The 54190-nt window shown below is 63.6% G+C and carries 44 protein-coding genes and 3 tRNA genes; 18 read left to right on the top strand and 29 right to left on the bottom strand.

Translation table 11 applies throughout. The features are described from left to right. Window positions 1-47: 47 nt before the first annotated feature. Window positions 48-1430 carry a trigger factor gene (tig, locus tag ACFWBU_RS15285; protein WP_169620474.1) on the bottom strand — a complete coding sequence of 461 codons (1383 nt, stop codon included), beginning with the start codon at window positions 1428-1430 and terminating at the stop codon, window positions 48-50. A gap of 74 nt (window positions 1431-1504) precedes the next feature. After that, window positions 1505-1581 (bottom strand) — tRNA-Pro (locus ACFWBU_RS15280). 140 nt (window positions 1582-1721) lie between these two features. Between ACFWBU_RS15280 and ACFWBU_RS15275 the strand changes: the two genes are divergently transcribed. After that, a tRNA-Gly gene (locus ACFWBU_RS15275) sits at window positions 1722-1795 on the top strand. 155 nt (window positions 1796-1950) lie between these two features. Continuing rightward, on the top strand, window positions 1951-3138 hold the full coding sequence (locus ACFWBU_RS15270) for a wax ester/triacylglycerol synthase domain-containing protein (RefSeq protein ID WP_378528654.1): 1188 nt from the start codon (window positions 1951-1953) through the stop codon (window positions 3136-3138). On the opposite strand, the gene ACFWBU_RS15265 is transcribed toward ACFWBU_RS15270, so the two are convergent. The 3 genes from ACFWBU_RS15265 to ACFWBU_RS15255 form a co-directional block, all read right to left on the bottom strand. After that, window positions 3126-3923, bottom strand: a complete 798-nt coding sequence (locus ACFWBU_RS15265; RefSeq protein ID WP_378528653.1) for an Fpg/Nei family DNA glycosylase — start codon at window positions 3921-3923, stop codon at window positions 3126-3128. The two genes, ACFWBU_RS15270 and ACFWBU_RS15265, sit on opposite strands and share 13 nt — an antisense overlap. A gap of 3 nt (window positions 3924-3926) precedes the next feature. After that, window positions 3927-4406, bottom strand: coding sequence for a ribose-5-phosphate isomerase (locus ACFWBU_RS15260; RefSeq protein WP_169653216.1), 480 nt, complete (start codon window positions 4404-4406; stop codon window positions 3927-3929). A 119-nt stretch (window positions 4407-4525) separates the two neighbouring features. After that, window positions 4526-5152 carry a DsbA family protein gene (locus tag ACFWBU_RS15255; protein ID WP_169620470.1) on the bottom strand — a complete coding sequence of 209 codons (627 nt, stop codon included), beginning with the start codon at window positions 5150-5152 and terminating at the stop codon, window positions 4526-4528. A gap of 184 nt (window positions 5153-5336) precedes the next feature. On the opposite strand from ACFWBU_RS15255, the gene pepN reads away from it, so the two are divergent. Continuing rightward, entirely contained in the window at window positions 5337-7919 is a 2583-nt protein-coding gene (pepN, locus tag ACFWBU_RS15250; protein ID WP_378528652.1) for an aminopeptidase N, read from the top strand. A gap of 144 nt (window positions 7920-8063) precedes the next feature. On the opposite strand, the gene ACFWBU_RS15245 is transcribed toward pepN, so the two are convergent. From ACFWBU_RS15245 to ACFWBU_RS15235, 3 genes are all read right to left on the bottom strand, one after another. Then, a complete protein-coding gene (locus tag ACFWBU_RS15245; protein ID WP_169653214.1) occupies window positions 8064-8537 on the bottom strand; it encodes a DUF5130 family protein in 474 nt (157 codons plus the stop codon). Beyond that, a complete protein-coding gene (locus tag ACFWBU_RS15240) occupies window positions 8524-8790 on the bottom strand; it encodes a hypothetical protein (protein ID WP_169620467.1) in 267 nt (88 codons plus the stop codon). Before ACFWBU_RS15240 ends, ACFWBU_RS15245 begins: the two co-directional genes overlap by 14 nt. 63 nt (window positions 8791-8853) lie before the next feature. Then, on the bottom strand, window positions 8854-9480 hold the full coding sequence (locus tag ACFWBU_RS15235; protein ID WP_169620466.1) for an HNH endonuclease: 627 nt from the start codon (window positions 9478-9480) through the stop codon (window positions 8854-8856). 184 nt (window positions 9481-9664) lie between these two features. On the opposite strand from ACFWBU_RS15235, the gene ACFWBU_RS15230 reads away from it, so the two are divergent. Beyond that, window positions 9665-10057 (top strand): globin, encoded by a 393-nt coding sequence (locus tag ACFWBU_RS15230; RefSeq protein ID WP_169620465.1) that lies wholly within the window; start codon window positions 9665-9667, stop codon window positions 10055-10057. An 18-nt stretch (window positions 10058-10075) separates the two neighbouring features. Here ACFWBU_RS15230 and ACFWBU_RS15225 read toward each other — a convergent pair whose 3' ends face one another. Beyond that, window positions 10076-10498: a cupin domain-containing protein gene (locus tag ACFWBU_RS15225; RefSeq protein WP_169620464.1), complete on the bottom strand. Its 423-nt coding sequence runs from the start codon at window positions 10496-10498 to the stop codon at window positions 10076-10078. An 82-nt stretch (window positions 10499-10580) separates the two neighbouring features. Here ACFWBU_RS15225 and ACFWBU_RS15220 point away from each other — a divergent pair, with 82 nt between their 5' ends. Beyond that, window positions 10581-12197 (top strand): glycoside hydrolase family 13 protein, encoded by a 1617-nt coding sequence (locus ACFWBU_RS15220; protein WP_169620463.1) that lies wholly within the window; start codon window positions 10581-10583, stop codon window positions 12195-12197. Between the two features lie 5 nt (window positions 12198-12202). Here ACFWBU_RS15220 and ACFWBU_RS15215 read toward each other — a convergent pair whose 3' ends face one another. From ACFWBU_RS15215 to ACFWBU_RS15190, 6 genes are all read right to left on the bottom strand, one after another. After that, window positions 12203-12901 carry a hypothetical protein gene (locus tag ACFWBU_RS15215; RefSeq protein ID WP_169620462.1) on the bottom strand — a complete coding sequence of 233 codons (699 nt, stop codon included), beginning with the start codon at window positions 12899-12901 and terminating at the stop codon, window positions 12203-12205. Beyond that, window positions 12894-13328: a thioesterase family protein gene (locus ACFWBU_RS15210; RefSeq protein WP_169620461.1), complete on the bottom strand. Its 435-nt coding sequence runs from the start codon at window positions 13326-13328 to the stop codon at window positions 12894-12896. The genes ACFWBU_RS15215 and ACFWBU_RS15210 overlap by 8 nt, the downstream gene beginning before the upstream one ends. A gap of 3 nt (window positions 13329-13331) precedes the next feature. Next, entirely contained in the window at window positions 13332-18083 is a 4752-nt protein-coding gene (locus ACFWBU_RS15205; RefSeq protein WP_378528657.1) for an NAD-glutamate dehydrogenase, read from the bottom strand. A 163-nt stretch (window positions 18084-18246) separates the two neighbouring features. Then, window positions 18247-18699, bottom strand: a complete 453-nt coding sequence (locus tag ACFWBU_RS15200) for an acyl-CoA thioesterase (RefSeq protein ID WP_378528651.1) — start codon at window positions 18697-18699, stop codon at window positions 18247-18249. Next, entirely contained in the window at window positions 18692-20365 is a 1674-nt protein-coding gene (gene ettA, locus ACFWBU_RS15195; protein ID WP_169620458.1) for an energy-dependent translational throttle protein EttA, read from the bottom strand. The genes ACFWBU_RS15200 and ettA overlap by 8 nt, the downstream gene beginning before the upstream one ends. A gap of 72 nt (window positions 20366-20437) precedes the next feature. Beyond that, complete coding sequence (locus tag ACFWBU_RS15190; RefSeq protein ID WP_206036759.1) at window positions 20438-21616, bottom strand: S9 family peptidase; 1179 nt, start codon at window positions 21614-21616, stop codon at window positions 20438-20440. An 83-nt stretch (window positions 21617-21699) separates the two neighbouring features. Here ACFWBU_RS15190 and ACFWBU_RS15185 point away from each other — a divergent pair, with 83 nt between their 5' ends. Further along, entirely contained in the window at window positions 21700-22545 is an 846-nt protein-coding gene (locus ACFWBU_RS15185) for a tryptophan-rich sensory protein (protein WP_378528650.1), read from the top strand. 30 nt (window positions 22546-22575) lie between these two features. On the opposite strand, the gene ACFWBU_RS15180 is transcribed toward ACFWBU_RS15185, so the two are convergent. Continuing rightward, the gene (locus ACFWBU_RS15180) at window positions 22576-24609 is read right to left on the bottom strand and encodes a cytochrome c oxidase assembly protein (RefSeq protein WP_378528649.1); all 2034 of its coding nucleotides are present in this window, start codon (window positions 24607-24609) and stop codon (window positions 22576-22578) included. 106 nt (window positions 24610-24715) lie between these two features. After that, window positions 24716-25333: a DUF4352 domain-containing protein gene (locus ACFWBU_RS15175; protein WP_169620454.1), complete on the bottom strand. Its 618-nt coding sequence runs from the start codon at window positions 25331-25333 to the stop codon at window positions 24716-24718. A gap of 195 nt (window positions 25334-25528) precedes the next feature. Here ACFWBU_RS15175 and ACFWBU_RS15170 point away from each other — a divergent pair, with 195 nt between their 5' ends. The 4 genes from ACFWBU_RS15170 to ACFWBU_RS15155 all read left to right on the top strand — a co-directional run bounded on the left by ACFWBU_RS15170 (window position 25529) and on the right by ACFWBU_RS15155 (window position 28378). After that, on the top strand, window positions 25529-26755 hold the full coding sequence (locus ACFWBU_RS15170; RefSeq protein ID WP_378528656.1) for a sensor histidine kinase: 1227 nt from the start codon (window positions 25529-25531) through the stop codon (window positions 26753-26755). Window positions 26756-26833: 78 nt separating this feature from the next. Further along, on the top strand, window positions 26834-27475 hold the full coding sequence (locus ACFWBU_RS15165; protein ID WP_378528655.1) for a response regulator: 642 nt from the start codon (window positions 26834-26836) through the stop codon (window positions 27473-27475). A gap of 96 nt (window positions 27476-27571) precedes the next feature. Then, window positions 27572-28252: a DedA family protein gene (locus ACFWBU_RS15160; RefSeq protein ID WP_169620453.1), complete on the top strand. Its 681-nt coding sequence runs from the start codon at window positions 27572-27574 to the stop codon at window positions 28250-28252. 49 nt (window positions 28253-28301) lie between these two features. Beyond that, a tRNA-Arg gene (locus tag ACFWBU_RS15155) sits at window positions 28302-28378 on the top strand. Here the strand turns inward: ACFWBU_RS15155 and ACFWBU_RS15150 are convergent. The 11 genes from ACFWBU_RS15150 to ACFWBU_RS15100 all read right to left on the bottom strand — a co-directional run bounded on the left by ACFWBU_RS15150 (window position 28344) and on the right by ACFWBU_RS15100 (window position 37138). After that, entirely contained in the window at window positions 28344-30032 is a 1689-nt protein-coding gene (locus ACFWBU_RS15150) for a recombinase family protein (RefSeq protein WP_378528648.1), read from the bottom strand. The genes ACFWBU_RS15155 and ACFWBU_RS15150 overlap by 35 nt on opposite strands. Window position 30033: 1 nt before the next feature. After that, the gene (locus ACFWBU_RS15145) at window positions 30034-30684 is read right to left on the bottom strand and encodes an ImmA/IrrE family metallo-endopeptidase (RefSeq protein ID WP_378528647.1); all 651 of its coding nucleotides are present in this window, start codon (window positions 30682-30684) and stop codon (window positions 30034-30036) included. 28 nt (window positions 30685-30712) lie between these two features. Beyond that, window positions 30713-31102, bottom strand: a complete 390-nt coding sequence (locus ACFWBU_RS15140) for a helix-turn-helix domain-containing protein (protein WP_195052286.1) — start codon at window positions 31100-31102, stop codon at window positions 30713-30715. 312 nt (window positions 31103-31414) lie between these two features. Continuing rightward, window positions 31415-31780 carry a hypothetical protein gene (locus tag ACFWBU_RS15135; RefSeq protein ID WP_378528646.1) on the bottom strand — a complete coding sequence of 122 codons (366 nt, stop codon included), beginning with the start codon at window positions 31778-31780 and terminating at the stop codon, window positions 31415-31417. A 47-nt stretch (window positions 31781-31827) separates the two neighbouring features. After that, a complete protein-coding gene (locus ACFWBU_RS15130) occupies window positions 31828-32829 on the bottom strand; it encodes a DNA-methyltransferase (RefSeq protein WP_378528645.1) in 1002 nt (333 codons plus the stop codon). Further along, complete coding sequence (locus ACFWBU_RS15125) at window positions 32826-33605, bottom strand: replication-relaxation family protein (protein ID WP_378528644.1); 780 nt, start codon at window positions 33603-33605, stop codon at window positions 32826-32828. The genes ACFWBU_RS15130 and ACFWBU_RS15125 overlap by 4 nt, the downstream gene beginning before the upstream one ends. 170 nt (window positions 33606-33775) lie before the next feature. After that, a complete protein-coding gene (locus tag ACFWBU_RS15120; protein ID WP_378528643.1) occupies window positions 33776-35926 on the bottom strand; it encodes a type IV secretory system conjugative DNA transfer family protein in 2151 nt (716 codons plus the stop codon). Beyond that, the gene (locus ACFWBU_RS15115) at window positions 35916-36143 is read right to left on the bottom strand and encodes a hypothetical protein (protein ID WP_378528642.1); all 228 of its coding nucleotides are present in this window, start codon (window positions 36141-36143) and stop codon (window positions 35916-35918) included. The genes ACFWBU_RS15120 and ACFWBU_RS15115 overlap by 11 nt, the downstream gene beginning before the upstream one ends. 167 nt (window positions 36144-36310) lie before the next feature. Beyond that, window positions 36311-36508 (bottom strand): hypothetical protein, encoded by a 198-nt coding sequence (locus ACFWBU_RS15110; protein WP_378528641.1) that lies wholly within the window; start codon window positions 36506-36508, stop codon window positions 36311-36313. After that, window positions 36495-36815, bottom strand: coding sequence for a hypothetical protein (locus ACFWBU_RS15105; RefSeq protein ID WP_378528640.1), 321 nt, complete (start codon window positions 36813-36815; stop codon window positions 36495-36497). The genes ACFWBU_RS15110 and ACFWBU_RS15105 overlap by 14 nt, the downstream gene beginning before the upstream one ends. Before the next feature lie 8 nt (window positions 36816-36823). Beyond that, a complete protein-coding gene (locus tag ACFWBU_RS15100; RefSeq protein WP_378528639.1) occupies window positions 36824-37138 on the bottom strand; it encodes a hypothetical protein in 315 nt (104 codons plus the stop codon). 40 nt (window positions 37139-37178) lie between these two features. On the opposite strand from ACFWBU_RS15100, the gene ACFWBU_RS15095 reads away from it, so the two are divergent. From ACFWBU_RS15095 to ACFWBU_RS15070, 6 genes are all read left to right on the top strand, one after another. Beyond that, complete coding sequence (locus ACFWBU_RS15095) at window positions 37179-37892, top strand: hypothetical protein (RefSeq protein ID WP_378528638.1); 714 nt, start codon at window positions 37179-37181, stop codon at window positions 37890-37892. 578 nt (window positions 37893-38470) lie between these two features. Then, window positions 38471-40036 (top strand): type I restriction-modification system subunit M, encoded by a 1566-nt coding sequence (locus tag ACFWBU_RS15090; RefSeq protein WP_378528637.1) that lies wholly within the window; start codon window positions 38471-38473, stop codon window positions 40034-40036. Then, the gene (locus ACFWBU_RS15085) at window positions 40033-41268 is read left to right on the top strand and encodes a restriction endonuclease subunit S (protein ID WP_378528636.1); all 1236 of its coding nucleotides are present in this window, start codon (window positions 40033-40035) and stop codon (window positions 41266-41268) included. Before ACFWBU_RS15090 ends, ACFWBU_RS15085 begins: the two co-directional genes overlap by 4 nt. Further along, window positions 41265-44366 carry a type I restriction endonuclease subunit R gene (locus ACFWBU_RS15080; protein WP_378528635.1) on the top strand — a complete coding sequence of 1034 codons (3102 nt, stop codon included), beginning with the start codon at window positions 41265-41267 and terminating at the stop codon, window positions 44364-44366. The genes ACFWBU_RS15085 and ACFWBU_RS15080 overlap by 4 nt, the downstream gene beginning before the upstream one ends. 70 nt (window positions 44367-44436) lie before the next feature. Beyond that, window positions 44437-46812 (top strand): AAA family ATPase, encoded by a 2376-nt coding sequence (locus ACFWBU_RS15075; RefSeq protein WP_378528634.1) that lies wholly within the window; start codon window positions 44437-44439, stop codon window positions 46810-46812. Window positions 46813-46843: 31 nt separating this feature from the next. Continuing rightward, entirely contained in the window at window positions 46844-50650 is a 3807-nt protein-coding gene (locus tag ACFWBU_RS15070) for a hypothetical protein (protein ID WP_378528633.1), read from the top strand. A 157-nt stretch (window positions 50651-50807) separates the two neighbouring features. Here the strand turns inward: ACFWBU_RS15070 and ACFWBU_RS15065 are convergent, their stop codons facing one another. Then, a complete protein-coding gene (locus ACFWBU_RS15065) occupies window positions 50808-51365 on the bottom strand; it encodes a hypothetical protein (RefSeq protein ID WP_378528632.1) in 558 nt (185 codons plus the stop codon). Window positions 51366-51508: 143 nt separating this feature from the next. On the opposite strand from ACFWBU_RS15065, the gene bsh reads away from it, so the two are divergent. Both bsh and gdhA read left to right on the top strand, forming a co-directional pair. Then, window positions 51509-52480, top strand: coding sequence for a choloylglycine hydrolase (gene bsh, locus ACFWBU_RS15060; RefSeq protein ID WP_169620452.1), 972 nt, complete (start codon window positions 51509-51511; stop codon window positions 52478-52480). Window positions 52481-52840: 360 nt separating this feature from the next. Next, window positions 52841-54184, top strand: coding sequence for an NADP-specific glutamate dehydrogenase (gdhA, locus tag ACFWBU_RS15055; RefSeq protein WP_169620451.1), 1344 nt, complete (start codon window positions 52841-52843; stop codon window positions 54182-54184). Window positions 54185-54190: the final 6 nt, after the last annotated feature.

Here is a 54190-nt window from a genome sequence, read left to right as displayed (position 1 = left end):
GGATGCCCGGTGCCGCCCCTCTTCGCTCAAAGCGGAAAAAAAACCGACTACTCGGAGGCCGAATCCTCGGTGCTCTCGGCAGCCGAATCCTCGGCATCCGCGTCGTCCTTCTTGGTGCCGAACAGCTCGCTCGTGTCGACCGACGCACCGGTGGTGTCGGTGACGGTCACGCGATCGACCACCGAGCCGAGCGCCTTGCCGCGACGCACGTCGGCGAAAACCGCGCCGAGCTGGTTGGCCTGGCTGATCTGCTGAATGAACTGCTCGGGCGGGATGCCGTAGCGCTGCGCCTGGAAGAAGATCCGCTCGGTCAGCTCCTGCTGCTCGACGGTGGTGCCCTCTGCCTCGGCGATCGCGTCCAGCAGCAGCTGGGTCTTCACGGAACGCTCGGCCGACTCGCGAGCCTCCTTGTCGAACTCCTCACGGCTCGAACCCTGAGCCTCGAGCAGCTTGTCGAGCTGGGCTTCGTCGTGATCGAGCTCGTGGATCGCGTCGTGGACCGCGCTGTCGACCTCGGCCTGGACGACCGCGTCGGGGAGCGGGATCTCGACGGTGTCGAGGAGAACCTCGAGGACCTTGTCGCGGATCTGGCCGGCCTGCTCGACCTTCTTGACGCGCTCGACGCGCTCACGCAGGTCGGCGGTCAGCTCGTCGATGGTGTCGAACTCGCTCGCGAGCTGCGCGAAGTCGTCGTCGGCCTCGGGGAGCTCGCGCTCCTTGACCGAGTTCACCTTGACGGTGACGACCGCTTCCTTGCCGGCGAACTCGCCCGCCAGGAGGGTGGAGTTGAAGTCCTTCGACTCACCGGCGGAGGTGCCGATGATCGCGTCGTCGAGTCCGTCGATGAGCTGTCCGGAACCGACCTCGTGGGACAGACCCTCGGTGGCGGCCTCGGTGACCTCTTCACCGTCGACGGTCGCCGACAGGTCGATGGAGACGAAGTCGCCGTTCTGCACGGGACGTTCGACGCCCTTGAGGGTGCCGAAGCGCTGACGCAGCGACAGCAGCTGCTCCTCGATGTCCTCGTCCGTGATCTCGACGGGGTCGACGGTGACGGCGATCTCGGAGAAGTCCGGCAGGGTGATCTCGGGACGCACGTCGACCTCGGCGTTGAAGACGAGCTCCACGTTGTCCTCGAGCTTGGTCACGTCGATCTCGGGCTGGCCCAGGACCTTGACCTCGTTGCTGGTCACAGCCTCGTTGTAGCGGGACTGGATGGCGTCGTTGACGACCTGCTCGAGCACGGCGCCGCGTCCGACACGGGCCTCGAGGATCTTGCGGGGCGCCTTGCCCGGACGGAAGCCCGGGATGCGCACCTGTCCTGCGAGGGACTGGAAGGCGCGGTCGAAATCAGGCTGGAGTTCCTCGAAGGGCACCTCAACGTTGATACGGACTCGCGTCGGGCTCAGCTGCTCGACGGTGCTCTTCACGGGACATGCTCCTTCTGTCGTGCTGTCTGGTCGGTCGTTCGTGTCACTACTGAGCGCGCTGACGCCGTTCGATCTGGTCGGGATGACAGGATTCGAACCTGCGACCCTCCGCTCCCAAAGCGGATGCGCTACCAAGCTGCGCCACATCCCGTCACCGGCTACCCCTAGAGCATCCCTGGGGACCCGCAGCAGAATCCTACGGCCCCCCGATTATGAAATCCAAAGCGAGGTTCGGTACAGTCTCATCCTGCACGGAGCGGACACCGCGGAAACGGTGAAAGCAACGGCAACGGGGATGTAGCTCAATGGTAGAGCCCCAGTCTTCCAAACTGGCTACGCGGGTTCGATTCCCGTCATCCCCTCCAGGGCAAACGTCCGCCGACCACCAGGTCGGCGGACGTTTTGTCGTTTCCGTCCCGGTCTGCGCGCCGGCGACGGCGGATCACCGTTTCGACTCGAATCCGCGATGCGCCACACAAGATCGGTGTCGCGGGCCGGATCGTGTGAGAGCGTCCCCACTGTGACCGACCGACCCGACCGCGACGGAACCACCGTTCCCGTGCCGCGTTCGGTCGTCGTGGCGGTCGTCGCCCTCGACGCCGTTCCGGACTGGGATCGCGTCACCGGCATGCTGGCACCGGGAAATCACGAGGCGCCGAGCTTCCGGCACCGGGTCGTCGACGTGCCGTTCGGGCTCGAAGCTCCGCGATGGGCCGGCGACCCCGATTCCGATCCGCCGTGGCACCTCGACCGGGTGTCCTTACCCCCGCACGCCACGTTCGCCGACGTACTCGACTTCGCGGGCACCGCTCCCCCGACACCGGCCGTGCGGCACCCTCTGTGGGGGCTGACACTGCTCGACGGACTGACGGGCGGGCGGTCTGCCCTGGTGATCCGATTGCATCACCTCGCGGCCCCCGACGACACGGGCGATCCCGTCCGGTCGTGGGCACGCTCGGCCACACGCGGACTGGCCCGCACTGCGACTTCCGTCGTGAAGACTCTTCTGGGAGAACCCGCAGACACCCCGGATGGGCGCCCGGCGTCCGACCACTCCTCTCACCGGCACTTGCCGTACCGGCTTCATGTGGTCGACGTTCCGCTCGCAGACCTCCGGGTCGCAACCGACCGGTCGAACTGCGGACTCGAGAGCGGCTTCGCCGCCGCGATGCTGCTCGCGTGCGCTGCATACCAGCACCGCCAGGGGCGTAAGGCCGACAACCTGCGCGCCGCAATTCCGGTGTCCACGAGCCACCCCGTCACGGTCGAGTTGCTCGACAGTGCTTCGAACCCGGAAGAACTGATGCGCCGGATCGAGACGGATCGCACCAGTTTTCCCGACGGCGCGGACTCACGTCCCGCGGGTGGCCGGGGATTGCGCGGAGAACCGGTGACCACACTGTCGAACAGCGAGGCGCTCTTCGGCGCGCACGACGTACTGACCGCCACCCTCCCCGGGTCGAGCGCGCCGCTCTACATCGGTGGCGCGAAAGTCGAGCGGTATTACGGTTTCGGCCCGACGCACGGCGCCGCGTTCAACGCGACGCTCATGTCGTACCGGGCGGGATGCGGGATCGGGGTCACCGTCGATCCCGTCGCGGTGCCGGATCGGGACGTGTTCGACGAATGCCTACGCATCGGAGTCGACGCTGTCGTCGGCTCGGCCGGCGATCCCGGCGTCGACCCGGCCGCTGGTCAGTCCGGCTGACACGTCGGGCACCAGAAGAGGTTCCGCGCACCCATCACCTTGTGCAGCACCGGGGTCCCGCACACACGACAGGGCTCACCGGTACGGCGGTACACGTACGTGCGGGGACGGTCCTTCGCATAGGAGGGCATCCCGTCGTCGTGTTCGGTGCGGACGACGTGCATTCGCCCGCGCTGCGCCCCCACTTCCATGAGTTCGACGAGATCGCTCCACAGCGCATCGAATTCGTCGCGTGTGAGATCGCGTCCGGGCCGACCGGGATGAATGTTGTGGCGGAACAACACTTCCGCGCGATAGACGTTGCCGACCCCGGCGATCACGGATTGATCCATCAGCAGCGAGCCGATCTGGCTGCGGGAGCGGCTCATTCGTGTCCACACCCGCTCCGCGTCGGCGTCCGGACGCAGCGGATCCGGTCCGAGGCGCGCCTCGATCGCGTCGACCTCACCCTCGGTGAGCACCTCGCACGCCGCAGGACCGCGCAGGTCGCTGCCGTGACGAGCACCGATCATCCGCATGCGGACCTGCCCCACCGGTTCGCCCAGCGGCAACTCCGTGTCGGTGAAGGCTCCGTAGATACCGAGGTGGACATGCACCGCGAGGCCACCGTCGTAATGATGGAACAGATGCTTGCCCCACGCGTCGACGTGGACGAGGACCCGCCCGTCGACTGCCCGGGCACCGTCCTCGAAGCGTCCCTGGGGACTGGACACCCGCACCGGCGCACCCGAATACCACTCGGTGTGCAACCGGGCGAGCCGGTGCAGGATATGTCCTTCGGGCACAGGTCAGTTCGATGTGCCCGGCACGGCCGGAGCCACACCGGTCTTCTCGTACTCGGCAAGAATGTCGATGCGACGCTGGTGACGTTCCTCGTTCGACCACTCGGCCGCGAGGAAGGCATCCACGATCGCGAGGGTTTCCTCGAGCGTGTGCATCCGGCCGCCGATGCCGATCAGCTGAGCATTGTTGTGTTCGCGGGCGAGGGTGGCGGTCTCGACGCTCCACGCCAGCGCGCACCGCGCGCCCGGGACCTTGTTCGCCGCGATCTGCTCGCCGTTCCCGCTGCCACCGAGCACCAGTCCGAGGCTTCCCTCGTCCGCAACGGTGCGACGGGCGGCCTCGATGCAGAACGCCGGGTAGTCGTCCTGAGCGTCGTACTCGAAGGCGCCGCAGTCGATCGCCTCGTGGCCGTTCGCGGTCAGGTGTTCGATGATCTGATTCTTACGTTCGAAACCGGCATGGTCGGCTCCCAGGTACACGCGCATGAGCAGAGTCTAACGAGTCCCCGGTGTGCGGACCGACGCCCTGCCCGGATGTGCCCGAAGACGCCGCGCCCGGTGCTTCGAACGCGTCTCGCGTCCGAAGCACCGGGCAGGCTCGGACCTCAGTCGAACGTCGGGTCCTCGTTGCGGCTGCGCTTGAGCTCGAAGAAGTGCGGGTACGACGCGAGTGCGACGACGCCGTCCCACACGGTGCCGGCTTCTTCACCGCGCGGAATCTTCGACAACACCGGTCCGAAGAACGCGATGCCGTTGACGTGAATGGTCGGCGTTCCCACGTCCTGGCCCACGGCGTCCATTCCCGCGGCGTGACTCGCACGCAGCGCCGTGTCGTACTCGGTGCTGGTCGCGGCGTCGGCCAGCGACGGATCGAGGTCGAGTTCCGCGAGCGCGCCGGCGACGACGTCGTCGAGGTTCTCGTTGCCCTCGTTGTGGATCCGGGTGCCCATCGCGGTGTAGAGCGGCGAGAGGATGTCGTCGCCGTACTTCTGTGCCGCGGCGATGGCGACACGCACGGGACCCCATGCGTCCTTCATGCGTTCGGCGTACTCCTCCGGGAGATCGCGGCCCTCGTTGAGCACTGCCAGGCTCATCACGTGGAAGCGTGCCTCGATGTCGCGCACCTTCGTGACCTCGAGAATCCAGCGTGAGGTCACCCAGCACCACGGGCACAGCGGGTCGAACCAGAAATCGGCGGTGTCCTTGCCGGTGGGGGTGGTCGAGTCGCTCACGAAGGTCTCCTCAGGATGGTCCGAACCCGGCGGTTGCCGCGATACGCCGTCCAACAGTCTGTCGGGCCGTATTCTTCCCCGCCCTGTCCGCACGGGCGACGTTCCGACGTCCCGACCATGGCGCTACCCCGATCATGATGGGATGGATGCCTGCCGACATCCCGTCGTGAAAAGGAGCTCTTCTGTGGCACCACCCAATCTCACCCGCGAGCAGGCCGCCGAGCGCGCCGCCGTGTTGTCCGTCGACAACTACAGCATCGAGCTCGATCTGACGGACGGAGCCGGAGCACCCGGCACCACGACGTTCCGCTCTCTCACCACCGTGCGCTTCGACGCGACCGAAGGTGCGTCGACGTTCATCGACCTCATCGCGAAATCGGTCACCTCGGCCACCCTCAACGGCGCCCCGGTCGACGTGTCCGGCTACACCGAGGACACCGGGATCGCCCTGACGGGCCTGGCGGCACGGAACGAACTCGTCGTCGACGCCGAGTGCCTCTACACCAACACCGGCGAGGGTCTGCACCGATTCGTCGACCCCACCGACGACGCGGTGTACCTCTACTCCCAGTTCGAGACCGCCGACGCGAAGCGGATGTTCGCGTGCTTCGATCAGCCCGATCTCAAGGCGACGTTCGACGTCTCCGTGACCGCGCCCGAGAGCTGGAAGGTCATCTCCAACGGTGCGGAGGTGCAGACGGCGGCCGCGCAACCGGGGCAGCACATCTTCCGGACGACACCGCGCATGAGCACCTACCTCGTCGCGCTGATCGCCGGTCCGTACGCGCAGTGGACGGACGAGTACAGCGACGCGCACGGCACCATCCCGCTGGGCCTCTACTGCCGCGCGTCGCTCGCGGAACACATGGATGCCGACCGCCTCTTCACCGAAACCAAGCAGGGTTTCGGTTTCTACCACGACAACTTCGGTGTGCCGTACGCGTTCGGCAAGTACGACCAGCTGTTCGTGCCCGAGTTCAACGCCGGCGCAATGGAGAACGCGGGGGCGGTGACATTCCTCGAGGATTACGTCTTCCGCTCCAAGGTGACCCGGTACTCGTACGAACGCCGCGCCGAGACGGTGCTGCACGAGATGGCACACATGTGGTTCGGCGACCTCGTCACCATGCGGTGGTGGGACGACCTGTGGCTCAACGAGTCCTTCGCGACTTTCGCGTCGGTGCTGTGCCAGGCGTCGGCAACCGAGTACACCAACGCGTGGACGACCTTCGCGAACGTCGAGAAGTCGTGGGCGTACCGGCAGGATCAGCTGCCGTCCACGCATCCGATCGCCGCGGACATCCCCGACCTCGCCGCCGTGGAGGTCAACTTCGACGGCATCACCTACGCCAAGGGCGCGTCGGTGCTCAAGCAACTCGTCGCCTATGTGGGGCAGGAACCGTTCCTCGCGGGGCTGCGCGACTACTTCCGCGAGCACGCGTACGGCAACGCCACTTTCGACGACCTGCTCGCTGCTCTCGAGAAGTCCTCCGGACGCGACCTGTCCGGGTGGGGAGCGCAGTGGCTCAAGACCACCGGGCTGAACATCATGCGACCCGATTTCGAGGTCGCCGCCGACGGCACGTTCACCCGCTTCGCGGTGGTTCAGGAAGGCGCCCTGCCCGGCGCCGGTGAACTGCGGGTCCATCGTCTGGCGATCGGTGTGTACGACGACGACGGCTCGGGCAAGCTCGTCCGGACCCACCGCGTCGAGATCGATGTCGACGCGGCCGAGCGCACCGACGTCCCCGAACTGGTGGGAGTGCCCCGCGGCAAGTTCGTGCTCGTCAACGACGACGACCTGACGTACTGCTCGGTGCGCCTCGACGACGAGTCGCTCTCGACGGTCCTCGAGCGCATCGGCGACATCACCGACTCGTTGCCGCGCACCCTCGTGTGGTCGGCCGCGTGGGAGATGACCCGGCAGGCGGAACTGAAGGCTCGGGACTTCGTCGCACTCGTGCAGCGCGGCATCGCCGCCGAAACCGAAGTGGGCGTCGTGCAGCGTCTGCTGATGCAAGCGGCCACCGCACTGGCAAGCTACTCGGAGCCGTCGTGGGCGAACGAGCGAGGCTGGCCCGACTTCGCGAACCGGCTGCTCGAGCTTGCCCGCGAGGCCGAGGCGGGATCGGATCACCAGCTCGCGTTCGTCAATGCGCTGAGCAGCGCGCAACTGTCGCCGTGGCACACCGAAGTACTGACCGAACTGCTCGACGCAGACCCGGCGTCGGTGGGACTGGACGGACTCGTCGTCGACACGGACCTGCGCTGGCGCATCGTCCACGCGCTCGCCGCGGCGGGCGAGATCGACAGTGACGGGGTCGAGTCGCCGTTCATCGACGCGGAGGCCCGCCGCGACGCCACTGCGGCAGGCGCCCGCCAGGCAGCTGCGGCACGCGCCGCCCGGCCACAGGCGGAAGTGAAGGAACAGGTCTGGGAGACCGTCGTGCACGACGACACCGTCCCCAACGTCACCGCCCGAGCCGTCATCGGCGGGTTCGCGCCGCTGGGTCAGAGCGACTTGCTCGCACCGTATGTCGCACGGTACTTCGCCGAGGTTCCGCAGGTGTGGGGGCGGCGCTCGAGCGAGGTCGCGCAGACGGTAGTGGTGGGTCTGTACCCGTCGTGGGCCGTCACCGAGGATGCGGTGGCAGCGGCCGACGACTTCCTCGCCGGGGAGCATCCGCCGGCGCTGCGCCGGCTCATCGTCGAGGGCCGCGCCGGGATCGTCCGGTCGCTGAAGGCACGCTCGTTCGACGCGTCGTGATCTCACACGGCATGTGAAACGCCTGTGGCCCGGTGCCGCACCCGGTCGTCGGACCGAGCGCGGCACCGGGCCACGGTGGCGGAGCGCAGAGACGGCAGGGTCGCCGGCGCCGCGAGACCGCCGAAACTACAGAAGCATCGAGACCTACGGTGCGATGATCGCGTTGGCCATCACGCGGACGGCACTGGTGATGCCGTCGAGCAGGTTCCCCTGGCCGAAGGACGCCAGCGCGGCGGTGACGCCGAGTTGCAGGACGCGATCCGTCGCGCGGGCGGAAGCCTCGCGTCCGGAACGGATCTCGATGGCCCGCTGATTGGGGTACACGGCGATCAGCACCGAGTTCTCCGCGTCGGGGGTCGCCGGCAGCAGCGCGTCGGTCTCGGCAGCCGGGTTCACGGCATCACCGATGTACACGGAGAACCGCACGTGGGTTGCCCGGATGGCATCGGTCAGCGTGTCGTCGAGCCGGATGAGGTCGCTGTCCTTGAACGGCGGTCCGGCGAACGGCTCGCCGAGCGGGCGAGCGCTCGAAATTCGGCCGCTCGTCGTGAGTGCCGCGCCGTACGGAAGAGTCTCCTGGGAACGGGCGGGAGTGTGGATCACGTCACCACTTGCCACTTGCGGTACCTCCGATCAGATCCGCCGGGTTACCGACGACATGTCCGTGATGGGCGTGATGCCCGGGGCGCGTCACTTCGTCCGTGGCGGTCCACAGCACCGGCTCGTACTCCCACTTCTGGCCGAGGGTGTACGCGGTATCGGACGGAACGGGGCCCGGGTATCGCTGCCCGGTCAGGGACAGACCGGCGAAGACCAAGATGATCAGCAGCGGAATGCCGACGAAGATCAGGGTTGTCTCGAGAATGCTCACACGCAAACGGTAGCCCAGGCACCCGGGAAAGGCCGCATACGCCCCTGATTCCGTACCGTGCCGTCAGGCGGCGCCCTCTCCCAGGTACGGCAGCCAGGTGGGGTGCAACTCCGGGAGGGTGGCGAGCAGGCGCCAGTGCCTGCCCTTCGGCGGGGTGAGAACGGCGCGCATCGTCCACCCGAGTTCGGCGAGCATCTTGTCTGCCTTCTTGTGGTTGCAGGGCGCGCAGCACGCGACGCAGTTCTCCCAGCTGTGCTCGCCTCCGCGACTGCGAGGCACCACGTGGTCGATCGTCTCGGCTTTCGCGCCGCAATATGCGCAGCGGTTTCCGTCGCGGTGCATGAGCGCCGCGCGGGTCATGGGTACCCGGGCGTGATAGGGCACCCGGACGTAACTGCGCAGGCGGATCACCGAAGGCAACTGCACCGACCATTCCGCTGAGCGGACGAACGGCGCGTGCGGGTCGTCGTGGACGGTATCGGCCTTACCACCGGTCATGAGAATGACGGCGCGCCGGGCCGGCAGCGCCGTGAGAGGTTCGTAGGTGGCATTGAGCAGCAGCACCCGTCGTTTGACCCAGTCGGGCACCGCCGTGCTGTCGCGCACCACGCGCAGGGTGTTGGCCCCCGGCGCCCCCATCGGGGCATCCGCGGGCGGGAGTTGTCGATGTGCGCTGCTGCGGTGCTTCATACGACCTCCGGAAGACTGGAAACAGTGCATCACGGATGGTCCCGAATCGCACCCCGAATCGGGCGACAGATCGAGGTCAGACGGGTGAACTTCCGGTGCGGGCACGCCGGGTGGGCGGTCCGCTGGGGATGCACCATGGGAACGGGCACAATGGACACCCGAGAGGGATGGTGAGCAGAAACCGATGAGTGACGAGCAGACCTTCTACGACGCAGTGGGCGGCGCCGAGACGTTTCGTAAGATCACGGCGCGCTTCTACGAAGAGGTGGCCGCGGACGAGATCGTCCGTCCGCTGTACCCCGAGGAAGATCTCGGCCCGGCCGAGCGGCGCATGCGCATGTTTCTCGAGCAGTACTGGGGCGGGCCGCACACCTACTCCGACGAACGCGGCCACCCGCGCCTGCGCATGCGGCACCACCCGTTCCGCATCGGACCGCTCGAGCGCGACGCGTGGCTGCGCTGTATGCACACCGCGATCGCCTCGATCGACGAGGAGACCCTCGACGACGCCCACCGCCGCCAGTTGCTCGACTACATGAACATGGCAGCCGACTCGATGATGAATTCGGCCGTGTGACGCCGTCCCGGGAACGGGTCAGCCCCTCCGCACGAGCGACCTGAGCTTTCCGGCGACGCGGAATCCGAAGATCAGCGGTGCGGGCATCACCCGATGCAGAATCGCATGTTTGCGGACGTACTCGGGAACCTCCCAGAGCGCGGACGTGCCGGCCCGGAACAGGGCCGCGTCCCCGGCACGGAGGATCCGCGGATCGGCGTCGTCGGAACTGACGATCACCGAACCTTCCACGATGTGGACGATCTCGTCGGCGCCGAAGTGCCATGTGAAACGGCCCGCCGTGCAGTCCCACACATGGGTGGTGGTGGTCAGGTCGCTCCCTGTCGACCATTGACCGCTGCGGGCCACCGGCGTCCCGTCGTGGATCCAGTCCGGGTCGATCGGATCTTCGTGAAGTTCCACGTCGTCGAGGGAGACAGCGACGATCGGCGTCCAATTCATGAGGATTGTCCTATCACGTGTGCGCGGTCACAGGAATTCGCTGCCACGGTTCGACCTGTCCACGCAGCGCGCATCTGTCACGATGACTCCCGTGGCCCGCCCCAGCGATGCGCCGACCGACGGTCCCGTCCCCGCGCGGGCCTGGTGGCGCGATGCCGTCTTCTACCAGGTGTATCCGCGGTCGTTCGCCGACTCGGACGGAGACGGGGTCGGCGATCTCGCCGGGATCCGCAGCCACCTCTGGTACCTCGAACTCCTCGGAGTCGACGCGCTCTGGCTCAATCCCGTGATGCGGTCGCCGATGGCGGATCACGGGTACGACGTATCCGACCCCCGCGACATCGACCCTCTCTTCGGTGACATCGCCGCCTTCGACGCGTTGGTCGGCGAGGCGCACGCGCGGGGCATTCGTGTCGTGATGGACCTCGTGCCGAACCATGTCAGCAGCGAACATCCCTGGTTCCACGAGGCACTCGCCTCGCCACCGGGAAGCGCGGAACGCAACCGTTTCCATTTCCGGGACGGTCGCGGACCGGGCGGCGACGAGCCGCCGAACAACTGGCCCAGCATCTTCGGAGGTCCGGCCTGGACCCGGGTCACCGAGCCCGACGGCACCCCGGGCCAGTGGTACCTGCACGTGTTCGCCTCGCAGCAACCCGATCTGAACTGGGCCGACCCGGATGTCGGCGAGGACCTCGAGAAGACTCTCCGGTTCTGGCTGCACGACCGGCACGTGGACGGGTTCCGCATCGACGTCGCGCACGGCATGGCCAAGCCCGCAGACCTGGCCGACCACGACGGCTGGGAGGAGAACGAACTCCTCGGACATGCCGCGTCCGATCCCCGCTTCGACAATCCCGAAGTCCATGCCATCCACCGGGCTATCCGGGAAGTGCTCGACGAGTATCCGCATGCGGTGACGATCGGTGAGATCTGGGTCAGCGATCACGAGCGGTTCTCCGCCTATCTGCGGCCGGACGAGTTGCACCTCGGTTTCGAGTTCCACCTGACTCTCGCGGGCTGGGATGCGAACGAGATCAAGGAAGCGATCGACAAGGGCTTCGCCGCTGTCGCCGGCACACCGGCGTCCCCGACCTGGACATTGTCGAACCACGACGTGGACCGGGAGGTGAGCCGCTACGGAGGCGGTGCGCGCGGCCTCGCCCGGGCCCGCGCCATGATCCTGGTGGAGTTGGCGCTACCGGGTGCGGCGTTCGTCTACAACGGAGCCGAACTCGGGCTACCGAACGTGGATCTCCCGGACGAGGTGCTGCAGGACCCGGTGTGGGAACGCTCGGGGCGCACCGACCGTGGCCGGGACGGATGCCGCGTCCCTCTGCCGTGGGAGGGCACGGCCCCTCCGTTCGGATTCACCGGCGCGTCGCAGTCGTGGCTGCCCCAGCCCGAGAACTGGGCCGCGCTCACCGTCGAAGCGCAGCTCGCCGACACGGGATCGACACTGTCGCTGTACCGGCGCGCCATCGAGCTGCGGCACGAACGTCCGGAGATCTCCGGCGACGACATCGGCTGGTACGGCAGCCCGCCCGGCTGTCTCGCGTTCCGGCGTACCGGCGGAGTGACGTGTGTGCTCAACGCCGGCACGGAGCCGGTCGTGCTCCCGCCGGGCACGGTGCTGTTGTCCAGCACACCGATCGCGGGCCGGCATCTCCCGCCCGACAGTGCCGCCTGGCTCGTCTGACCGGGCTACACCACACTCAGACCGAGACCACCGGTCCGGCGCAGATGGACGGACCCGTACCGTGCATCGAGGCGCAGCCACGTCGGGGAGGCGCGAACCCGGACCACCTCGGCGGGATCGATGCCCTCGACATCGCCGGAGTCCCGGCCCGAGGTGGGGACGAATCCCATTGCGCCCAGCGCGAAGACCATCCGCATGGGCACCCCCACCGTCGTGTCACCGCCGCTCACTTCCAGTACTTCCTGCGCGAGCAGCGACGCCGGAGGTCCTTGCGCGCCCTGCTCGCGGGTCACGGTCACGCCGCGGTGGGCGAGTTCGACGAGCACGCGGGCAGGGACGTCGTCGACGTGCGTGTAGCCGCCCTCGGGGGGCAGCGCACCGCGCCAGGCCGAATCCATCGCCCATCCCGGGTCCACCTCGGGGTGCGGACCCGACGCCCCGACGAGCGCGGCGCGCAGGCCGTCGGCGGCGACGCACGTGTCGGCAGGATCGACGGTGCCGCGCACGACCCGCGACGCGAGGACCTCGAAGCCGGTCTGCGCCCACACGCCGAGCACACCGTCGCCCCGGCGGCGCAGGCGTACGACAGCCGCGTCGTCCATGCGCAGCACATGGGTGAGGAAGCTGGCGAGGTCGGTGCGCTCGGCGGGCCCGTCGAGACGTATCGCGCGTTCACCGCGGCCCCGGCCGGCTGTGTCAGTCACGCCGCCACCGCAGCAGGAACTCACGTTCGTGGTCGTCGAGCCGCCGCAGCCGCTGGGTGTCGATGTCGAACGCCGCAATCTGGGTGGAGGCGATCACGGCCGGTGCGGAGTCGGCCGGAGCGCCACCGGGACGCACCTCGTAACCGATGGTGAAGTCGACCGCCCGGACCTTCTCGGTCCACATCATGATGTCGAGCGGGCCGTCCGAGTGGCGGAGTTGCCGCCGGTACCGCACGTGGAGATCTGCGATCACGGCACCTTCGCGCAGGCTCTGGGTGGGCCGGCCGTCGGCGAAGAGCCACGGGATGCGCGCCTCTTCGAGCAACGTCACCATCCGCGCGTGGTTGATGTGCTGGAAGACATCCATGTCGGACCACCGCACCATCACCTCGGTGTGGAATCCGAACTGTTCCCCCGCGCTGCCCACTCGTTACCTCCGATCGGATGCGCCGGTGCGCACCATGCTTCTGATCTGACGTGCCGCCACCGACAGGACGGCGAGGTCCAGGTTCCCAGACGCGAAGATCTCCTCGAGCGCCGCCCTCGCACGCACGAGCCTCGACCCGTTGGACAACTCCCAGTCCTCGATCATCTCCGCGGTGGTCTCGCCCGGCTCCGCCCCGGCGAACACGTCGAGCACCAAGGCACTCAACGATCCGTACAGGTCGTCGCGTAATGCCAAGCGGGCGAGGGAGTGCCAGCGGTCTCCTCGTTCGAGGGCAGAGACCGCACTGAGAAGGCGGTCGATTCCGAGATGCGCGTCGAGTGCGTAGTACAGTTCCGCGACCTCCTCGTCGTCCCGCTCGACGATGTCCGCGACGTCGATGACATCGAGCAGCGCGAACTGCACGAGGAGGTAGTACACCGCATCCGTGGGTTCGGCCGGCGCACCCCGATCGAGCACGGGCCGGGTCCTGCGGGCGAAGTCTTCGACGTGATGCCCCCGCACCCATTCGCCGACCCGCGGGGCGAGTCGTGCGAAGCGGTCGCGATACCGGCTGATCTCCGCGCCCACCGCGAGGGGTTGCGGCCGTGTCGAGAGCAGCCGCCGCGACGCGCGGTCCAGGACCCGACGCGATTCGAGGAGCAGGTCGTCCTCGACGTCGGTGGGAAGCCGCTCGCTGCGGACCCGGTCCCAGATCGCGGGCAGCCCGAAGATCGCGGTGACCGCGGCGTATGCGCGGACCGCGTCGGTGCTCGACGCTCCGGTCTCCTCGGTCAGCCGGTACACGAAGGAGATGCCGCCGTTGTCGACGGTTTCGTTCGCGAGGATGGTCGCGACGATCTGCCGGCGGAGCGGGTGCGCCTTGATTGCGGTGGCGAACCGATCCCGGAGCGCGGGCGGGAAATAACCGGGCAGGCGCGACGCGAACGTGTCGCTGTCGGGCACGTCGGTGGCGAGAAGTTCCTCGACGAGGGCGAGCTTGACGTGGGCGAGCAGCTGGGACAACTCGGGCGAGGTGAGGCCCTCCCCCGCTGTGAACCGGCGTGCGATCTCGGCGTCGTCGGGTAACGCGTCGAGGCGACGGTCGAGTCCGTGCTCGGCTTCGAGCGCGCCGAGGAGCCGCTGGTGTACACCGAGCAGCGATGGCGCGGCCGCTCGCTCGAGACCCAGGACATTGTTCTGCCCGATGTTGTCGGCGAGCACGAGTTCCGCGACGTCGTCGGTCATGGAGGCGAGCAGCGGGTTACGGTCTTCGGTCCGGAGTTCGCCGGCGGTGACCACCGAGTCGAGCAGGATCTTGATGTTGACCTCGTGGTCGGAGCAGTCCACGCCCGCCGAGTTATCGATAGCGTCGGTGTTGATCTTTCCGCCGGTGCGGGCGTATTCGATACGCCCGAGTTGCGTCACTCCGAGATTGCCGCCTTCGCCGACCACCCGTGCCCGCACACTGTCGCCGTCGACGCGCACGGAGTCGTTGCTCTTGTCCCCGACGTCGGCGTGGGATTCCGAGCGCGCCTTGATGTAGGTGCCGATGCCGCCGTTCCACAGCAGGTCGACGGGTGCGCGCAGGATCGCCCGGATCAGTTCGGACGGGGTGAGTTCGGTGACGTCGTCGGGCAGGGTGAGCACCCGGCGGGCCTGTTCGCTGACCGGGATCGATTTGCGGGTGCGTTCCCACACTCCGCCGCCCTCGCCGATCAGTGCCGGGTCGTAGTCGGCCCACGACGAGCGGGGAAGCTCGAAGATCCGCCGTCGTTCGGCGAACGAGCGAGCCGCGTCGGGCTCCGGATCGAGGAAGATGTGGCGGTGGTCGAACGCGGCGACGAGCTGGATGTGCTCGCTGAGCAACATCCCGTTGCCGAACACGTCGCCGCTCATGTCACCGATACCGGCGACGGTGAAGTTCTCCGACTGCGTATCGAGTCCGCGCTCACGGAAGTGCCGCTTGACGCTCTCCCATGCGCCGCGCGCGGTGATGCCCATCTCCTTGTGGTCGTATCCGGCCGAGCCGCCGGATGCGAACGCGTCGCCGAGCCAGAAGCCGTAGTCGGCGGCGACCGAATTGGCCAGGTCGGAGAACGACGCGGTGCCCTTGTCGGCGGCCACCACGAGGTAGGTGTCGTCGGTGTCGTGGCGCACCACCCGTTCCGGTGGGATCACCGTGGTGCGCGACCGATCGAGGTTGTCGGTGACGTCGAGCAGCCCGGAGATGAACCGGTGGTAGCACTGTTCGCCGCGCTCACGGACGGCTCGACGATCGGCAGCGGCGTCGCCGGTGGGCTGCGGCGCGTGCTTGACGACGAATCCGCCTTTCGCCCCGACGGGAACGATGACGGCGTTCTTGACCGCCTGCGCCTTGACGAGCCCGAGAACCTCGGTGCGGTAATCCTCACGGCGGTCGGACCATCGGAGACCACCGCGGGCGACGGCGCCGTACCGCATGTGCACGCCCTCCACATCGGGTGCGTAGACGAAGATCTCGAACTTCGGTCGCGGCTGCGGGAGTTCGGCGATGCCGGCCGGATCGAGCTTCATCGACAGGACACGGCCGCGGGCGGAGTCGTCGTCCGCGGGGACGAAGTAGTTGGTGCGCAGGGTGGAGCGGATCAGCGAGAACAGTCCCCGCAGGATCCGGTCGGGGACCAGTCCTGTCACGGCCTCGATCTTCGACGTGAGCTCGCCGGAGATGCGTTCTTCACTCTCGGATTCGGCAACCTCCGGATCGAATCGTGCCTCGAACAGCCGGACCAGCAGGACCGTGATCTCGGGATAGTCGAGCAGTACGCCTTCGATGTTGTGCTGACTGTACGGAAAACCGGTCTGCCGCAGGTATTTCGCGTAGGCACGCAGCATGACCGCCTGACGCCACACCAGCCCGGCGCGCAACACCAGTTCGTTGAATCTGTCGGTTTCGGAGTCGCCGCGCCAGGCGACGACGAACATGTCGGTGAAACGGCCCGCGAGCGTCGGGTCGGAGTCCAGAGTGTCCGGCGAGAGATCGCCCGGAAGCCCGAGACCGAAATCGTAGATCCAGCAATCGATTCCGTCGGACCGTGGAACCCGGTACGGGCGCTCGTCGATAACCTGGACGCCGAGGCTCTGCAGCACCGGAAGCACCCGGCCGAGGGTGACCGGCTCGTCGCCGACGTACAGGGTGAAGCGCCACGCCCCGGGTGCTGCGCCGTCGGACCGGCAGAGCCGCGTCTCGATCTCACCGACCCGGAGACCCTCGAGCACCACCAGATCGGAGAGAGCGCGCTCCGACGGAAAATCCTCCTTGTACGCCTCGGGCACTGCGTCTGCGTATCGCTGCACCAGTGCGGCGTCGACGCGGGCATCGCCGGCGGCGGCCTCGGAAAGCCGATCGGTCCAGTTCCTGCTGGTCGCCGCGAGCAGCGCCTGGATCCGGATGCGGTTCTCGTCGGAGGTGTCGATCTCGTGCCGGCCGCGCCCGGGGAACCTGATCGTGACGTGCAGGAGAGCCAGCTCCCCCTCCGAGACCCGCGCGGTGTAGTCGAGGACTCCCCCGCCGTACTCGCTCAAGAGGATGTCCTGCATCGCGATGCGGACCTTCGTCGTGTACCGGTCGCGCGGCAGGTACACCAGGCACGACACGTACCGGCGGTGCGTGTCGACGCGTACGAACAACCGGACCTGCCTGCGGATGTCGACCACCGACGTGACGGTGTCGTAGAGGGTGGCGGTGTCCATCGAGAAGAGTTCGGCACGCGGGATGGTCTGCATGATCTCGAGCATCGCCTGACCGCTGTACGACGAAATGTCCACGTGGGCACGGGCGATCACGGCACGCACCCGGCGGGAGATGAGCGGGATGTCGAGGATGTTGTCGTTGAGCGCGGTCACTGTCAGCACTCCGAGGAAGCGGTGCTCACCGACCACGCGACCTTCCGCATCGAGGACTGCGATCCCCACGAAATACGGATAGACCGAGCGGTGCACGGTCGTCGGCAGCGCCCCCTGGGTGAGGACCAGCAACGGCCGCCGGTCGGGGTGCGCACCGGGCGGCAACTCGAGTGGATCGCTGTCGGGGCCCTCGGTGCGCAGGACCCCCAGTCCGCTGCCCCGGACGGGGCGCGCTCGCACCACGCCTGATCCATCGGTGTCGACGAACTCGTAGCGCCGGTAACCGAGCATGGTGAAATGCCCGCGGGCGAGCCAGCGCAACAGATCGGCGGTTTCGGCGAGAACGGTGGCGGTGTGCTGCGGCGGCGGAACGACCGCGAGCGCGTCGAGTGCACCGGCGAGTTCGCGCTGCAGGGCGAGCATCGGTTCGGTGTCGGAGACGACCTGCCGCACTTCGGCCAGCGCACGGCGGAGTCCGTCGTCGATCTCGTCGACTGTGGGTCCGTCGGCTCCGAGTGCGAACTGCACGTGCATCCACGACTCTGCGATCCGGTGCACCGGATCCTCGTCGTCGACCGACGGGTTTCCGGGCGAGAGGTCGCGCAGCAGTCCCGCGTCGTCGCGCAGTGCCGAGAACTCCGGGTGCACCACCGCATCGACACCCACTCCGAGGCGGGCGAAGAGTGCCAGGACGGCCTCGACGAGGAGGGGCATGTCGTCGGTGACGATCTGGGCGGTCGATCCCAGTGGGTCGTCTCCCGGCGGACGAACCCGGATCGCCGCCGTGCCCGGCGCACGCTCGCGTCCCAGTTCGAGATGGGCGGCGGCCACTGCTTCGGGTGCGCCGATTTCCTCGCCCGACTGCTCGTACATCTGCACGAGAGTCGCCACCAACGACGAATCCAGTTGCGACGCAGTTGAATCCGCCATTACTTCACTCCCTGACCTGCTTGCCGGACAAAACCGAGCGCCGCGGACGGGCCCGAGTTCGAGCCTATCCGCGGCGCCACAGGTTGGGGGCCGGACACGCGGGCTGTCAGCCCGGCGCCGCGACCCGGTACCGGTCGAGGACCTCACGTTCGAGATCGCTCAGCGGCCTCGACCGATCGGTGTGGACGTCGAACCCGACGAGAACAGCGTCCCCGTGGGCACACACCACCCCGTGCCGGTCGAGGATCGTGTGGCGCAGCGTGAACGACGAGGTACCCACGTGCAACACGGCGATCTCGACATCGAGCGGGCCCGACGCATCCTTGATGGGCCGCAGGAACTCGGCGTCCATCTTGCGGACCGCGACGACGCCGCGCCCCGAGAGGTGGCTGACCAGGAACTTGATCCGCGCTTCCTGCATGTACTCGACGACTTTGGTGTTGTTGACGTGACCGAGCCGATCGGAGTCGGCCCAGCGCACCTCGAGCGAACAACGGAACGGCTCGCCGACGGTGTTCGTCCCGACACCGTTCGGCTTCGTCTCCAGACGATCAGTCACGAGTGAGCTTCCGGTGGGTGACGCGGTGCGGACGTGCCGCATCCGCGCCGAGACGCTCGACCTTGTTGGCTTCGTACGCCTCGAAGTTGCCCTCGAACCAGAACCACTTGCCTTCCTCGACGTTGCCCTCCCAGGCGAGGATGTGGGTACAGGTGCGGTCGAGGAACCAGCGATCGTGGGAAATCACGACCGCGCAGCCCGGGAACTGCTGCAGCGCGTTCTCGAGCGAACTCAAGGTCTCGACGTCGAGGTCGTTGGTCGGTTCGTCGAGCAGGATCAGGTTGCCGCCCTCTTTGAGGGTCAGCGCGAGGTTCAGCCGGTTGCGCTCACCGCCGGAGAGCACGCCGGCCTTCTTCTGCTGATCCGGTCCCTTGAAACCGAACGCGCTGACGTACGCGCGCGACGGCATCTCGTTCTGCCCGACCTCGATGTAGTCCATGCCGCCCGACACGACTTCCCACACGTTCTTGGTGGGGTCGATGTTGGAGCGGTTCTGGTCGACGTAACTCAGCTTGACGGTGTCGCCCACCTTGACGGTGCCCGAATCCGGCTCCTCGAGACCCACGATGGTCTTGAACAGCGTGGTCTTACCCACGCCGTTGGGACCGATCACGCCGACGATGCCGTTACGCGGCAGGGTGAACGACAGGTCCTTGATGAGCACGCGGCCGTCGAAGCCCTTGTCGAGGTGTTCGACCTCCACGACGACGTTGCCCAGGCGCGGAGGCGTCGGGATCTGGATCTCTTCGAAGTCGAGCTTGCGGTGCTTCTCGGCTTCCGCTGCCATCTCCTCGTACCGTCCGAGGCGCGCCTTGCTCTTCGTCTGCCGGGCCTTGGACCCGGACCGGACCCACTCGAGCTCCTCCTTGAGGCGCTTCTGCAGCTTCTGGTCCTTCTTGCCCTGCACCTCGAGGCGCTCGGCCTTCTTCTCCAGGTACGTCGAGTAGTTGCCCTCGTACGGATGCAGCTTGCCGCGGTCGACCTCACAGATCCACTGCGCGACATGGTCGAGGAAGTACCGGTCGTGAGTGACGGCCAGGACGGCGCCGGGGTACGACGCGAGGAACTGCTCGAGCCAGAGCACGGACTCGGCGTCGAGGTGGTTGGTGGGCTCGTCGAGAAGCAGCAGGTCCGGCTTGCTCAGCAGAAGCTTGCACAGCGCGACACGGCGGCGCTCACCACCGGAGAGGTGCGTGACCGGCTCGTCCGGCGGCGGGCAGCGCAGCGCGTCCATCGCCTGTTCGAGCTGCGAGTCGAGATCCCACGCGTTGGCGTGATCGAGTTCCTCCTGGAGGACGCCCATCTCTTCCATCAGTTCGTCCGAGTAGTCCGTCGCCATCAGTTCGGCGATCTCGTTGAACCGGTCGAGCTTGACCTTGATGTCGCCGAGGCCCTCCTCGACGTTCTGCTTGACCGTCTTCTCCTCGTTGAGCGGGGGCTCCTGCAGGAGGATGCCGACCGTCGCGTCCGGATCGAGGAAAGCCTCACCGTTGCTGGGCTGATCCAAGCCCGCCATGATCTTGAGGATCGACGACTTTCCCGCGCCGTTGGGTCCCACGACGCCGATCTTCGCGCCCGGGTAGAAGCTCATGGTGACGTCATCGAGGATGACCTTGTCACCGTGCGCCTTGCGCACCTTCTTCATCGTGTAAATGAACTCCGCCATGACGACCAGCGTATCCGCCCCGGCGGGATAACCCACATCCTGCGCGTCGTCCCGCCCGAGGGGGACCTCCGATCAGCCCGCGAACAACTCCGCGACGAACGGTGTGGTGTCCGGAAGCGACGCCGCCATGGTCTCCGAATGCCCCGTGGGATAGGTGGCGAACCGGGGTTGCGCTCCCCCGGCCCACAGGTCCGCGACCAGCTTGACACTCAACGGCGCCGGCACGACCCGGTCGTCGAGGCCTTGGGCGAGAAACAGCGGCCGGTCGTAACCGTTCACCGGAACTCCCAGGTAATCGGACAGGGCCGCCGGGAACCGGTCGTCACCGAGCGGTCGGGCGAGCAGGTCCCCGATCCCGACGCCGGTGTAGCGCGCGAGCATCTCGTCGTAACACAGCGACTCCGCCGCATCGACGACTTCCCGCCCGAGACCGGTGAGATAGCCGTCGAGATCGAGTCCCGGATCCGCCTCGCGCAGCCCAGCGAAGATGAACGCTCCGAAGGCGGTCAGTCCGTCGAGCGGAAGATCCGGAAACTCCGGGAAGCCGATCGGGAAGACCAGTTCGAGATTCGACGGCGCCCCCGTCGTGAGTGTTCCGCGGAAGTCGAGTTCGGGCGCGCGATCGGTGGCGGTATTCGCCGTGTGCAGCGCCGCGTGCCCTCCTTGCGACTGCCCGACGACCACCCAGCGCTCCGACAGCGACGGCTCCACCGCGCGCGCCGCACGCACGAGATCGACGATGCTGTTCGCGGCGCTCTGCCCGTCGAGGTATCGATGCAGGCCGTCGGATCCGAGACCCGGGTAGTCGGCCGCGACGACGGCATATCCCTGATCGAGCCAATGCTCGAGGTAGGCGGTGTCGCGTTCACTCCGCGGATTACGGGAGGGGGCGCAGTCGTCGGCGAGACCGGTGGTGCCGTGTGCCCAGGCGACGACGGGCCGGCCGCCCGCGGGAGGTTCGCCGCCGGGTACGAACACCACCCCGGTGGCAGTCGCCGTCTCACCCGAGCGCCACTGCGTCGTGTACGAGAGCGCACGAGCCGAGGCGGCTCCCGGCAACGACAATCGGCTGTCGAGCGGGGCCTCCGACACCACCGCTCCGGGTGCCGGCTGTGCGTGCGCTGTACCGGAGACGGCAACGGGCGCTCCGACGGCAAGAAGACACGCGAGAAAACCCGCGATCACACTCCCGACACGTCCGTGCGATGTCGTCTCGTCCGTCCCCCTGCGCGCAGTCACAGCGAGCACCATACGTGCAAACCGGGCGGACGGTATCGAAGATCGGTGCGGAGAGATTCCGGTTGGATGAGCGCCGCGCCGGGCAACCTGTGTGTATGACATCACATTCCTCGACCTCGTCGCCTTCCGCCGTGGAGTCCAGGACCGGGCGGGACGTCGCACGCGTCGTCACGGTGGCGGTGAGCGCGGTGATCGCCGTCGCGGGCTCGTTTCTCGGCTCCGGCGCGGTCGCCGGGACGCCCGTCGCCGAAGCGGCGGGCGGAGCCCTCGCGGCGGATGCGACGTCCGTTGCCCCCGGCGGCGCCGCGTTTTCGATCTGGACGCTGATATATATCGGGCTGATCGCGCTGGCTGTGTGGCAACTGCTGCCCGCCCACCACACCGACCCGCGGCAACGCACTCTCGGCTGGTGGATCGCCGCGTCGATGCTTCTCAACGCATTGTGGATCGGGACGATCCAGATCGATCAGGTCGGCCTCAGCGTGGTGGTGATCGTCGCACTGCTCGCAGTCCTGGTTCGCGTTTTCCTCGGGCTCACGGCATCTGCTCCGTCGAGCCGCCTCGAGGCTGTCGTCGTCGACGGCACGATGTTCGTCTACCTGGGGTGGGTCGCGGTCGCCACGGTCGCCAACACCGCGGCGGCCCTGAACTCCGCGGACATCGATCCGTTCGGGTGGGGCGCCGACGTGTGGGCCGTGGTGATCCTCGCCGTGGTCGCGGCGGTGTCGGTGGTGGTCGCGTTCGCCGGGCACGGACGTCTCGCGGTTGCCGCCGCCATGGCCTGGGGTCTGGGCTGGATCGCGGTCGGCCGCACCGCCGACGACGGTTGGAACTCGACACCGGCGGCGGTTGCGGCGGTGGTCGCCGCGGTCGTGGCGGTGGTGGCCGCAGTTGCCGTGCGGATCGCCACCGAACGGGCCCGCACGCGAAAGCCCGTGTGAGACCCGGACCGCAGGCGCTCCCGCGGGCCGCTAGCGCGCTTCCTGGTCCCGGCGGGCCAACTCCGCGAACATCGCGTTGTGCGCGGCGAGGTCGGCGTCCTCGTCACGATCCGCGGCCCGATCCACCCGGCGCGCAGTCCGTGTATCGCTGCGCGACCACTGCACGAGCAATGCGAGCATGACGAGCACGAGCGGGATCTCACCCGCCGACCACGCGATACTGCCGCCGACCTTCTGGTCGTCGAACAAGTCGTAGTTCCACGGCAGCGCGAGACCGCGGTAGTACGACTCGGCCATCACCGTTCCCATGCTCATGAGGGTGACGCCGAAGAACGCGTGGAACGGCAGCGAACCGAAGACCATGCCGAGTTTCGTGACCGGCTGGAGGTCGCGTGGCGACGGATCGACGCCGATCACCACCCAGTAGAAGAGATAGCCACTCATCAGGAAGTGCAGATTCATCAGCACGTGCGCGGTGTGACTGTCGGCGAAGGTCTCGAAGATGCCACCGAGATACAAGGCGTAGAAACCGCCGACAAACATCACGGACGCGACGATCGGGTGAGTGAAGAACCGCGACGGCGGGCTGTGCAGGAATTCGAGAATCCACTCGCGGGGCCCCGGAGGAGCACCACGGCCGGCCGGCTTGAACGCGCGCAGCGCCAGGGTCATCGCACCGCCGAGTGCCAGGAGCACCGGGGCGAGCATCGACATGGCCATGTGCGCGCCCATGTGCACGCTGAACATCGCGGCGGAGTACATGCCGACACCCGACGACGTGGCGACCAGCAGCACGAAGCAACCGGAGAACCACGCGATGCTCCGGCCCACAGGCCAGGCGTCACCGCGCTTGCGCAGCGTCCACAGGCCGATGGCGTAGGCGACGGCCAGGACGATCGCGAGGGTGCCGAAGATGAGGTCGAATCGCCACTGCCCGAAGAACAGGTTGGCGAACGACGGGGGCACCTCGAGGTTGTATCCGAGGGCCACTTCCTGAACCGTGGGCACGGCATCCGGGGCCGGCGGCGGGGTGCGGCCCAACCCGACGGCCAGGCCCACCGTCGCGGCGAGGACGAACGACTCGACGGCGGCGAACCGGACGAGGGCACCCCGGCTGGTCGGATCGGCTTCGAGCGCCGGAAGTGCCCGTCGCCGCTGCATCCAGCCGAACAGCCCGAGCACTACCAGCGCCACGATCTTGGCGATCAGGAGCCTGCCGTACGTGGTTGTCGTGAGGTCGTCGAGCGAGACCCGCACTCCCGCGTTGATCACGCCGGTCACAGCCATGACCACGAACGCGAGACCGGCGACGAAGGAGAACCGTCGCGCCGCGACGTCGGTGTACGCGCCGCCGCGCCACGAATGCGCGAGAAGTGCGAACAGGCCACCGGCCCAGACCGACGCGGCCACGAGATGCAGCACCAGGCTGTTGGTGGCGAGGTCGTGCGATCCGCCCGAGGACGAGTGGCCCGTCAGGGCGACCGGCATCAATGCCACCAGCGACAGCAGAAGCAGATAGGGCACCCACGACCAGCGCACCGCCATCCGGATCAGCAGCGCGGTGATCAGGGCGAGCACCGTCGTCCACGCCCAGGCCGACGCGGTCTCCACCTGGCCGAGCGCACTGAACAGGTTCTCCGGCCGGAGCGCCTCGGTGAACGACGCGCCGGAGGTGTCGGACAGGGTCAGCGGCACGAGCAGCGCGGCCGTCGCGGCCCACACCACCGCCGCGACGCCTGCGGTCCGGACCGCGCGGTACCCGTCGACATCGAGGACACCGTTCTTCTGCGGCGGCACCAGGAACGCCGCGAAGAACAGCGAACCGATCGTGATCACGGTCGCGATTTCGGACACCGCACGAACGGCGGGCAGACCGTACGTGGTCAAGGCCCCCGGGTCCGGGATGCCGAGCAGCACCAGCGCCTGCGCGGCGGACGCGCCGACGATCAGTGCCGCGACGATGGCGGCGAGGATGCCGAAGAGGACGAACAAAACAGACGGGTTCCCGCGTCCGGACGCGGGCACTGAATGCTGCGCGTCGGACGCGAGCTCGGGTGCTGCCATGCCTACCAGGGTAGGACCTCCCGAACCGTAACTACGACGCCCCGTCGGACATCACTGTGACGGCCCGCCGGGGATCACTCCGACGGGCACGTATCGAACAGTCGGATCAGAGTGTCGAAACCCAGGCGAGCCGATCGGTCGACAGCGAGAACGTGTCCTCGAACAGGACGACGTACGTGCCGGGAGCGGCACCGGCCCGGGCGTCGAAGCACACGTTTCCGGTTGCGGCGCCGCCCGGCGCGAGGCGGCCCGAATTGAGCATCGGACGGTCGGCGCCGAAGGTGGAATTGCGGATCGCGCCGCCGGCGTCCTGCACATGCCAGTCCATGTATCCGTTGAAGTCGTTCTGGTCCGTTCCGACGTTGACGATCGTCACCTCGCTGCAGAGGTAGCTGCCCAGTACGGAGTCGATGAGCTGGAGCGGCCCGACGGTGTAGGCGAGATCGTCGCGGGTGATGGTGGCGCCGGCCACCGCGGCGGTGTCGTGGTCGAGCTTCCCGGAGAATTCCGGCCCCCGATCGGCCACTACCTCGTCGCCGGCGGGACCGGATGTGACGGTGGCCTCCTTCTCGCCGCCGACGCTGGAGACCACGGCGACCGAGCAGGCACCGAACAGGAGGACGGGCACCCCGACGACGATCCAGGGCCAGATCCGGCGCTTGGCGCGCGGCGGCTGTCCGGACGGGTTCTGGTTCGGGTCGGGGTACGAGATGGGGTGCGTCATCACACTTCTCCTCATTGGTCTGGGCTGGAGATGCGGAGCGGGCGGTGCCGCTCCTCCGGTGTGAACAGCTCACCCGAGTTGCCCGGTCCGGCACCTCGTCCGATCGGACGGACCACCTCCTCCTTTCGGACCGATCGCTGCGGACCGTTCGGACCATGTGGGTGTGCCACGCGATTGCGTAGCGTGCACCGAGTGATGGTTACTTCCGCTCAGGGTCTCCGGCGTCCGGTGTGGCGCCGGCGTGCCTGGACCACCGGTGCCGTGACACTGAGCCTGTTCTGCACGTTGCTGACCCTGGGACTGTCGTCGGACTCGAACACGGTTCCCGAATGGAACTTCGCACTCGGGTTCGTGCTCGGCCTGGTCGCAGCGTTTGCTCTGGTGTGGCGCCACTCGAGCCCCTGGACGGTGCTCGCCGTCACGCTCCTCGGACCTCTGCTGTTCTCCACCGACGCCACCGCCGCGCTCATCGCGCTGTACGCCGTCGTCAAATCGGAACGCAGCGGACGACTTGCCGGAGCCGCCGGTGCCGTCTTCGTCGCGTGCGGTATCTCACTCACGTACGACGCGCACCGCACCCGCGACAACTCGGTACTCACGATAGGCACGATGCGCCCGGAGGACACCGCACCCAAGCCGATGTGGGAGGTCGCCTGGTGGATCCCCTTGCTGGTCGCGGCGGCGCTCGTCACGGTCGTGGTGGTGCTCGCGCTGCTCGAGCAGACCCGCTCGCAGCTGACCGTCGCCGAACGCGTGCGCGACCGCGCGACGGCGAAGACGGAATCGATCCACGACGAGATGATCCGTACCGAGGAACGAACCCGGATCGCCCGCGACATGCACGACACGCTCGCCGCAGGACTGAGCCGAATCTCCCTGTTCGCGGGAGCACTGCAGGTCGGTGGGGCCGATGATCCGCAGAAGACAGCCAATACGGCCGCGATGATCCGCAGTACCGCGCACGAATCTCTCGACGAGCTCAAGAGCATCGTCGGGGTGCTTCGTGGGACGGCGGGCGCGTCGCGGACCAGCGGACATCAAGGGATAGATGCCGTGGCCGATCTCGTCCAGTCCGCGCGCGCGGCCGGGCTGCACACCGTCTTGTTCACCGATCTCCAGCCCGGTGACGTCGGAACCGTGTCCGGCCACGTGACGTACCGGGTGGTGCAGGAAGCCCTCACCAACGTTCAGAAGTACGCGTCGGACCAGACGGTGCGCATCACCATCACCGGCGCTGCCCACCAGGGCATCCGGATCGACGTGCGCAATGGGCTCAGTTCGTTGCCTCCGACCGTGCCCATCGGCTCGCGAGCGGGCCTGACCGGTCTCACCGAGCAGGCCCATCAGATCGGGGGCACGCTCCGGGCCGGGGTGGTGGGCTCCGAGTTCGTCGTGGACTGCTGGGTGCCCTGGTCGGCCTGACGGGGATTCTGTAAGGGACGGAGCACGCCTCGTGTCGGGGGCGGGTCCTAGGCTCGACCCGTGCCCGCTGCTGCCGAGATGATCACCGTGCTCGTCGTCGACGACGACCCCTTCGTTCGCCGAGGCGTCACCGACATCTTCGCCGCGACCGACGACATCGTGGTCGTGGCCGATGTCGACGACGGCGACCGGGTCCCCCACGCCGTCCACCGGTTTTCACCGCACGTGGTGCTGATGGATCTGAAGATGCGCCGAGTGGGCGGCCTCGAGGCGACCCGGCAACTCATGTCGATGCCCCACCCTCCCCGCGTGATCGCCATGACGGCGATGGACGTCGACGATCTCGTGGTGCAGGCCGTCGCTGCCGGCGCGCACAGTTTCCTGAGCAAGGACGAGCCGCCGCAGACGTACCATCAGTCGGTGCGGGCGGTTGCTGCCGGGAACACACTGTTCAGCGCCGACTCGCTGCGCCGCATCGTGGCGCACCACCACGCGGCAACCCCGGCGCCCGCGGTGACGGACCTCACTCGACTGTCCGAGCGGGAGCGCGACGTGCTGCGCGTGCTGGCCACCGGAGCGTCCAACGCCGATATCGCGGGCCGCTTGTTCCTGAGCGAAACGACTGTCAAGACGCACCTTTCGGCGGTCTTCACCAAACTCGGAACCCGCAATCGAGTGGAGGCGGCTCTGGCCGCGTTCCGGGCCGGACTGGTCGCCTGAGTCCGTCGGGGCGTCGCAGTCGTTCCCACTTCCGCCCCGACCGCATACCGTGGGGTGAGCACGTGCGCGATACCGACGGGAGCACACCACCAGCCCATGGATGTGATCAACGAATTCATCACCGGTCAGGCGGCTGCGCTGTGGGTCTACCCGCTGCTTTTCGTGGTGTGCACCGTCGACGGGTTCTTCCCGCCGGTCCCGAGCGAGACGGTGCTCGTCACGCTGGCGTCGCTGTCGGGTTCGACGGGTCGGCCGTACCTCGCCGCGATCATCGTCATCGCAGCGGTCGGGGCGATCCTCGGAGACAACATCGCGTACACGATCGGACGACGGGCCGGCACGGACCGGTTCCGGTGGATGCGCAGCCCGAAGGGCAAGGCCGCATTCGCGTGGGCCCGCCGCGGGCTGGACAAGCGCGGCGCGGCGGTCATCCTCACCGCCCGGTACATCCCGATCGGCCGTATCGCCGTGAACATGACGGCCGGCGCCACTCGATACCCCCGCAAGAAGTTCGTGCCGCTGACCATCCTCGGCGGCATCACCTGGGCTCTGTACTCGTCGCTGATGGGCAGGCTCGTCGGTGGCTGGTTCGAATCCCAGCCGTTGCTCGGCGCAGTGATCTCCGTCTGTGTCGCGGTGGTCCTGGGGATCGGGATCGACCATGTGCTGCAGAGGGTCAAGGGCGGCGAGGTGGACATTCCGCGCGTCTCCCCGCCGGGGAACGGCACCGCACCGGAGGCCCAGGAGGACAACCCCGGCTCCGCGCGCAACGCGTAGAGGGGTACCCGCACACGGCTGGCCGCCGAGCCGTTAAGATTCTGGCCGCGCCTCCGTAGCTCAGTTGGATAGAGCAAGAGCCTTCTAATCTCTAGGTCGCAGGTTCGATTCCTGCCGGGGGCACCAGAATTAGTTCATTCAAACCTTCGTCCCAGGACGAAGGTTTGTTGTTTCTGCTCATTACCTCGGCTAACGCCGGTGCACATGGTTCGGCGGACCCCGTTACCCGTTCTTCAGTGTCGCCGATAGCTACGGGACCGGCGAGTGTCTTGAATGGCTCCTGCAGCGTAACCCGCACATCGTCGTCCTCGACGTAGATCTTCTCGAAGAATGCCTGGTTGTAAAGTCGACGCACGTGCGGACCAGCGGCCAAGTAGCCCCGGTAGCAGTGGGTCGCGTAGTCCAGCGCCCGCTGTAGGTTGGCTTCGACGTCGTCGATTGCCACGTTGGCAGCCGATAGCCGCTCCTCGATGGCCCCCAGTTGGCGAGCGATACGGTCCTGCTCACTCTTGAGTTGGTCAAGCGGCACAGCCCCGGCGTAGTGGGCCTGAAGCAGTCGGGTGCGCTCGGCCAGGAGCCGCTCTTTCTGGGTGGTGAGGTCCCGCCCTTCAGCCTCGATGCCCGCTCGCGTGGCCGCGATTTCGGCCCGCAGGCGGGTTTCGATTTGGAGCCGCACCTCCGGATCGAGCTGGATCGTCCGATAGGCATCCTCGACCAACTCTTCGACAACTGAGATGAGCACGGCCTTGCGCATGCAGCCGTTGCTCTTACTGTGGCGTCCTAGACAGATGAAGTAGGGGTAAAGCGTGCCGTAGCGGTTCTTGGACATCGTCACGATCAACCGGCTGCCACAGCCGCCGCAGAAGACACTCGACTTGAGGTAGTGCGGGTGCTCGCGGGAGCGCTCCCCCGTAGCCCGAGCGTCAAGCACCTCCTGGACCCGTGTCCACGTCGCGTCGTCAATCAGCGGCTGATGCCGACCCGGGTACTGGACGCCGCGGTAGGTCACCTCGCCTTTGTAGTACGGCGCCCGCAGGATCTTGTGTACTGAGTTGAGGGCAAGCGGCCCGCCCGGGGATCGTGTGGTGGGGCGCGAGGTGAGGCCCCGCGCTTCCAAGGCGCCAGCCAGGCGGCGTAGCGTCCAGTCCCCTGTCGCATACGCCTGGAAGGCCCAGGTGATGAGCGGGGCCCGGTCTGGATCGACAGCGACGGTGCGCACCTCGCGGCCTTCAGCGTTCAAGGCGGCGACGTTACGGTAGCCAAGCGGGGCTTTGCCGGGGGTGCCGCCGGTCTTGGCCTTCTGCTCCATCCCCTTGAGAACCTCGGTCGCCAAGTTGCGTGAGTAGAACTCAGCAATCGAGCTCATGATGCCGTGCAGCAGCATGCCGGAAGCCGTCTCATCGATATTCTCCATGGCCGAGACCAGCGTGGCGCCGCTCTTACGAATGGCGAGATTGATCTCGACATCATCGACGCGGTTGCGTGCCAGGCGATCCACCTTGTGTACCAGGACGTAATCGACGGGGTTTGCCGCGATGAAGCGCAGGAGCTTTTGGAGTTCCGGTCGATCCGCCGAGCGGGCTGATTCGCCGCGGTCAACGAACTCTTCCAGGACCACCGCTCCAATGGCCGTGGCCTTGCGGCGGTTGGCTTCGCGTTGTGCCGGGATTGAGTAGCCTTCCGGATCGCCATCCCGCTCGGCCTGCTCCTTAGTCGACACCCGGATGTAGGACACCGCCACCGCGGGGTCTGCCGGGTCGGTGCGTTGCGGGACGTTCATGTCAGGCTCCTTGCAGGGCCGGCGCGGCCCGGTAATAGCGGACTGTGGCGGTAGCGGTGGATGAGAAGCGGGGCGGACGGCAGCGGGCGGTGCGCTCAACTAAGCCGGTCTGGGCGAGACGGACCGCGATAGCTTGCTCCGATACCTGAAAATGGCGGGCGAGGTCGCGCGGACGCTGCAGGCCGTTGCCCCAAGCGCGTTTAAGGAGGCGCCGCGGCACCAGGAGGCAGCCCGCGAAGTAGTCGGCAGCTTGCTCGGCTTGGTCAGCTGCGGACACGGTGCGCGAGCCGGCATACAGTCGGCTAGCTGCACCGTGGTCGATAATGTGCTTGTACTCATGAGCCAGGGTGAAGCGCTGACGGGTGAAGCTCTCGGCACGGTTGAGCTGAATGATCCAGGCGTGGCCGTTCCAGAAGCTCGCCCCGGATACGGGCGCCTCGACGTACTCGATCTGGAGCTTCGGCAGCTCGGCAATCAGTTCGCTCGGTGTTGGTCCGTCGCTGATGCGGTGGAGCTCCAGCAGGCGGTTGGCGTGCAACTCGGCAATGCGTAGCGCCTCGGCAAAGGTGATGTGGTTGCGGGCAGGAATCACTGTGCGCAAGGAGGCCAGGACGCTGCGGTTCTCGTAGTGGTTGGCGTTGAGGTGGGTCATGGCGTCTCCTTTCACAGTGAATCGTTAGTTATTCGTCTTGCCCGGTCGACGGGCCAGCGGTGTGATCAAACGTAATGCCGTGCCGCTCGGCGACAGCGGCGAAGTGTTGCTCAATCTCGCGCACAGCATCAGCAGGCATGTCCTTGTACTTAGTGCGCAGGTACGGGGTCAGGGTGGGCAGTTCACCTTCGGGAATCCAGTCGGCGGCGGCAAAGAGGTCGGCGACGGGCAGCTCCAGCGCTGCAGCGATGGCACGTAAATTGTCGGGACGAGGTTGGGGAATTTCGCCTAGTTCGAGCCGGGTGACGGTCGCTTTGGCGACGTCGGCCCGTCGAGCGATTTCGCTAGCCGAGAGGCCGAGTTCACCACGTCGCGTGCGTAAGGTCTGCGCCAGTTTAAATGCTTGTTCTGGATTCATATTTCTTCCTCTCCAATTTCTATTCTTATGGTATTTCTCCCGTTCAATTCATTCAACGATTTTAGACATTTCCACAACGCAGAATGCAACAAAAGGAGAGGATCGCCTTAATTACGGGACGCATTTCAGTGGTGCGTAGCCGGTGGATGCCTATGGTCCTCTCGTCATCCGCCCCCCTCCTGGGACGCCCCGCTGTCGTGCGTAGTTGATAGATGGACGACGGGAGCAGGCAGTGAGGGAAACCTCGACCTGCCACTCCCGCCGTCCGCTCCCCTAGTGGGGAACACCGGGCTGACCGGGTGGGGTCAGACGTCAGCCGGCACTCTCACCCGCCCCTTTCCGGCTGGGACGCGTCGAGCTTGGAGACGTCGCGTCGGGCGCAAACAAGGCAGCGATCGCCTCGCGGCGCAGGGCGGCCTCGCGTTCGATGTCAGCGAGCGCCGTATCGGCCTTATTGGCAAGCTCCGGGGCGGACTTAGCGGCCTCAATATGAGCAACTAAGGCGGCCCGGAACTCGTCGGTGATGGTGCTGCCGCGCAGCTGGGCTATCAGACTCAGCTGGGCGTGCATTTCCGGCTCCAGCCGGATGGCCAGCGTCTTCACGCCGCCACCTTTGTTGGTTGGTTCGTCCGGAGCGGACATGGCTACCTCCTCGGTGTTGGTGCGGCTGGTGAACATCGGGATGATGCTCACTGCAACCGCAGGGCACCGACGAGGTCGTCCGACTAGCCAGCCGCGTGGTGGGGTTTGGCGCGGATCCGGGCCTCCGCCAGGGCGGCGAACTCACCGCTCAGTTCAATCCCGAGCCAGTCGCGCTGCAGCTGCTTAGCAGCCACCGCCGTACTCCCGCTCCCAATGAAGGGGTCGAGCACCAGGCCCGGTTCCCGTCCGGCGTTGCAGCCGCAGTCTGGTCCCAAGGCGGCGCGGGTGGCAGTGCCCCCAAGGGCGCGGATGGTCCGGCGGCGCCAAGGGATATGGCAGCGTACGCAACGGGCTTCCGGGCAGCCTGCTTGAATGGCGCGGGCAGCGAGGCTCACGGGATAGGTGGCATGGTGGTCGCTGCGGAAACTGCTGGTAGCGAGCTGCCAAACGTCACCAGGGTTCTTGCCGAGCGGGTGCCCGACTCGTCCTGCTGCCTTCATCTTGGCCAAGCCCGAGGCGTCATCACCATTAGGACCGCGCCAGGCTTCGCGCGGCCGCCTCGTCACGGCAGGCTTTCGGTGCGTCGGCTGGGATCGATGCGGCACGCGGATGGCATCGAGGTCAAAGAAGTAGCGCGGCGCGCGAGCCAGTACGTAGATGACCTCGTAGGTACAGGACAGTCGGTCGCGGACACTGGTCGGCATCGGGTTGGTCTTTGCCCAGATGATCTTGTTACGCACGATCCAGCCCTCGGCCTGCAGCGCCAGTACGAGCCGTTCGGGGGCCAGAGTCAGACTCTTAGCGGGCGCGCCTTGGTCGGTATGCGTGGCGTAGGTATCCCCGACGTTCAACCAGACGGTGCCGGTGGGCACGAGAACACGCCGAATCTCACGACTCACCGCCGCCAGGGCAGTCACCCAGTCGTCGACGTGAGGTTCCAAGCCGAGTTGCCCGTGGGCGCCGTAGTCGCGTAACCGGAAGTACGGCGGGCTGGTCAGAACCATGTCGACGCTCTCACTGGGCAGGGTGCGCAGGCGGTCAAGCGCGTCACCGACCAGCACCTGGTTGCGAGGCACCGAGCTCACGGAGTGCCTCCGGCGACAAGTGCGGGCAACTCACCGGGTGCGAGCACTCGGAATAGTTCGGTCGGCAAGCTTCGCTCGTTGGCAATGGCGGCGGTAAGAGCCGCGCGCCGACTCGCTTCTCTGATCAGCCAGACCACAATCGGGAAGACGCCGCTGGTCTGCTGCTCGACGCCGCTGCGGCGATAGGTCTCGTACTCGGCGCATTTGGCTAGCAGTCGCGGCAGGCTTTCGGTGCCAAGGTCCACCTCAAAGAACCAGCTGTCTTCAAACTCACTGGTTGCCGTGACGGCATAGAGGTCCGGCTTCAGGGTACTGAGGCCCCCGCCAAGGTGCGGATACCGGCGATGGCAATCCGGTTCCGTTGCTACTTGCAGTAGCTCGATTGCCCCGCTAGAGGCAGCCTGCCGCAGCTGCAGGTGCAGGTCGGCCACGGCCAGGGTGTGCTGCAGGAAATGTAGCGACGGTTCGAAGCTACGCCGCCGCGGACGCGCGCTGGACGACTGGCGAAGTAGTCGGTCGCCGACCGCGTCAAGGTGCCAGACGAAGGAGGCCGACCCGGCGCGGACACCTCCGACTCGACGCTGGACGGTTGCCAGGAGGCGGTCACGACGCAGCCGCGCCAGCACACGCCGACAGACGCGGGCTGCTGACAGGTCGCTGGTGTGATCGGTGAAATGGAAGGCTTGGACTTGCCTTGTGGTCAGGAAGCGGTGGGCGGCCACGGTGCCAAGAATGGCCCAGTCCCGGTCCGACAGGGAGTCACGAATGACGGCCACCCGGCGGCGCCCAACGCGGCGGCCGACCGAAGAGGAGAGACGAGACGAATCGTCACGAGTCGGCACCCCTAATGCACCGGATTTCGTCCCCACCTGCGAGGACGCCTCCCCGGTCGACCACCCGACCGGATGGCCGGCCGGTACACCGTCACCTGGGGCAGTTCGGCCCGTCATGACGTCCCCCGGCGGCGGCGTCCTAAGGCTGGTTCATCTGGTGGCACGTCGAGATGCAGAAGCTCGGCAAAGCTGGCTTCAATGGCAGCGCGCGGTTGCCCGAAGCGATCCCGGGACCGAGCCCGAATGTCAGTCGGATTACTACTTGGCGGCGGTGCGGGCAGTGTCATGCCCGAGGCCCACGGCTGAGCGGCGTTATCCCGTAGCAAGCTGGCGTAGACGTGATACGCCGGGAGTGCCGTGAAGTCCTCCGGACTGAGGACGGACTGCCCAGTGCACATCGCCTTGGCATCGGCGGCACTGAGCTGAAAACAGATTCGCGACCGCGCGTTGGCTTCAAAGGCGGCCCGCATTGCCGGGGACAGCTGGTCACGGTACTGGTGGGCTAGATGGAAGCCGGCGCCAAGACTGCGGGAGGTGGCCAGAGCGTCCGAGAGATCTGTCGGCAGGTGCAGGTAGTCCTGGACCTCGTCGATGTAAACCATCACTGGCGGCCGCTGATGCGCGGGAACAGCGGCCCGCTCACGGATTGCTTGCCATAGTTCGGCCAAAATCAGGGCGCTGAGCAGCTGTGCGGCCTCCGGGCCGAGGACACCCTTTTGGAGCGGGACTAGCAGGATCTTGCCCTCGGTCAGAACCTGACGCAGGTTGAAACGTGGACGGCGTTGGCCCAGGGCGGCGCGTAGCCCTGGTTGCAAGAGGGGGCGCAGCTTGTTTTGCAGTGGGGCCACGATTTGGCTGCGGGCCTCGTCGGACAGCCCCTCAAACCACTGCCAGAACGGGCCGGCTGCAATCGGGTCGTCACGCAGGGCGTGGGCCGTGGCTGCGCGCCGGAAGCCATGATGTGTCAGCAGCAACGGCAACATCACCAGGCTGGCGTCATCTCGCCGCGCCAACACGGTCAGGGCATTTTGCAGAATGTCGGCACTGCGTGGCCCGAGGGCGTCACCGTGGAGCGCATGCAGGACACCGAACACAGCGTCGGCACCGAGTTCGGGACGACGGCCGGCCGTCCGCATCAGCGGATTAATGCCGACCGGTGCCGTGTCGAGCGGATCGAACACCACCACGTCATCGCGGCGCTCCGCCGGTATACAGGCCAATGCGTCGCGAACTAGATCCTTCGGTTCGATCACCACCACGGGACGTCCGGCTTGCATATCGCTGACGATGAGGTTGAGGAGCAATGTCGATTTGCCGGTGCCGTTAGGACCCAGTACCCAGGTGTGCCGCAACGCATCTGTGACGCCATAGCCCAACTGCCCACTGACGCCCGGCGCCGTCGCCTGGGCAACGATCCGATCGTGCGAACTGGCGAGCAGCCGAGGACGGACCGGGCGAGGATGGCGCGGGGGCAGGCCAGGCAGTTCGCGGTCGTCGTCACTAATTGGCCAGCCAAGTAGCGGGCCGACCTCCTGAATGTTGAGCTGTAGTGGCCAGCGCCAGGGCGCGCGGGCGGTATTGAGGCCGCGTGGGTGTTCGGCAGTGATGGCAACCTGCACACCCGGGCTCTCTGCCGTACTCAGCGCGCCGAGCAGTTCGAGTAACAGAGTCTGGCGACGATCAGCAGTGACGGCGACCGCGCCCAAGCGAATGGTGAGGGCGAAGCCATGCTGGCCGCGTTTGGCCTTGATCGCGGCGCGCCGGTCGGCGTCGCGTTCAGTCAGTACGCCATAGCGCAACTTTTCGGTCCACGTTTGGTGGGCAGCGAGCTGTGTCGTCGGCACGGCCTGCGGGAACTTGCGGGGACCCAGGAGGGCCTGAATGACGAGCTGCTCGCTAGGCCGAACCCCAGAGAGCGCACTGAGGACCGCGCGCGTCGTGGCAGCGACGTCAGCAGGGCGCACAGCACGGTCACGATTCGTCAGGCGAATCCGGCGGACGGTTTGGACTGCTGTCCGTGGGTCCTTGCGGTCAATCACCAGGGCACCAGGCACGAGCTGCTCAATATGGCGGCGCAGGATGGCGTGATAGGCCTCCGGCGTCCCCGCCAGATAGCGCACACCCCTATGGTCGGCGCGGGCCTCCAGCGCAATCGGTGGGGTGAGACGATCAGTGGCGAGTCGCCGCAGGAGTCCGAGCGCGGTCTCCTCGGTTAGCACCGGCGGCCAGATAATCTCCTGCCACAGCAATCGGTCACTCGTCATCGGAGACCTCGTGGCTCGGCATGTTTTTCGCTGAGGGCGCCGGGTCGACAGCCGCTATAGCCTGGGCCGCCGCCTCGGCTTCAGCCTCAGCCAGCGCCTGAGCAATGACGGCGCGGCTCAATTTACGCAGATCGGGCGGTTGCCGCCGAATGGTGCGAATCGAGATACGGCGCTCGCGGCGTGCCTTCCCTGCATTTACTTTTCGTGTTCGTGACATGACTACACCTCCTTTTCTATGAATTGCCGCTAAGCGTTCAATTCGTTGATCGATTCTGTGTCTAGTGTGCGTTCAATTGATTGAACAGTCAATCACTTGCGCTCATTTCACAACAGCGACAGGAACAGCATTTCTCAAGGATGAATTGCTAATGTTTCTGAGCTGTCTTACCAGCGTCCGTGGTACCAGCGCCGTGCCGCAATAAGGCCGCTGCCAATAGCCAGTACACCGATCGCCGCCACTAAAAACGGCAGCAGCATCCGCAGGATTTGCACCGCGCAGTAAAGGGCGATAACCCCCACGAGCAGGCCGATGCACGCGCCGACCAGCCGATCGATCCACGACCGGGGATCACTGGAGCTCATTTTTGCCGCCACCGTTCGGGGGCGCCCCGGCGTTGATGTCCAGGATGAGCCGTGTCATATCAGCCTGCGCCTGCAGGGCGGCCGCCTCCAGACGGAGGACTGCGGACGTCGTTTGCTGCTGGATGCGGGCAACCTCACTCAAGACGCCGGCACACTGCCCTTGCGATTGATACCAGCGCTGGACAGGCTCGACTACCCATAGGCGCAGCACCTGGTAAAGAAGCCAGGCGGCGGCGAGGAAGGCCATCACCGCCAGGGCTAGAACCAGCCCAGCCCCGACGAAGATGGCGAAAAGGATGACGGCCATGACGACTGTCAGCCCGAGAGGAAGAACTGGGTGAGTTCCACGCCGACACAGCCGGCGTACTGGGCAGCAATCGGAGTCAGCTGCATGCGCAGCTCCGGATCGCCCGCGCTGAGAAGGTCAGCTTGGCGGTAGAGCATGGCGGTGGATTGCATGCCAACATTCGCGACCATGGCAGCCGCCTGCAGGCTGGTCGCACCAACAATGCCGCGGGCAATCTCAGCGTTCTGACGGCGGGCAAGATCCCGTTCTTCCACGCGTGTAAAGCTGGCGCGCGCTCCGCCCGCTTGAAGTGGTTGGTCTGGACGCGGGATGAGGTTTGTCATGTCATCGCCTCTTGTCTTGAAGGGGTGGGAAGCTGGCCGTTTGACCTGGCTCTATTCGATACGACACGCCCGGGTGGAAGCTGGCCGCAAGCCGGTAGACATCTGGCGATCCTTCGGGCACTATCCGGTCATGACGGCGCCGTTGCCGCTGCCGGACCGAGACGAGCTCGTTGCCGAGTTAGCGCGGCTTCGCGAACAAGGACTGGAGGCGGTTGCGCGCCTGTCATTACCTGCGCTCGATCAGGCTGCTCAACTCATCGGCACGTCGGTGGGCGGCGAAGCACCGCAGGAAGCCGTCGAGCGCATGCTGCAAGCAGCGCTCAACCGCTTCGAAGGTGGCGAGTTCCAAGATGCGGCTGAATACACCTTCGGACTGACGAAGGGGCTGAAGCACGCGTCTGCTACCGATCGGCGGCAACGCGCCGCCAGGTGTATGCATGTCAGTCCCGAACGATTCCGCAAGAGCTACGAGAAGCGCATTCTGCAGCAGACTGCTGAGGGCGTGCTCGCTGCTTGTCGCGAAGTTATGGCCAGACCAGTCGCAACGGCCGGAGTTGACGAGCCCCATCCGGCCGTAAGTCCCCCGCGGGGCCGTATTCGCCGATTTGGCTGGTGGGTGGCCGCTGGCATCGTCGTCGTCATTGCGCTCACCGCCGCCCTGCTGGTGCCGTCGGAGGCTGAGCAACTCGAAGCCCGCTACGACGGCAAGGACCCGCTCCTTAATGACCGACGATTCCTGCGGGCTCGTGAGTAGCAGTCAGCCGGCACACCCGGCACGGCCACGATTGACGGGGATCGATGGTCAGGTGGTCGGCAGCGTGGAGGTACGGACGTGGCCGGGATGTGAAGTGGTGTGGGGGCGTGTCTTGTGGAACGACAGTCCGGACACGCTCTTGCAGATCCCTGCTGAGTGGACGCTCCATGTGGTGACCCATCGACCAGCTACAGGGACCGTGGTGGCATTTTCAGAGCCGTCCGGCCCGACACCAGTCGAGTGGGTGTATGGACCAGCCCTTGCCACTGCTCGTGGCTGCGTCTATGTCGAGGCGTACTTCACGAACGGTTCACAGGAAACGCCGCACACCCAGACGGCTTGCGTGGCTCCGTAAGAGACAGTCGGGGCTGTTGGCGACGAGCTGTAACAACTGTGTCGATACCACCGACGTGTCCGGGTAGACCGATAAGCTCGATTCGCTCGGACGGCTTGACCAACCGGGTGGAGCAAATCATACCGCTGACCTGCTGAAATAGGCCACCGGCATGATAAAATTGAAAATGATATTCAACTGAAGCAGTGAAGCGCATGAGCGTTCACAGGAGAGCACGAGGAACATGTCACCGACCACCAAAGAAGCCCAGCGTGCAGAGATACATAAGACGATCTGGAGGATCGCCAATGATCTGCGTGGCAGCGTTGATGGCTGGGACTTTAAGGCCTATGTGCTGGGCATGCTGTTCTATCGGTTCATCTCCCAGAACCTGACCGCCTACATCAACAAGGCTGAGCACGACGCCGGCGCGATGGACTTCGACTACGTCCACCTCCCCGACGCCGAGGCCGAGTTCGGCCGGAAGGAGACGGTGGCCGAAAAAGGTTTCTATATTCTTCCGTCCGAGCTGTTCCAGAACGTACGCGAGCGCGCACCTCGGGATACGAACCTCAATGAGACGCTGGAGCGGGTCTTCAAGAACATTGAGGGTTCGGCGGTCGGGACGGACAGCGAAAACGACCTTAAGGGTCTATTCGATGACCTCGACGTGAATAGCTCGAAGCTCGGCAGTACCGTGGCGAAGCGCAACGAGAAGCTTGTGAAACTCCTCGATGCGATTGGCGACCTGCCGCTGGGGAACTTCAAAGACCACTCGATCGACCTGTTTGGTGACGCCTACGAGTACCTGATGCAGATGTATGCCTCGCAGGCGGGCAAGTCCGGTGGCGAGTACTACACGCCACAGGAGGTTTCTGAGGTGCTGGCGAAGATTACTGTCGTCGGCAAGACGCGCGTGAACAAGGTCTATGACCCCGCGGTCGGTTCCGGTTCGCTGCTACTGAAATTTGCCAAGGTGCTTGGCAAGGAGAATGTAGGCGGATTCTTTGGCCAGGAAATCAACCTTACGACCTACAACCTCGCGCGGATCAATATGTTCTTGCATGATGTGAACTACGAGAAGTTCGACATCGCCCACGGCGACACTCTGCTCGACCCACAGCACTGGGACGACGAGCCATTCGAGGCGATCGTCTCCAATCCACCGTACTCGATCAAATGGGAGGGTGACGCCAACCCGCTGCTGATCAACGACGAGCGCTTTGCCCCGGCTGGGGTCCTCGCACCCAAATCAAAGGCTGACCTTGCCTTTACGATGCACATTTTGAGTTGGCTGGCGGTTAACGGCACGGCAGCCATCGTCCAGTTCCCGGGTGTCCTCTACCGAGGCGGCACGGAACGAAAGATTCGCAAGTATCTTATCGACAACAACTATGTCGACGCCGTCATCCAGCTGCCGCCAGATCTCTTTTTCGGTACTGCCATCGCGACCTGCATCATTGTTCTCAAGAAATCTAAGACGGATAACGATGTACTGTTCATCGATGCCTCGGCTGAATTCGTCCGAGAGGGAACCAAGAATAAGCTAAGTTTCGCGAATCAGCAGCACATTCTCGACAAGTTCACGGCGCGTGAGGATGTCGCACACGTCACACGTCTTGTTGCGGCGAGCGAGATCATTGACAACGGCTACAGCCTCGCAGTTTCGGCCTACGTGCAACCCGAGGATGTGCGCGAGGAGATTGATATCGCGGCGCTGAATGCTGAGATCGCGAGTATCGTTGCGCGCCAGCAGGAGCTTCGCAACCAGATCAACACCATCGTGGAGGGTCTGGAGGACGTTCGGTGAGCCGCGTCGATGACCTCGTCTCGCAACTTTGCCCCGAAGGGGTGGAGCATCGCGCACTGCGCGACGTGGGGACCTGGTATGGCGGCGGCACACCCTCGAAATCCGTGCCTGAATACTGGGCCAATGGCACAGTTCCCTGGTTATCACCGAAGGATATGAACGTTGATATCATCCGCGCGACGGAGGACCACATCTCGGAGGAGGCACTACAGAAAACGACTGTCAAACTTGTCCCTGCAGGATCAGTCGCCTTTGTTATTCGATCCAACGTCCTAAGGCGACGCTTTCCAGTCGCCCTCGTGCCGTTTGAAGTGACGCTTAATCAGGATATGCGGGCGCTCGTCCCGTACGAGGGGATCATCGTCGAGTATCTCGCGCTGGTTTGCCGGGCGCGCGCGGACACGATCTTGTCAATTGCTGGCCGGATGGACGGTTCGATGGCAGCGATTCAGAGCGGTCGCCTCCTCGACTTCCGTATCCCGATTCCGCCACCGGAGATACAGCAGGAAGTCGTAGCGAAGCTGAGCCGCTTCGCAGAGCTTGAGACCGAGCTTGAAACCTCGATAGAGGCAGAGTTGGGGGCTAGACAACAGCAGCATTCCCGATCAATTGACGTTCTTCTTGAACGTGAAGCGGAGATGATAATCGAAGACTCTGTACCCTTAGGCGACCTAGTGGACTTCATCAACGGGAAGCCACACGAGCGGCTAGTTGTACCTGTCGGCTCGGTTGCACTATTGACGGCTCGGTTCATTTCGACGTCTGGAAGATTGGCGCGTTGGGTTAACCCTGAAAACGCCCTTACCCCAGCGCGCGTGGGGGACATTGCAATGGTCATGAGCGACTTGCCGAATGGACGTGCTCTCGCTCGGTGCTTCTACGTTGAGGAAGATGGGAAGTACACCGCTAATCAGCGAGTATGTCTTCTTCGGATTCGCGACCGGAAAAACGTGTCTCCACGCTGGCTCTATCACTTCCTTGACCGCAATCCGCAGATCCTGGCCTACGACAACGGACAGGATCAGACACATCTAAAGAAGACTCAGATCTTGGATGTGAAGGTACCGGTAATTCCGATTGCAGAGCAAGAACGGAAGGTTGTTGCCCTCGATCAACTTGATGCTAGTGCACGCGATCTCATGCTTGCACTAGAAAGTGAGCGAGAGGCACGCCGCAAGCAGTTCGAATATTATCGCGACAAACTCCTAACATTTGAGGAGTTGATGGCGTGAAAGAATCTGCGGCACGTAAGTATGACCCAATTGCGGTTTCTGCCGAGAGCACGGTCGTGGCTGAATACGCGCCGGACGCTACGGCTGAGGCGACGTATCAGTCGGAGGCGGCGCTCGAACGTGAACTGATCCGATTACTGGAGTCCCAGGCCTACGAGTACTTGCCGATAGCCTCCGAGGGACAGTTGGTCGCGAATCTGCGTACCCAGCTTGAGGCACTGAACCGCATCACGTTTTCGGACGCGGAGTGGCAGGACTTCTTTGAGCACAAGATCGCCGGCAAAAACGACGGCGTCGCGGAGAAGACTGTTCGCGTGCAGGAGGACCATGTCCAGCTTTTGAAGCGCGACGACGGTTCGACCAAGAACATCACGCTGCTCGACAAGCACGACATCCACAACAACCGCCTGCAGGTTATTAACCAGTACGAGATCGACCGTGGTGAAGGCGGTGCGAATTTTGCCAACCGCTACGACGTGACGGTGCTTGTCAATGGTCTACCGATGGTGCACATCGAACTCAAGCGCCGGGGTGTGGACATCCGGGAAGCGTTCAACCAGATCGACCGCTACCAGCGGGACAGCTTCTGGGCCGGCTCCGGCTTGTTTGAGTACGTCCAGTTGTTCGTCATTAGCAACGGCACCTTGACGAAGTACTACTCCAACACCACCCGCAGTCAGCATTTGAAGGAAGGCCAGAAGCCCGGTAAAGGCCGCAAGACGTCGAATTCGTTCGAGTTCACGTCGTGGTGGGCGGATGCCCAGAACAAGCCGATCCAGGACCTGACGGCGTTCGCGAAGACGTTCTTTGCCAAGCACACGCTGCTCCACATCCTGACGCGCTACTGCGTGCTAACAGCCGACCGGCTACTGCTGGTCATGCGGCCGTATCAGATTGTCGCTACGGAGCGGATCCTGCAGCGCATCGACATCGCGACCAACTACAAGCAGCTCGGCACGACTGCGGCAGGGGGCTACGTCTGGCACACCACGGGGTCGGGCAAGACGCTGACCTCATTTAAGACCGCGCAGCTGGCGTCGAAACTGCCGAGTGTCGACAAAGTGCTGTTTGTCGTCGACCGTAAGGACCTCGACTACCAGACGATGCGCGAGTACGACCGCTTCCAAAAGGGTGCGGCGAACTCCAATACCTCCACGGCGGTGCTCAAGAAGCAGTTGGAGGACCCGAACGCGCGCATCATCATTACGACCATCCAGAAGCTGTCGACCTTCATCAAGGCCAACAAGGGGCACGCCGTCTATGGCGGGCACATGGTGATCATCTTCGACGAGTGTCATCGCTCGCAGTTTGGCGACATGCACACCGACATTACAAAGGCCTTCAAGCGCTACAACCTGTTTGGCTTTACGGGTACACCGATCTTCGCTGCTAACGCCGGCACCGGCGGCAACCCCCAACTGAAGACCACGGAGCAGGCTTTTGGGGACAAGCTGCACACCTACACGATCGTCGATGCCATCACCGACAAGAACGTCTTGCCGTTCCGCATCGATTACATCAATACGATCAAGGTGGGGAACCCCGACGACAAACAGGTGTCGGCCATCGACCGTGAGAAGGCCCTGCTCGATCCGCGCCGTGTCAGCGAGATTGTCAAGTACACCCTGACGCACTTCGACCAGAAGACTAAGCGGTCCTCCAGCTACGAGCACTCAGTCGTTACTAACGTGGCCGCCTCGACCCGCTCCCGCCGCCAAGCTGAAGCAGTGCGCGAACGTAAGCGCGTACGGGGGTTCAACGCAATCTTCGCTACCGCATCGATTGACGCCGCCCGCCGCTACTACAGCCAACTTAAGCTGCAACAGGCGCAGCTTCCGCCAGACCAACGACTCAAGCTCGGCCTGATCTACTCCTACGGGGCGAACGACGCCACTGATGACGGCATTCTCGATGACGAAGCCTTCGATACCGATGCGCTACCAACCGATGCTCGGTCCGCTCTTGAAGACGCCATTAGGGACTACAACGAGCTGTTCGGCACCAGCTATGACACAAGTGCCGACAAGTTCCAGAACTACTACAAAGACCTGTCGCAGCGGCTGAAGAACCGTGAGCTTGACCTCGTGATTGTGGTCAACATGTTCCTGACTGGCTTTGATGCGACCACGCTCAATACGCTGTTTGTCGACAAGAACCTGCGCGCTCATGGCCTGATCCAGGCCTACTCCCGTACCAACCGCATCCTGAACGCGGTCAAGACGTACGGCAACATCGTCGCCTTCCGTAATCTCGAAGATGAGACCAATGCCGCCCTCGAACTGTTCGGCAACAAGGACGCCCGCGGCGTCGTGCTCCTCAAGCCATATGGCGACTACTACGGCGAGTATGCCGCCAAGGTCAACGAGCTGCTGACCTCCTTCCCACTTAGCGCGCCGGTCGTCGGCGAGACCGCCCAGAAGGAGTTTATCCAGCTATTCGGCCAGATCCTCCGGCTTGAAAACATCCTCACTTCGTTCGACGACTTTGCCGACAGCGAGATCCTGACTGCGCGACAGGGGCAGGACTACCGCAGCGTATATCTCGACCTTTACGCCGACTTCCGCAAGAACAAAGAGGCGGACAAGGAAGTTATCAACGACGACGTGGTCTTTGAAATCGAGTTGATTAAGCAGGTCGAGATCAACGTCGACTACATCCTTATGCTCGTACAGAAGTACCGCGAACGCTTTGGCGATGGGCAGGACAAAGAGATTCGTGCTGAGATATCCCGCGCCGTTGATGCCAGCCCAAGCCTGCGCAACAAAAAGGACCTGATCGAAGACTTCGTTGATTCCATTTCCGTCGATGGGGCGATCGATGAGGAGTGGCAGGCATTCATCGCAGCCAGGCAGAACGCTGAGCTGGAGTCGATCATCACTGATGAGAACCTCCGCGCGGAAGCCACCCGTGCGTTCATCGAGACAGCGTTTCGCGACGGTGCCCTTCGTACGACGGGCACAGCGATCACCAAGGTGCTACCGCCGACTTCTCGCTTTACTGCGAGCGGTGGGCATGGCCACAAGAAGCAACGAGTGATTCAGAAGCTCGGCGAATTCTATGAGCGGTTCTTTAACCTAAATTCTGGAGAGCATCGGTAAATGCAGGTCATTCGGAAGGCCCCACCATGCAGGTCGCGTCGCCTTGTCACGTCCAAACATTGGGACAAGCATGAAAATAAATAAATTCATTAAGGTTGATGATTTCCGCATCTTCCAGCAGTGGAGACCTACTGCTAATGCGTTTCGAGATATCAACGTTGTATACGCTAACAACGGCAGCGGGAAATCCACGCTCGCTGAGCTTCTCAATGCTTCCGCGCCGGTAGACGCATGGAGCAGAGGCGTCGTAATCGAGGTAGATCAGGGGGGTGGTCCTTATAATGCCACAGACCCAAGCGATCCGGTTCTGTCGCGAGTTATTGTTTTCAATAGGCGCTACGTGGAGGACGCTTTCGATTTTGATGCCAGTCACGCTCGTGCACTGCTGACACTGGGAACCAAGAATGTTACGCGCGAACGGGATCTCCGCGAGAAACGCAGTCTGCTGTTGGCGGAGCAATCCAAACAGCCAGCCTTAACTAAGGAGCGTAACCAGGCTGAAAGGTTGGCGCAGTCAATATATTCCGATTTAGGGCGGACGATCTCAGCCGCACTTGGGTCGGTTCATCAGTACAGCCCGAGATTATATAATGCTGGTTCGGTCAAGAAGTCGATTAGCAAAGCAATGACTATAGATACACTTGCGACGTTTGACGCGGAAAAGCATCTCGCGATTGTCCAAAATCCAGGCATGTCCCCAATAGCGCTTCAGCAAACAGAGTTCAGGGACATCCCCACCTTTGACCAGTCCCTTTTATCAAACCTACTTTCGGAGATCCCGACTGCGACAGCGATCCCTCGATTGTTGGAGCATGCTAACCACTCTTCGTGGGTGCAGACAGGTTTGGCCATACACGATGCAAATGATCATTGTTTTTTCTGTGACGGCGTAGTTACTAAGGCGCGACTTGACGAGCTTGGGCGTCATTTCGATGCGAGCACCAAGAATCTGCAGAAGCGTATCAAAGAATTTTTACAGGTTTGTGAGCGCGCAATCAACCTAATTGAACGATTTAAGCCTATGTTGCCAGACGAAAATTTGCTGTATGACGATTTGCGAGTCGAGTACAGCAAGCGAAAGCTGCAGGTACTTTCAGAGCTCGATCAGCTGAGTTCTGACTGGAAAGAAGTCAAGAGCGTTCTTGAGGAGAAGTACGCTAATCTTTTTGTGGCTCAGCCAGTTCCGCAGGACTTGATGCCAACGAAACCGGACCTCGCCGAATTCGTAGCGAAGCTGGATGAACACAACGCACGCGCCAAAGCCTACGCTGAGCATGTAGCGACATCTGCCACTCTGCTGGAGGCGTACTGGATTGGCTGCAAGCGCGCCGATATTGCTGCTGCCGAAGCTGCCGCTGCAACAGCGAAAGAACACGAAGACACGTCGCGTAAGACTGCCGCGCGCCTCGCGTCGGAGATTTCTGCACTAGAGCATGAGGAGCTTGATCCTGCGCCGTCCGCGGAGTGGCTTAATCACCGCTTAAGTCGTCTTCTCGGTCGAAGCGAGCTGCAGGTCAAGTTGGCGGGCGGAGAAAAATATCAGCTGCAACGACATGGCGTACCTGCACTTCACCTCAGTGAGGGCGAGAAGACTGTCCTGACTCTGCTCTATTTTATCAAAAGCTTATCCAGCCACAGCCGAACGCTCGCGGACTCGATTATCGTGATTGACGATCCCGTATCTAGCCTCGACGAAAACTTCACTGTCGGAGTATCAGCCCTTATTTGGGCTGAACTAGTGCAGCGTGACATCTGCCGATGCGGCAAGCCGACCCCTTGTAACTGCGGCGCGAGACCTAAGAGGGAGTGCGGTCAGTTGTTTCTCTTTACACATAATTTTGAGCTATTCCGGATATGGACTAACCAGCTCGACCGGCTTGATAGCGGCGCACGCAAAGCGGGAAGGAATTACAGGATCCTCGAACTGCGTACAAAGACGTCAACAAGCGCGACCGGATCACTGGAGCGTGTTCCCGAGTGGTACGAATGGGATGAAGCGGAAGGCTCAAAAACGGTTCGATCTAAACTCCGATCGGAATACCACTATCTGTTTTGGCGGGCAGCCGACACGCTTTCGTTGTGTACCAACCAATCGAGCGTAGTCGACGAGCTGGACGCGGCAGTTGTGTTGCCGAATGTCTGTCGGCGCCTGCTTGAAGGATTCTTGAGCTTTCGCTTCCCAGAAAAGATGGGAGACTTCAGGCAGCAGATGCGGGCAGCTATTGACGATATTGATGACGGTGCAACGAGGCAGCGTCTTGTGACGTTCTTGCACCAATACTCGCATAACGAACAAGTTGATACCACACGCGGTATCAACCGCCCCGAGTCTGTCGCTATATTACGCGCTGTGTTCGAGCTGATCCAAATTCAAGATCCCGCGCACTTCGAAGGCATGTGTCAGGCACTCGACATTAATCCGACGGCTGTGTTGGCTCAGTCGTGAATTCTAGGGTAATGCATCAGGGGGAGTATTTATGAGTTTTCGATTGCCGCATCTTGCAAACCAACTTCAAATTGAACAGTGGGCAGAAAAGTACGACGCACGAGCTGTCTTACCACAGCTCGTGCGCAAATTAATTTCAGACACCGTCCCGGGTATCCCCCGCCTACGCATGGAGGGTAATGAGCATGTTGACTTCGGCGGATATGACGGCGAGGTTACGTCTTTAGTGCAGACCCCGTTCGTCCCGAAAGGGGACAGTGTTTGGGAATTCGGGGTTAGTGGCGACCCCAAAGGTAAGGCTGACGATGATTACAAGAAACGTACCTACGAAGATTCTTTGGGAGTTGATAAGGCATCCACGACATTCGTATTCATCACGCCTAGGCGCTGGGCAAACGGTGAAAAGTGGGCGAAGGAGAAGAAGAACGAGAATCAATGGAAGAACGTTCTTGTTCTGACTGCTGCCGACATATTCGCTGCCTTAGAAAACTCACCTCGCACGCACGTGTGGTTCTCTGAGGAAATAGGTCTTATGGCCAACAGCGTCATGACGCTCTCTCGCTGGTGGAATGGCTTCAGTGGGGGTACTAGAGGATTACTGACTTCTGAACTTCTTGTTGCTGGGCGAGAACGACAGAAAGATGAGCTCCTTCAGCGGATTACTAGTGTAGACACCTCTCATATATGGCTGCGGGCTGAAACAGTTGACGATGTTTTAGCATTTTCCGTTGCCTCGATTCACACACTTGATGCAGAAGCACAGCAATCGATTCTTGACCGTGCTCTAGTAGTCTTTGAGCCTGGCGCGCTTCGCTATTTTGGTGATACGGAGGGCTTACTAATCTTGCTTCCGTTCGATGACTCGCTGGTGCGGCAGGCTGATTTAATCCATGGGCACCACATTATTCTGCATACAACCAACGATACGTTCGGCTCAATTCCTCTAATTAACGTACCGATAGTAAAGGCGAAGAAACTCCTTGAGGACGCCGGTGTGGGGCAAGATGACGCTGGCAAATGGGCAAAGGCAATTAATAAGAGTTTGCCCCTATTCAAGAGCTTGATTACAGGCACTACGGCATCAGCGGTTGCTGCTGCTCCAGCGGGCTTCGAGGCATCTGATATTGCAAGACGGTTATGGCTCCTCGGTTCATGGAATTTCGATATCGCTGGAGACGTGGATGTTATCGAGAAACTGACAGGCCAGTCGCTCGACGCGGTCCGGCAGGAGCTGAGCAAATGGTCAGTAGGCGCTGCTCCTATTTTTACTAACGTGGGCAATGCTTGGAAAGTATTTGATGTGACCGCCAGCTTTGCATCCGTTACTTCACAGGTAAACACTGACGATCTCCATCGCTTAGTTGTCACGATGCAAGATGTGCTTGGCTCCGTCAATCCCGCGTTGGACCTTCCAAGAGACCAGCGCTGGCGCGCAGGCATCGAAGGTAAGCGGCCTCAACACTCAAGCGACCTACGCAGAGGCTTAGCGCGGAGCCTTGCAGCTCTTCGAGCATACGGCGCTGACGTTGAGTCTTTGAGAGCTGGCCAGTCACTCGGAGCATGGGCACAGATGGTGGTTCGTGCGGTACTTGAGCGCGCAAACGCAGACCCTACTGGTCGACAGTGGGAGTCGCTGTTCGACGTATTGTCGTTATTGGCCGAGGCTGCTCCCGACTATTTTACAGAAGCTCTGGATCAGGCGCTCGCCACTGACGGTGCCTTACATGGCAGGGTTTTCACAAGTGATGCTGGCGATATGATGTCGCCGACTAGTCCACATGTCCATCTATTATGGGCGCTCGAAACTATCGCTTGGTCGAGCGATTTCTTCGGTGCGGCGGTGACCACTATTTTCAATCTCGCCGCTCAGGATCCCGGAATCAAAAACGGAAACCGTCCAATACACTCCCTAACAAATATTTTCCGTCCATGGCATCCGCAGACAGCTGCTAGCCTGAAGTCTCGCAATAGAGTGTTGGCTCGCCTCGTCAGAAAAGATGCCGAGAAATCGTGGCCGCTACTCTACTCGCTCCTACCTGACTCGCATGCATTTGCGTTGGAAGGTAGCGGGCCCGAGTTTCACGACTGGAAAATTGCGGCACAGGCTAAAACTACAATGGCCGACTATGTCTCTGCCGTTTCGGAAATTGTAAACTTATGCGTACAACTCGCAGGCGAGAAGCCAATTAGGTTCGTTGAGTTGGTTGACAGTTTAAACGAACTGCCCAGTAATCTACGGGAGGTCATCCTTAGCGCGGTGGAAGCCGCAGCTGATGCTGATCTCGGTGATGCTGCTCCAGAGGCGCTTTGGAAAAGTTTGACCGGCTTCACTCGTCGACACCGTGAATATTCAGAAGCGGAGTGGGCTCTCGATGAGTCCGTCCTGAGCCGGATTGATGAGGTAGCTGCGAAGTTCGAGCCGGCAAGCCGGGCGGATCGTGTCGAGTGGCTGTTCGAGCATACCCCTGACCTGGTCGACGTTCATTTGACCGATGACTATGACGCCTATCGGGCTGAACTGACACGTCGTCAGCTTGCAGCCGTCGAAAGTGTCTATGATGAATCTGGCCTAGAGGGAATCGCTGCTCTCGCACGCAGCGTACAAACGCCGTGGGCGGTCGGATACGGAGCGGCGTCATCTGACAAGATTGACTTTAATCTACTTACGTTTTCAGAAATGCTGATCGACCAAAATCGGTCTATTCGAATTTTTGCAGAGTCTGTAATCGAAACACGACTTCGGCGCGACACTGGTGCTGTTATATCGCTAGCTCAAAAGTGTAAAGACAATGCTTTAATTGCTGCACGGGTGTTGAGAACTGCCAGTAATCCTCCTCTGGCCTGGGAAGCTGCTGAAGCTATGGGTCAAGAGGTAGAAGCCTTGTATTGGTCAGAATTCGTCATCGAGGGCCGGGGACAGTACGAATACGTAAATGAAACGGCAAGTGAGCTTGGTAAGCATGGGCGCTATGCCCTTGCTCTCGATTTACTCGCCTTATACTCACGCAATAAGAATATTGCACTTGATGCCGACCTGATCGTTGAGTTGCTCAGTAAACTTTTGGACGCGGATAATGATCCGGACATCGATCGGCTATCATCTTATGATTTTGGCGCTCTTCTTTCGCACGTGCGTGAACGGGCGACACTTAGTCTTGAAGAACTAGGAATGCTGGAATGGCGACTACTGCGTGCGCTTGACGAAGATCCAGCAAATACCTTGGCAATTGAGCGACTTCTTGCGTCCTCGCCTAAATTCTTTGTTGAAATAGTAAGCCTGCTGTATAGAAGAAGTGATGGGAAGGAAGATGCCGGCCCAGGGGCCACTAGAGCCACTGAAGCTCAGGCCGGGAACGCATGGCACCTGTTCCAACGTTGGCACTTAATCCCGGGCACAGACGTTGAGACGGGAGAAATTAACGAGGTTGAACTTCGTACCTGGGTGTCAACGGCTAGAGAGCTCTTACGAGATGCGGGACGTTTGCATTCAGGCGAGGCGCAGATCGGTACGGTGCTTGCCTATTCAAAAACTGACGCCGACGGTACCTGGCCGAGTCTTCCTGTCCGGAATTTCTTAGAGGACGAAAGTAGCGAGGTGATAGACCGCCATTTTATGATCAGCATTAACAATCAACGGGGTGTTACGACGCGTGGTCTTGACGAAGGAGGTGATCAGGAAAGAATTCTGGCAGAAAGATACTATGCCTTAGCTTCGACCGTCACAGATGAATGGCCGAGAACGGCGAGGCTGCTTCGTCGAATTGCTGAAAGCTACAAGCACGAGGCCAACCGGGAGGACGAAAATGCGAAGCGCTTTCAAGAGGGATTTGACCAATAGTTTTCCTGTGATGGGTTGGGTTCTGTCGCGTCGAGGCTGAGCAAGTGCAACCTCGTGAAACAACTGGTGCATCGTTCAAGCACAAATCGCGAATACCTGGAATGGCGCTGCATGACCTTCGGGTGGTCGCATCGACAAGTCTGTATCCATGACCATTTCAGCGCCCGTCCGACTTCCACCGATCGGCTACCGGTTGCCGCATCGGCACCCCCGCCCGCTTCAGCGCCTTGCCAACCGTGCTCGTCCCTAGCCCCAGCTCCTTGCCGATCCGCACGGTGGACCAGCCGGCTTCATACAGTTCGGTCGCACGGGCGAGGAGCTGTGGCGTCATCCGCACGCGCGACCGCAGGGCAATACCTTCCCGGTGCAGGTGTGCACTGACTGTCTGACGGTGCATACCGAACTCCTCGGCAAGCTCGTAGACCGTGGCACCCTCTCGGTAGCGTCGGACCAACGCCTCGATCTCGTTCCGCTCAAGCTTGCGATTAGCGCGGGGTCGTGACACTGACGTGCGTCTTGCCAGTGTGACGTTCACGACACCGTCATCGGCCCGTGCCGCGTCCCCGACACTGTCGATCAGATGCCGAAACGGGGTACGTTGGCTTGAAAGGGATCCACGGAGGCGCACCACAATGCCGTTTCGCGACCGTGCCGGCTCGAGACCGTGCCGACCCGAGACCGCGTCCATCCGAACCTTCCACGAGCGTGCAGCCATTCGGATACCGTGAGCGTTGAGCATCGGACACCGACGGGCGTGCGGCAACGCGTTCCCTCTCTTCCGTCGACCGAGGCATCCACATGGTGCCCACCTCGCTCCCTCACGGCATCGGGGTGGACCGCGAGTTCGGAGGTAGTCGCATGTGCACAGCCGCCAACTACACCGCTGAGGATCATTACTTCGGCCGCAACCTGGACCTCGAATACTCCTACCACGAAGCGGTCACCGTGACGCCTCGGAACTTTCCCTTCGAGTTCCGAAGGGTGCCGCGGCAGGCTACGCATTACGCGATGATCGGCATGGCCACCGTCGCCGACGGTTATCCGCTGTACTACGACGGGACGAACGAGAAGGGTTTGAGCATGGCGGGACTGAATTTTCCCGGCAACGCCGACTACAAACCCGTTTCGGAGGAGGGCACGAATGTCGCTTCCTTCGAGTTCATTCCGTGGGTCCTGGCACAGTTCGACACCGTCGCCCAGGTGAAGAGTGCACTGACGGACGTACGCATCGTCGACACCGCCTTCAGCGCGGACTTTCCGCCCTCTCCCCTGCACTGGATCATCTCCGACCGCAACGAGTCCGTTGTGGTCGAGTCCGTGGCCGAGGGCCTGAAAGTTCACGACAATCCGCTGCAGGTGCTCACCAACAATCCGACATTCGATATCCAGTTGTTCAATATCAACAACTACATGAGTCTGTCGATCGACCCGCCCGAGCCGCATTTCTCGAAGGAAATACCGTTCGACGTGTACAGCCGAGGGCTCGGTGCTGTCGGGTTGCCGGGAGATCTGTCCTCGATGTCGCGATTCGTGAAGGCCGCATTCACGAAGGTGAATTCGGTGTCGGGCCGGTCCGAATCCGAGGCGATCAGTCAGTTCTTCCACATTCTCGGTTCCGTGGAACAGCAGCGGGGATGCGTTCGTCTCGGCGACAAATACGAGATCACCATCTACTCGTCGTGCTGCAACACCGACAAAGGTATCTACTACTACCGGCATTACGAGAACAGTCAGATCACCGGCGTGGACATGCACAAGGAAGATCTGGACGGAACCGAACTGGCGTCGTACCCGCTGGTCACCGAGCAGCAGATTCTCATGAAGAACTGACCGTGTCCGTGTGACCAACCCGTCGAGCCGATCTTGTGTTTGGGCTGCTGCGCTCGCAGCGTTCGAGGCCGCGTCCCGGACCCCGGTGGTGAACCGTCTCCGGGAGCCGGAATCGGGATGGTTCCAGGGCAGGGCTCCGATCTCGGGGACGGGAGCGCGCACCGTGCCGTCAGGTCTGCTCGGACATCCTCGGACCCCACGGACATACATCATTTCCTGGGCTTTTGTGGCCGGACACCCTTCAGCGCCGTGTGTTTCCGATCGCACCGGCAGACCGGGCTAACAGTGGATCGGCGGCACGTCCTATAGTTCAGATGTAAAGGCCGTGTTACAGAATCCTCACATAGTCAGGTAGGTAGCGTGTCGACTTCGGACCGCATCGCAGAGATTTACGAGCAGGTCAAGGCCCGGAACGCGGGAGAGCCTGAATTCCACCAGGCAGCTGCCGAAGTGTTCGAGTCCCTGCATGTCGTGCTCGAGCGCCACCCCGGCTACTTCGAATACGGCCTCATCGAGCGCCTGTGCGAGCCCGAACGCCAGATCATCTTCCGCGTGCCGTGGATCGACGACCACGGTCAGGTGCACGTCAACCGCGGGTTCCGCGTGCAGTACAGCAGCGTGCTCGGCCCCTACAAGGGCGGACTGCGTTTCCATCCCAGCGTGAACCTCGGCATCGTGAAGTTCCTGGGGTTCGAGCAGATCTTCAAGAATGCGCTCACCGGCCTGCCCATCGGCGGCGGCAAGGGCGGTTCGGACTTCGACCCCAAGGGCCGGTCCGAGCAGGAGATCATGCGCTTCTGCCAGTCCTTCATGACCGAACTGCATCGCCACATCGGTGAGTACACCGACGTCCCGGCCGGTGACATCGGAGTCGGCGGCCGCGAGATCGGCTACCTGTTCGGCCAGTACAAGCGCCTCACGAACTCGTACGAGTCGGGCGTGCTGACAGGCAAGGGCATCACCTGGGGCGGATCGCAGGTGCGCCGCGAGGCCACCGGCTACGGCGCGGCGTACTTCGTCGCCGAGATGGCGAAGCACGCCGGCAGCTCCGTCGAAGGCCGCACCGCAGTCGTCTCCGGCTCCGGAAACGTCGCGATCTATGCCATCGAGAAGATCCACCAGCTCGGCGGCACCGTGGTCGCGTGCTCCGACTCCTCGGGCTACATCCACGATCCCAAGGGCATCGACGTCGAGCTGCTCAAGGAGATCAAGGAAGTCCGGCGCGGACGCATCTCCGAGTACCTCGACGAGCGCGGCGACGCCGACTTCTACCCCGGCGGCAACATCTGGAACGTCCCCTGCGACATCGCGCTCCCCTGCGCCACACAGAACGAGTTGGACGAGGAATCCGCGAAGACCCTCGTCAACAACGGCGTCAAGGTCGTCGCCGAGGGCGCCAACATGCCCACCACTCCCGGCGGCATCGCCGTGTTCCGCGACGCCGGTGTCGGCTTCGCCCCGGGCAAGGCCGCCAACGCCGGTGGCGTCGCGACCTCCGCGCTGGAGATGCAGCAGAACGCCTCGCGCGACTCGTGGCACTTCGACTACACCGACGAGCGCCTCGCCCGCATCATGCGCGACATCCACGGCCGCTGCATCGAGACCGCTGCCGAGTACGGCAAGCCCGGCGACTACATCCACGGCGCCAATATCGCGGGCTTCGTGAAGGTCGCGGACGCCATGTTCGCACTCGGCGTCATCTGACGTTTC

This window comes from Rhodococcus sp. NPDC060084, assembly GCF_042730335.1.
Taxonomy (GTDB): domain Bacteria; phylum Actinomycetota; class Actinomycetes; order Mycobacteriales; family Mycobacteriaceae; genus Rhodococcus.
This window is presented reverse-complemented; position numbering and strand designations above follow the sequence as displayed.

Excerpts from the sequence above, each read along its gene's own strand:
- ACFWBU_RS15175 (WP_169620454.1), bottom strand. The coding sequence starts at position 25,333 with ATGACGCACCCCATCTCGTACCCCGACCCGAACCAGAACCCGTCCGGA.
- ACFWBU_RS15150 (WP_378528648.1), bottom strand. The coding sequence starts at position 30,032 with ATGAACGTCCCGCAACGCACCGACCCGGCAGACCCCGCGGTGGCGGTG.
- ACFWBU_RS15115 (WP_378528642.1), bottom strand. The coding sequence starts at position 36,143 with ATGTCACGAACACGAAAAGTAAATGCAGGGAAGGCACGCCGCGAGCGC.
- ettA (WP_169620458.1), bottom strand. The coding sequence starts at position 20,365 with ATGGCGGAGTTCATTTACACGATGAAGAAGGTGCGCAAGGCGCACGGT.
- bsh (WP_169620452.1), top strand. The coding sequence starts at position 51,509 with ATGTGCACAGCCGCCAACTACACCGCTGAGGATCATTACTTCGGCCGC.
- ACFWBU_RS15225 (WP_169620464.1), bottom strand. The coding sequence starts at position 10,498 with ATGAATTGGACGCCGATCGTCGCTGTCTCCCTCGACGACGTGGAACTT.
- ACFWBU_RS15105 (WP_378528640.1), bottom strand. The coding sequence starts at position 36,815 with ATGGCCGTCATCCTTTTCGCCATCTTCGTCGGGGCTGGGCTGGTTCTA.
- ACFWBU_RS15160 (WP_169620453.1), top strand. The coding sequence starts at position 27,572 with ATGGATGTGATCAACGAATTCATCACCGGTCAGGCGGCTGCGCTGTGG.
- ACFWBU_RS15070 (WP_378528633.1), top strand. The coding sequence starts at position 46,844 with ATGAGTTTTCGATTGCCGCATCTTGCAAACCAACTTCAAATTGAACAG.
- ACFWBU_RS15205 (WP_378528657.1), bottom strand. The coding sequence starts at position 18,083 with ATGTACGAGCAGTCGGGCGAGGAAATCGGCGCACCCGAAGCAGTGGCC.
- ACFWBU_RS15180 (WP_378528649.1), bottom strand. The coding sequence starts at position 24,609 with ATGGCAGCACCCGAGCTCGCGTCCGACGCGCAGCATTCAGTGCCCGCG.
- ACFWBU_RS15190 (WP_206036759.1), bottom strand. The coding sequence starts at position 21,616 with ATGGTGCTCGCTGTGACTGCGCGCAGGGGGACGGACGAGACGACATCG.
- ACFWBU_RS15170 (WP_378528656.1), top strand. The coding sequence starts at position 25,529 with ATGGTTACTTCCGCTCAGGGTCTCCGGCGTCCGGTGTGGCGCCGGCGT.
- ACFWBU_RS15165 (WP_378528655.1), top strand. The coding sequence starts at position 26,834 with ATGATCACCGTGCTCGTCGTCGACGACGACCCCTTCGTTCGCCGAGGC.
- ACFWBU_RS15135 (WP_378528646.1), bottom strand. The coding sequence starts at position 31,780 with ATGTTCACCAGCCGCACCAACACCGAGGAGGTAGCCATGTCCGCTCCG.
- ACFWBU_RS15075 (WP_378528634.1), top strand. The coding sequence starts at position 44,437 with ATGAAAATAAATAAATTCATTAAGGTTGATGATTTCCGCATCTTCCAG.
- ACFWBU_RS15260 (WP_169653216.1), bottom strand. The coding sequence starts at position 4,406 with ATGCGCGTGTACCTGGGAGCCGACCATGCCGGTTTCGAACGTAAGAAT.
- ACFWBU_RS15220 (WP_169620463.1), top strand. The coding sequence starts at position 10,581 with ATGACTCCCGTGGCCCGCCCCAGCGATGCGCCGACCGACGGTCCCGTC.
- ACFWBU_RS15230 (WP_169620465.1), top strand. The coding sequence starts at position 9,665 with ATGAGTGACGAGCAGACCTTCTACGACGCAGTGGGCGGCGCCGAGACG.
- ACFWBU_RS15090 (WP_378528637.1), top strand. The coding sequence starts at position 38,471 with ATGTCACCGACCACCAAAGAAGCCCAGCGTGCAGAGATACATAAGACG.
- ACFWBU_RS15100 (WP_378528639.1), bottom strand. The coding sequence starts at position 37,138 with ATGACAAACCTCATCCCGCGTCCAGACCAACCACTTCAAGCGGGCGGA.
- ACFWBU_RS15185 (WP_378528650.1), top strand. The coding sequence starts at position 21,700 with ATGACATCACATTCCTCGACCTCGTCGCCTTCCGCCGTGGAGTCCAGG.
- ACFWBU_RS15235 (WP_169620466.1), bottom strand. The coding sequence starts at position 9,480 with ATGAAGCACCGCAGCAGCGCACATCGACAACTCCCGCCCGCGGATGCC.
- ACFWBU_RS15145 (WP_378528647.1), bottom strand. The coding sequence starts at position 30,684 with ATGACCCACCTCAACGCCAACCACTACGAGAACCGCAGCGTCCTGGCC.
- ACFWBU_RS15065 (WP_378528632.1), bottom strand. The coding sequence starts at position 51,365 with ATGGCTGCACGCTCGTGGAAGGTTCGGATGGACGCGGTCTCGGGTCGG.
- ACFWBU_RS15140 (WP_195052286.1), bottom strand. The coding sequence starts at position 31,102 with ATGAATCCAGAACAAGCATTTAAACTGGCGCAGACCTTACGCACGCGA.
- ACFWBU_RS15120 (WP_378528643.1), bottom strand. The coding sequence starts at position 35,926 with ATGACGAGTGACCGATTGCTGTGGCAGGAGATTATCTGGCCGCCGGTG.
- ACFWBU_RS15110 (WP_378528641.1), bottom strand. The coding sequence starts at position 36,508 with ATGAGCTCCAGTGATCCCCGGTCGTGGATCGATCGGCTGGTCGGCGCG.